This window comes from Streptomyces morookaense, assembly GCF_013030945.1.
Lineage (GTDB): Bacteria > Actinomycetota > Actinomycetes > Streptomycetales > Streptomycetaceae > Streptomyces > Streptomyces morookaensis.
Genome location: NZ_JABBXF010000079.1, coordinates 1 through 53,678 on the forward strand (window position 1 = coordinate 1; position 53,678 = coordinate 53,678).

At 71.1% G+C, this 53,678-nt stretch carries 59 protein-coding genes, 1 tRNA gene and 1 riboswitch (1 of these 61 running past the window's edge); of the genes, 16 read left to right on the forward strand and 44 right to left on the reverse strand.

What is annotated here, in order from left to right:
* The first annotated feature begins 353 nt into the window (after positions 1–353).
* The gene (locus HG542_RS27460; RefSeq protein ID WP_171086039.1) at positions 354–2,219 is read left to right on the forward strand and encodes a glycosyltransferase family 2 protein; all 1,866 of its coding nucleotides are present in this window, start codon (positions 354–356) and stop codon (positions 2,217–2,219) included.
* Positions 2,216–4,165: a radical copper oxidase GlxA gene (glxA, locus tag HG542_RS27465; RefSeq protein WP_171086041.1), complete on the forward strand. Its 1,950-nt coding sequence runs from the start codon at positions 2,216–2,218 to the stop codon at positions 4,163–4,165. The genes HG542_RS27460 and glxA overlap by 4 nt, the downstream gene beginning before the upstream one ends.
* Before the next feature lie 3 nt (positions 4,166–4,168).
* Here glxA and HG542_RS27470 read toward each other — a convergent pair whose 3' ends face one another.
* From HG542_RS27470 to HG542_RS27530, 13 genes are all read right to left on the reverse strand, one after another.
* Complete coding sequence (locus tag HG542_RS27470) at positions 4,169–5,206, reverse strand: glycoside hydrolase family 6 protein (protein WP_171086043.1); 1,038 nt, start codon at positions 5,204–5,206, stop codon at positions 4,169–4,171.
* Positions 5,207–5,379: 173 nt separating this feature from the next.
* Complete coding sequence (locus HG542_RS27475) at positions 5,380–6,063, reverse strand: class F sortase (RefSeq protein WP_171086044.1); 684 nt, start codon at positions 6,061–6,063, stop codon at positions 5,380–5,382.
* A gap of 19 nt (positions 6,064–6,082) precedes the next feature.
* The gene (locus tag HG542_RS27480; RefSeq protein ID WP_171086046.1) at positions 6,083–6,733 is read right to left on the reverse strand and encodes a hypothetical protein; all 651 of its coding nucleotides are present in this window, start codon (positions 6,731–6,733) and stop codon (positions 6,083–6,085) included.
* Positions 6,734–6,875: 142 nt separating this feature from the next.
* A complete protein-coding gene (locus HG542_RS27485) occupies positions 6,876–7,655 on the reverse strand; it encodes an HAD-IIA family hydrolase (RefSeq protein ID WP_171086048.1) in 780 nt (259 codons plus the stop codon).
* A 107-nt stretch (positions 7,656–7,762) separates the two neighbouring features.
* Positions 7,763–8,818: a 2-aminoethylphosphonate ABC transporter substrate-binding protein gene (locus HG542_RS27490; protein ID WP_171086050.1), complete on the reverse strand. Its 1,056-nt coding sequence runs from the start codon at positions 8,816–8,818 to the stop codon at positions 7,763–7,765.
* 33 nt (positions 8,819–8,851) lie between these two features.
* Positions 8,852–9,652 (reverse strand): ABC transporter permease, encoded by an 801-nt coding sequence (locus HG542_RS27495; RefSeq protein WP_171086052.1) that lies wholly within the window; start codon positions 9,650–9,652, stop codon positions 8,852–8,854.
* Positions 9,639–10,697 (reverse strand): 2-aminoethylphosphonate ABC transporter permease subunit, encoded by a 1,059-nt coding sequence (locus HG542_RS27500; RefSeq protein ID WP_171086053.1) that lies wholly within the window; start codon positions 10,695–10,697, stop codon positions 9,639–9,641. Before HG542_RS27500 ends, HG542_RS27495 begins: the two co-directional genes overlap by 14 nt.
* The gene (locus tag HG542_RS27505) at positions 10,690–11,742 is read right to left on the reverse strand and encodes an ABC transporter ATP-binding protein (protein WP_171086054.1); all 1,053 of its coding nucleotides are present in this window, start codon (positions 11,740–11,742) and stop codon (positions 10,690–10,692) included. The genes HG542_RS27500 and HG542_RS27505 overlap by 8 nt, the downstream gene beginning before the upstream one ends.
* Positions 11,739–12,464, reverse strand: coding sequence for a phosphonatase-like hydrolase (locus tag HG542_RS27510; RefSeq protein WP_268256431.1), 726 nt, complete (start codon positions 12,462–12,464; stop codon positions 11,739–11,741). Before HG542_RS27510 ends, HG542_RS27505 begins: the two co-directional genes overlap by 4 nt.
* Positions 12,465–12,469: 5 nt before the next feature.
* Entirely contained in the window at positions 12,470–13,591 is a 1,122-nt protein-coding gene (locus HG542_RS27515) for a TIGR03364 family FAD-dependent oxidoreductase (RefSeq protein ID WP_171086055.1), read from the reverse strand.
* 88 nt (positions 13,592–13,679) lie between these two features.
* The gene (locus HG542_RS27520; RefSeq protein ID WP_171086056.1) at positions 13,680–14,492 is read right to left on the reverse strand and encodes a GntR family transcriptional regulator; all 813 of its coding nucleotides are present in this window, start codon (positions 14,490–14,492) and stop codon (positions 13,680–13,682) included.
* 133 nt (positions 14,493–14,625) lie between these two features.
* A complete protein-coding gene (locus tag HG542_RS27525) occupies positions 14,626–15,363 on the reverse strand; it encodes a hypothetical protein (protein ID WP_171086057.1) in 738 nt (245 codons plus the stop codon).
* A gap of 111 nt (positions 15,364–15,474) precedes the next feature.
* Positions 15,475–16,569, reverse strand: a complete 1,095-nt coding sequence (locus HG542_RS27530) for an ROK family transcriptional regulator (protein WP_171086060.1) — start codon at positions 16,567–16,569, stop codon at positions 15,475–15,477.
* Between the two features lie 57 nt (positions 16,570–16,626).
* Here HG542_RS27530 and HG542_RS27535 point away from each other — a divergent pair, with 57 nt between their 5' ends.
* The 3 genes from HG542_RS27535 (at position 16,627) to HG542_RS27545 (ending at position 19,142) form a co-directional block, all read left to right on the forward strand.
* Positions 16,627–17,712, forward strand: coding sequence for a Gfo/Idh/MocA family protein (locus HG542_RS27535; RefSeq protein WP_171086062.1), 1,086 nt, complete (start codon positions 16,627–16,629; stop codon positions 17,710–17,712).
* Positions 17,709–18,185, forward strand: a complete 477-nt coding sequence (locus tag HG542_RS27540) for a heme-degrading domain-containing protein (protein WP_171086063.1) — start codon at positions 17,709–17,711, stop codon at positions 18,183–18,185. The genes HG542_RS27535 and HG542_RS27540 overlap by 4 nt, the downstream gene beginning before the upstream one ends.
* 192 nt (positions 18,186–18,377) lie before the next feature.
* Positions 18,378–19,142 carry a putative protein N(5)-glutamine methyltransferase gene (locus tag HG542_RS27545; protein WP_171086065.1) on the forward strand — a complete coding sequence of 255 codons (765 nt, stop codon included), beginning with the start codon at positions 18,378–18,380 and terminating at the stop codon, positions 19,140–19,142.
* Between the two features lie 50 nt (positions 19,143–19,192).
* Here the strand turns inward: HG542_RS27545 and HG542_RS27550 are convergent, their stop codons facing one another.
* Positions 19,193–19,594 (reverse strand): nitroreductase family deazaflavin-dependent oxidoreductase, encoded by a 402-nt coding sequence (locus HG542_RS27550; RefSeq protein WP_171086068.1) that lies wholly within the window; start codon positions 19,592–19,594, stop codon positions 19,193–19,195.
* A 105-nt stretch (positions 19,595–19,699) separates the two neighbouring features.
* On the reverse strand, positions 19,700–19,960 hold the full coding sequence (locus HG542_RS27555; RefSeq protein WP_171086070.1) for a DUF6255 family natural product biosynthesis protein: 261 nt from the start codon (positions 19,958–19,960) through the stop codon (positions 19,700–19,702).
* Between the two features lie 445 nt (positions 19,961–20,405).
* Here HG542_RS27555 and HG542_RS27560 point away from each other — a divergent pair, with 445 nt between their 5' ends.
* Positions 20,406–21,269: a DUF5753 domain-containing protein gene (locus tag HG542_RS27560; protein WP_171086072.1), complete on the forward strand. Its 864-nt coding sequence runs from the start codon at positions 20,406–20,408 to the stop codon at positions 21,267–21,269.
* 9 nt (positions 21,270–21,278) lie between these two features.
* On the forward strand, positions 21,279–21,509 hold the full coding sequence (locus HG542_RS27565) for a DUF397 domain-containing protein (protein WP_171086074.1): 231 nt from the start codon (positions 21,279–21,281) through the stop codon (positions 21,507–21,509).
* On the opposite strand, the gene HG542_RS27570 is transcribed toward HG542_RS27565, so the two are convergent.
* The 9 genes from HG542_RS27570 to HG542_RS27610 form a co-directional block, all read right to left on the reverse strand.
* A complete protein-coding gene (locus HG542_RS27570) occupies positions 21,473–21,805 on the reverse strand; it encodes a cupredoxin domain-containing protein (protein ID WP_171086076.1) in 333 nt (110 codons plus the stop codon). The genes HG542_RS27565 and HG542_RS27570 overlap by 37 nt on opposite strands.
* A gap of 33 nt (positions 21,806–21,838) precedes the next feature.
* Entirely contained in the window at positions 21,839–22,627 is a 789-nt protein-coding gene (locus HG542_RS27575) for a phosphotransferase (protein ID WP_229922839.1), read from the reverse strand.
* 12 nt (positions 22,628–22,639) lie between these two features.
* Complete coding sequence (locus HG542_RS27580) at positions 22,640–23,944, reverse strand: choice-of-anchor A family protein (RefSeq protein WP_171086078.1); 1,305 nt, start codon at positions 23,942–23,944, stop codon at positions 22,640–22,642.
* Positions 23,945–24,053: 109 nt separating this feature from the next.
* The gene (locus HG542_RS27585; RefSeq protein ID WP_171086080.1) at positions 24,054–24,917 is read right to left on the reverse strand and encodes a fumarylacetoacetate hydrolase family protein; all 864 of its coding nucleotides are present in this window, start codon (positions 24,915–24,917) and stop codon (positions 24,054–24,056) included.
* Between the two features lie 89 nt (positions 24,918–25,006).
* Positions 25,007–25,756, reverse strand: a complete 750-nt coding sequence (locus HG542_RS27590; protein ID WP_171086082.1) for a YidC/Oxa1 family membrane protein insertase — start codon at positions 25,754–25,756, stop codon at positions 25,007–25,009.
* Positions 25,757–25,842: 86 nt separating this feature from the next.
* Positions 25,843–26,145, reverse strand: coding sequence for a DUF6412 domain-containing protein (locus HG542_RS27595; RefSeq protein WP_171086084.1), 303 nt, complete (start codon positions 26,143–26,145; stop codon positions 25,843–25,845).
* A gap of 23 nt (positions 26,146–26,168) precedes the next feature.
* Positions 26,169–27,668, reverse strand: a complete 1,500-nt coding sequence (locus HG542_RS27600) for a sodium:solute symporter family protein (protein ID WP_171086086.1) — start codon at positions 27,666–27,668, stop codon at positions 26,169–26,171.
* Complete coding sequence (locus tag HG542_RS27605; protein ID WP_227723801.1) at positions 27,665–27,862, reverse strand: DUF3311 domain-containing protein; 198 nt, start codon at positions 27,860–27,862, stop codon at positions 27,665–27,667. The genes HG542_RS27600 and HG542_RS27605 overlap by 4 nt, the downstream gene beginning before the upstream one ends.
* 197 nt (positions 27,863–28,059) lie before the next feature.
* A complete protein-coding gene (locus tag HG542_RS27610; RefSeq protein WP_171086089.1) occupies positions 28,060–29,385 on the reverse strand; it encodes a DUF445 domain-containing protein in 1,326 nt (441 codons plus the stop codon).
* A gap of 139 nt (positions 29,386–29,524) precedes the next feature.
* On the opposite strand from HG542_RS27610, the gene HG542_RS27615 reads away from it, so the two are divergent.
* Entirely contained in the window at positions 29,525–30,853 is a 1,329-nt protein-coding gene (locus tag HG542_RS27615; protein WP_171086091.1) for a GDSL-type esterase/lipase family protein, read from the forward strand.
* 165 nt (positions 30,854–31,018) lie between these two features.
* On the opposite strand, the gene HG542_RS27620 is transcribed toward HG542_RS27615, so the two are convergent.
* From HG542_RS27620 to HG542_RS27635, 4 genes are read right to left on the reverse strand one after another with little or no spacing between them, the layout of a single operon-like run.
* Complete coding sequence (locus tag HG542_RS27620) at positions 31,019–31,591, reverse strand: DUF1707 SHOCT-like domain-containing protein (RefSeq protein ID WP_171086094.1); 573 nt, start codon at positions 31,589–31,591, stop codon at positions 31,019–31,021.
* Positions 31,572–32,564 carry an ABC transporter ATP-binding protein gene (locus HG542_RS27625; protein WP_229922840.1) on the reverse strand — a complete coding sequence of 331 codons (993 nt, stop codon included), beginning with the start codon at positions 32,562–32,564 and terminating at the stop codon, positions 31,572–31,574. Before HG542_RS27625 ends, HG542_RS27620 begins: the two co-directional genes overlap by 20 nt.
* Positions 32,565–32,584: 20 nt before the next feature.
* Positions 32,585–33,349, reverse strand: a complete 765-nt coding sequence (locus HG542_RS27630; RefSeq protein WP_171086151.1) for an ABC transporter permease — start codon at positions 33,347–33,349, stop codon at positions 32,585–32,587.
* A 52-nt stretch (positions 33,350–33,401) separates the two neighbouring features.
* Positions 33,402–34,202 carry an ABC transporter permease gene (locus HG542_RS27635; RefSeq protein ID WP_171086098.1) on the reverse strand — a complete coding sequence of 267 codons (801 nt, stop codon included), beginning with the start codon at positions 34,200–34,202 and terminating at the stop codon, positions 33,402–33,404.
* Positions 34,203–34,429: 227 nt separating this feature from the next.
* Between HG542_RS27635 and HG542_RS27640 the strand changes: the two genes are divergently transcribed.
* Complete coding sequence (locus tag HG542_RS27640; RefSeq protein WP_171086100.1) at positions 34,430–36,730, forward strand: transglycosylase domain-containing protein; 2,301 nt, start codon at positions 34,430–34,432, stop codon at positions 36,728–36,730.
* 42 nt (positions 36,731–36,772) lie between these two features.
* On the opposite strand, the gene HG542_RS27645 is transcribed toward HG542_RS27640, so the two are convergent.
* The 3 genes from HG542_RS27645 to HG542_RS27655 all read right to left on the reverse strand — a co-directional run bounded on the left by HG542_RS27645 (position 36,773) and on the right by HG542_RS27655 (position 37,926).
* Positions 36,773–37,093, reverse strand: a complete 321-nt coding sequence (locus HG542_RS27645) for a DMT family transporter (protein ID WP_171086102.1) — start codon at positions 37,091–37,093, stop codon at positions 36,773–36,775.
* A 34-nt stretch (positions 37,094–37,127) separates the two neighbouring features.
* Positions 37,128–37,189: riboswitch (guanidine-III (ykkC-III) riboswitch) on the reverse strand.
* A 5-nt stretch (positions 37,190–37,194) separates the two neighbouring features.
* Positions 37,195–37,497, reverse strand: a complete 303-nt coding sequence (locus HG542_RS27650; protein WP_171086153.1) for a GroES family chaperonin — start codon at positions 37,495–37,497, stop codon at positions 37,195–37,197.
* A 108-nt stretch (positions 37,498–37,605) separates the two neighbouring features.
* Complete coding sequence (locus tag HG542_RS27655) at positions 37,606–37,926, reverse strand: DUF3618 domain-containing protein (RefSeq protein WP_171086104.1); 321 nt, start codon at positions 37,924–37,926, stop codon at positions 37,606–37,608.
* A gap of 165 nt (positions 37,927–38,091) precedes the next feature.
* Here HG542_RS27655 and bcp point away from each other — a divergent pair, with 165 nt between their 5' ends.
* Positions 38,092–38,559: a thioredoxin-dependent thiol peroxidase gene (gene bcp / locus HG542_RS27660; RefSeq protein WP_171086106.1), complete on the forward strand. Its 468-nt coding sequence runs from the start codon at positions 38,092–38,094 to the stop codon at positions 38,557–38,559.
* Here bcp and HG542_RS27665 read toward each other — a convergent pair.
* Both HG542_RS27665 and HG542_RS27670 read right to left on the reverse strand, forming a co-directional pair.
* Complete coding sequence (locus HG542_RS27665; protein WP_171086108.1) at positions 38,540–39,844, reverse strand: sensor histidine kinase; 1,305 nt, start codon at positions 39,842–39,844, stop codon at positions 38,540–38,542. The two genes, bcp and HG542_RS27665, sit on opposite strands and share 20 nt — an antisense overlap.
* Positions 39,844–40,371 (reverse strand): hypothetical protein, encoded by a 528-nt coding sequence (locus tag HG542_RS27670; protein ID WP_171086110.1) that lies wholly within the window; start codon positions 40,369–40,371, stop codon positions 39,844–39,846. Before HG542_RS27670 ends, HG542_RS27665 begins: the two co-directional genes overlap by 1 nt.
* Before the next feature lie 220 nt (positions 40,372–40,591).
* On the opposite strand from HG542_RS27670, the gene HG542_RS27675 reads away from it, so the two are divergent.
* The 3 genes from HG542_RS27675 (at position 40,592) to HG542_RS27685 (ending at position 42,038) form a co-directional block, all read left to right on the forward strand.
* A complete protein-coding gene (locus HG542_RS27675; protein WP_171086112.1) occupies positions 40,592–41,269 on the forward strand; it encodes an HNH endonuclease signature motif containing protein in 678 nt (225 codons plus the stop codon).
* On the forward strand, positions 41,266–41,973 hold the full coding sequence (locus HG542_RS27680; protein ID WP_171086113.1) for an HNH endonuclease: 708 nt from the start codon (positions 41,266–41,268) through the stop codon (positions 41,971–41,973). Before HG542_RS27675 ends, HG542_RS27680 begins: the two co-directional genes overlap by 4 nt.
* Positions 41,964–42,038: transfer RNA gene (locus HG542_RS27685), tRNA-Leu, on the forward strand. The genes HG542_RS27680 and HG542_RS27685 overlap by 10 nt, the downstream gene beginning before the upstream one ends.
* A gap of 45 nt (positions 42,039–42,083) precedes the next feature.
* On the opposite strand, the gene rdgB is transcribed toward HG542_RS27685, so the two are convergent.
* From rdgB to HG542_RS27700, 3 genes are all read right to left on the reverse strand, one after another.
* Positions 42,084–42,686 carry an RdgB/HAM1 family non-canonical purine NTP pyrophosphatase gene (rdgB, locus tag HG542_RS27690; RefSeq protein ID WP_171086115.1) on the reverse strand — a complete coding sequence of 201 codons (603 nt, stop codon included), beginning with the start codon at positions 42,684–42,686 and terminating at the stop codon, positions 42,084–42,086.
* 20 nt (positions 42,687–42,706) lie between these two features.
* On the reverse strand, positions 42,707–43,438 hold the full coding sequence (gene rph, locus HG542_RS27695) for a ribonuclease PH (protein ID WP_171086117.1): 732 nt from the start codon (positions 43,436–43,438) through the stop codon (positions 42,707–42,709).
* Between the two features lie 81 nt (positions 43,439–43,519).
* Positions 43,520–43,753, reverse strand: a complete 234-nt coding sequence (locus HG542_RS27700) for a PTS sugar transporter subunit IIB (protein WP_109498534.1) — start codon at positions 43,751–43,753, stop codon at positions 43,520–43,522.
* A 203-nt stretch (positions 43,754–43,956) separates the two neighbouring features.
* On the opposite strand from HG542_RS27700, the gene HG542_RS27705 reads away from it, so the two are divergent.
* Positions 43,957–45,279 carry a PTS transporter subunit EIIC gene (locus HG542_RS27705; RefSeq protein WP_171086119.1) on the forward strand — a complete coding sequence of 441 codons (1,323 nt, stop codon included), beginning with the start codon at positions 43,957–43,959 and terminating at the stop codon, positions 45,277–45,279.
* Positions 45,280–45,722: 443 nt separating this feature from the next.
* Positions 45,723–46,904 (forward strand): PTS transporter subunit EIIC, encoded by a 1,182-nt coding sequence (locus HG542_RS27710; RefSeq protein WP_171086155.1) that lies wholly within the window; start codon positions 45,723–45,725, stop codon positions 46,902–46,904.
* A 56-nt stretch (positions 46,905–46,960) separates the two neighbouring features.
* On the opposite strand, the gene HG542_RS27715 is transcribed toward HG542_RS27710, so the two are convergent.
* The 8 genes from HG542_RS27715 to clpS form a co-directional block, all read right to left on the reverse strand.
* Complete coding sequence (locus HG542_RS27715; protein ID WP_171086121.1) at positions 46,961–47,725, reverse strand: MBL fold metallo-hydrolase; 765 nt, start codon at positions 47,723–47,725, stop codon at positions 46,961–46,963.
* Between the two features lie 337 nt (positions 47,726–48,062).
* Positions 48,063–48,182 (reverse strand): eL43 family ribosomal protein, encoded by a 120-nt coding sequence (locus tag HG542_RS36085; RefSeq protein ID WP_171086123.1) that lies wholly within the window; start codon positions 48,180–48,182, stop codon positions 48,063–48,065.
* Positions 48,183–48,275: 93 nt separating this feature from the next.
* Positions 48,276–49,226: a PLP-dependent cysteine synthase family protein gene (locus tag HG542_RS27725; protein WP_171086125.1), complete on the reverse strand. Its 951-nt coding sequence runs from the start codon at positions 49,224–49,226 to the stop codon at positions 48,276–48,278.
* An 11-nt stretch (positions 49,227–49,237) separates the two neighbouring features.
* Positions 49,238–49,519 (reverse strand): MoaD/ThiS family protein, encoded by a 282-nt coding sequence (locus tag HG542_RS27730; RefSeq protein ID WP_171086126.1) that lies wholly within the window; start codon positions 49,517–49,519, stop codon positions 49,238–49,240.
* A gap of 111 nt (positions 49,520–49,630) precedes the next feature.
* Positions 49,631–50,071 carry a M67 family metallopeptidase gene (locus HG542_RS27735; RefSeq protein WP_171086128.1) on the reverse strand — a complete coding sequence of 147 codons (441 nt, stop codon included), beginning with the start codon at positions 50,069–50,071 and terminating at the stop codon, positions 49,631–49,633.
* A 79-nt stretch (positions 50,072–50,150) separates the two neighbouring features.
* On the reverse strand, positions 50,151–51,620 hold the full coding sequence (locus tag HG542_RS27740) for an amino acid permease (protein WP_171086131.1): 1,470 nt from the start codon (positions 51,618–51,620) through the stop codon (positions 50,151–50,153).
* A 312-nt stretch (positions 51,621–51,932) separates the two neighbouring features.
* Positions 51,933–52,526, reverse strand: coding sequence for a DUF2017 domain-containing protein (locus HG542_RS27745; protein ID WP_171086133.1), 594 nt, complete (start codon positions 52,524–52,526; stop codon positions 51,933–51,935).
* On the reverse strand, positions 52,526–52,837 hold the full coding sequence (gene clpS / locus HG542_RS27750; RefSeq protein WP_171086135.1) for an ATP-dependent Clp protease adapter ClpS: 312 nt from the start codon (positions 52,835–52,837) through the stop codon (positions 52,526–52,528). The genes HG542_RS27745 and clpS overlap by 1 nt, the downstream gene beginning before the upstream one ends.
* Before the next feature lie 107 nt (positions 52,838–52,944).
* Between clpS and HG542_RS27755 the strand changes: the two genes are divergently transcribed.
* A protein-coding gene (locus tag HG542_RS27755; protein WP_171086137.1) for a nicotinate phosphoribosyltransferase crosses the window boundary here: on the forward strand, positions 52,945–53,678 show its 5' portion. Its footprint extends 598 nt past the window's final position; only the first 734 of its 1,332 coding nucleotides appear in the window; the start codon lies at positions 52,945–52,947; its stop codon lies beyond the right edge, outside the window.

The window sequence follows — 53,678 nt, forward strand, 5'->3', positions numbered from 1 at the left end:
CCGGGGTTCGAGTCCCTGGCGGCGCACGCGAGTCTCAGGGCTCCTCACTCTCGGTGAGGAGCCCTGAGTCGTTTCCGGCCATATGTGCGCGCCACGCTTCTACCTGTTCGCACGTTTCTCTGTTCGAGCGTACCGCTTTGCCCGGTAACCACCTTGTTTCACCCTTGCGATCATGACTGAGGGTCCGAGATCCTGACTGACGGCAACATCCCCAATATCACTGTCTGACCAGTGAGTTGGGTGGTGCCGGAGGGAGCCGGCACCGATACACGCCCGCGCTCGGTCAAGGGGGGCCGGCCGGGCCCGTGAACTGCAGCGCACACGCAGTCAGCATGCGTGCGGGGGGACGATTCATGACATCTACGCCTGCCGACTCCAGGCACCAGGAGACGCCGCCGAAAGCGATCCCGCGCGTGCGGGTCCCCGTCCCGGCCACCCGGGCCACCGCGCCCGACACCAGGCGGCCGGTCACCGGAGCGGTCGTCCGTGCGCCGGCCCGCCGCCACCCGGGGCGGACGCGCCCGCGCTACGACTACGAGCACTACAGCCGCCTCGCCGGCCCGCTGACCCAGCCGCCCGAGGGCGTCCCGTACCGGGTCCGCTACCGCAGCCTGCTGGCCGACGAGCCGCACCGGATCAAGGCGGCGCTGCTGCTGGGCGCCGCGCCGATCGTCTCGCTGGCCCTGCTGGTGTGGCTGATGCAGCCCGCGCACTGGACCCAGCGCGACCACGCCACCCCGCTCATGCGGGCGCTGGACACGGTGATGCTGGTGTCGATCGGCCTGATCGAGCTGTTCCGCACCCTGAACGTCACGTCCAACGCCCACGCCACCCTGGTGGCCCGCGACCCGATACCCGTAGTGCCGCAGACCGGCACCAAGGTCGCCTTCCTCACCTCCTTCGTGCCCGGCAAGGAGCCGATCGCGATGGTGACGCGCACCTTGGAGGCGGCCGTCCGGGTGCGCCACCGCGGCCCGCTCGACGTCTGGCTGCTGGACGAGGGCGACGACCCCGAGGTGAAGGACGTCTGCAAGCGCCTCGGCGTGCACCACTTCACGCGCAAGGGCGTGGAGAAGTGGAACAGGCCGAAAGGCCCGCACCGCGCGAGAACCAAACACGGGAACTACAACGCCTGGCTGGACGCCCACGGCGAGCATTACGACTTCTTCGCCTCCGTGGACACCGACCACGTTCCGCTGCCCAACTTCCTGGAGCGCATGCTCGGTTATTTCCGTGACCCGGATGTCGCCTTTGTCGTTGGACCTCAGGTGTACGGGAACTACGACGCGGCCGTCACCAAGGCCGCGGAAAGCCAGCAGTTCCTCTTCCACGCCCTCATCCAGCGCGCGGGCAACCGCTACGGCACCCCCATGTTCGTCGGCACCAACAACGTCGTGCGCATCAGCGCGCTCAAGGGAATCGGCGGGCTCTACGACTCGATCACCGAGGACATGGCCACAGGGTTCGAGCTGCACCGGCACCGCAATCCTGCGACGGGCAGAAAGTGGCGCTCAGTCTACACCCCCGACGTCCTCGCCGTGGGAGAAGGACCGAACGCCTGGACGGATTTCTTCACCCAGCAGCTGCGCTGGTCCCGGGGCACCTACGAGACCATCCTCAAGCAGTACTGGAAGGGGCCCTTCACACTGCCCCCGGGCCCGTTCCTCAACTACACGCTGATGGTCATCTACTATCCGATGACCGCGATCAACTGGATGCTCGGCGCCCTGAGTTGCACCCTCTTCCTCGGGCTCGGCGCCTCCGGGATCCAGATCGACTCCGAGGTCTGGATGATGCTCTACAGCGATGCGGCCGCCCTGCAGATCGGCCTCTACATCTGGAACCGCCGGCACAACGTCTCCCCGCACGAGCCCGAGGGCTCCGGCGGGCTGGCCGGCATGGCGATGTCCGCGCTCTCCGCACCGATCTACGCACGCTCGCTGACCGATGCGGTGCTGCGCCGCAAGAGCCGGTTCGTGGTCACCCCGAAGGGCGATTCGGCCAGTCCCGACACCCTCTTCGGCACCTTCCGCATCCACCTCTTCTTCCTGGCGGTCTTCGGCGGTTCGCTGGTGGCCTCCTTCTTTCTCGGCCACACCCATGTGGCCATGCGCACCTGGGCCGCCCTCGCCGTACTGATCACCGTGGCACCGATCGTGGCCTGGGCCTGGACCCTGCGCCGCACGCCCGAGCAGCCCGAGGGGGCGCAGCAGTCATGAGATACCGGTTCACCCGCCGCACCCGCCGCACGGCGATCGGCGCAGTGGTCGTCTGTGCCCTCGCGGGCATGAACGGCCCGGCGATCTGGGGGTACGCGTCCGACCAGTACTACGCATACAAAATCAACAAGCCCGAGTACAAGGCGAAGAACGGCCACTGGGACGAGGTGTCCGTCCCCAAGGAGTACCGGATCAATACGATCCACGCCGCCCTGCTGCACACGGGCAAGGTGCTGCTGGTCGCCGGCTCCGGCAACAACGCCGCCAATTTCAAGGCGAAGTCCTTCCGCTCGGTCCTGTGGGACCCGAAGGCGAACACCTTCAAGAACATCCCCACCCCGAAGGACCTCTTCTGTGCCGGACACACCCAGCTCCCGGACGGAAATCTCCTGGTGGCGGGCGGCACCCAGCGCTACGAGAAACTGGAGGGCGACGTCACCAAGGCCGGCGGCCTGATGATCGTCCACAACGAGAACCCCGACAAGCCGATGACGTTCCCCGCCGGGACCCGGTTCACCGGCAAGACGACCCGCAAGACCTTCGAGTCCAAGGACCCCGTCCTCGTCCCGCGCGCCAAGAAGGAGCAGGACAAGGACGGCAAGGTGACTGTCACCGGCACCACCGCACGCGTCTACGTGGAGGCCCTGGAAAAGGGCCAGGAATACGCGACGGGGACCACCGAGAACTACCGCATCGAGGGCCTCGGCGGCACCGACGCGCAGAACTTCTACGGGATCGCCAACAAGCTGTCCTTCGACAAGAAGGATTTCCAGGGCATCAAGGACGCCTACGAGTTCGATCCGGTGGCCGAGCGCTACATCACGGTCGACCCGATGGAAGAGGCCCGCTGGTATCCCACGCTCACCACGCTCCAGGACGGCAAGGTCCTCTCCGTCTCCGGCCTGGACGAGATCGGCCAGGTCGTCCCGGGGAAGAACGAGATCTACGACCCGAAGACCAGGAAGTGGAGCTATCTGCCCACGCAGCGGTTCTTCCCCACCTATCCCGCCCTGTTCCTCACCGAGAAGGGCCGGATCTTCTACACCGGTTCCAACGCCGGGTACGGACCGGCCGACGAGGGCCGCACGCCGGGCCTCTGGGACGTGCAGACCAACCAGTTCACCGAGGTGCCCGGCATCAGCGACCCCGACATCCTGGAGACCTCGATGTCGGTGCTGCTGCCGCCCGCGCAGGACCAGCGCTACATGGTGCTGGGCGGCGGAGGCGTCGGCGAGGACCGCAAGTCCACGGCGAAGACCCGGATCGTGGACCTGCACGACGCCAGGCCGCGCTTCCACGACGGCCCCGACCTCTACGCCAAGGTCCGCTATCCCAGCAGCGTCATCCTGCCCGACGACACGGTGCTGACCACGAACGGCTCCGGCGGCTACCGGGGCCGCAGCGACTCCAACGTCCTCAAGGCCGAGATCTACAACCCGAAGAGCAACTCCACCCGTCCGGTGGCCGATCCGCTCGTGGGGCGCAACTACCACTCGGGCGCGCTGCTGCTGCCCGACGGACGGGTGATGACCTTCGGCTCCGACTCGCTCTTCGGCGACGCGGACAACACCCGGCCCGGCACCTTCCAGCAGGAGATCGACCTCTACACACCGCCGTACCTGTTCCGCAGCGGGCGCCCCGAGATCAAGGACAAGGACAACCGGACGGTCGGCCTCGGCGAGGACACGAGCTACCGGACCTCCGGCGACCGCCCGGTCACCAAGGTGCGGCTGATCCGGCCCGGGTCGTTCACGCACGTCACCAACGTGGAACAGCGGTCGGTCGCCCTGGACTTCACGAAGACCAAGGACGGCGTGAAGGTCACCCTCCCCAAGGACCCGTCCCTGGTGCCGCCCGGCTGGTACATGCTGGATGTGGTCGACGACCAGGGCACCCCGTCCGAGGCGGTGTGGCTGAAGGTCCCCGCCAAGGACGAGGGCCGGTAAGAACTACTTCGCGTTGCGGGCCAGTTCGAGGGCGTAAGCCTCCCACCACTGGCCCGCTTCCGGGCCTCCCTTGCACGAACCGTCCGACTCGCCCGGCCTCTTGACCCACAGGTAGGCGTCCACCACCGGGTCGCCGGTCTTCGTCGTCGGGGGCTCGCCGAGGGCCCGGCCCTCCGGGTTGCACCAGGCCTTCTCGTGATCGGCCCCAGAGAGCGGGCCGTTGCCGTTGCGGCTGGTGTCGATGACGAAGTGCTTGCCGCCGACGAGGGCGGAGAGCTGCCGGCCGTACTCCTTGCTGTCCTGCGTGGTCTGGAAGTTGGAGACGTTCAGCGCGAAGCCGTCGGCCTGGTCGACGCCGGCGCGCTTGAGCGGCTCGGCCATCCGGTCCGCCGGGGTGACCCAGCTGGGATTGCCCGCGTCCAGGTAGACCTTGGTCCGGGGCAGCTGCTTGAGCTTGCCGACGGCCTCCTTGAGCAGCGCGTACCGCTCCTCGTGGAACTGCCGCGGGGTGCAGCCGTCCTCCATGTGCGGCAGGGCGTCGGGTTCGAGGATGACGGTGGCCCGGCGGTCCCCGATGCCGGCGACGGCCTTGTCGAGCCAGGCCCGGTAGGAATTGCCGTCGGAGGCGCCGCCCTGGGAGTACTGGCCGCAGTCGCGGTGCGGGATGTTGTAGAGCACGAGCACCGCGTCGCGGTCGGCCTTGGCAGCGGCCTCCGTGAAGCCGCGGGTCTGGCCCTCCGGGTCGTCCACGCCGATCCACTCGGCCTCCGGCTGCGCGGCGATCCGGGCGATCAGCCGGGCGTCCTGCGTCTTGCCGGCCTGCTGCAGCTGGATCATCTGCTTGGCCGCGGTGGCGTCCGGGTTGACCCAGAACGGCGAGCGGGACTTGGGGAGTTGGGACGGCGGCTGCATGGCCGCCGAGGCGTGCTGCCCGGCCGGCTTCTTCTCCTCCGAGGAACAGCCCGTCGCCAGAAGCATCATCGCGATCGCCGCACCGGTCAGCGCGAGGGCCCTCCGTGGGCCGGTGTTGCCGCCGTACATCCACTCCCCCTTGGGTGTACCGCCGGAGCCGATGGAGGTGCCTCGTCCATGGTCGCACAGTCGGGCCCGCGACCGGGGGCGCTCCCGCCCCGACACGGTGCGGAGTCGCTCTGTCGGGCGAGTGTTCACCGGTGGTTCCACTGGGGTCTCTCCGCTCGTTGCAGGCTGCGGGACTACGGCCGGATGCTGCCGCCGGTCAGGTACGCCGACACCACGACGTTGGCGCTGTACGTCTGCCGCACCCGGTCGAAGGTGCCGCCGCAGGTGATCAAGTGCAGTTCGGCGCGGCCCTTTTCGTGCGGGCCGTAGACCCTGGCGGCGTCGAACCGGTCCTTCGTGTAGACCGCCACGTCGTCGACCGTGAACTCGGCGGTGCTGCCGTCCGCGCGCTCGACCGTGATCGTCTCGCCGCGCGGGATGCCGCCGAGCCCCGCGAAGACCGCGCGGCCGTGCTCGGTGTCGACGTGCCCGACGAGGACGGCCGCGCCGAGGGTGCCGGGCTGGGGTCCGCCCCGGTACCAGGCCACGCTGCCGGGCCTGTTGTACGGCGGCGGTTCGACCGCGCCCTGCGCGGTGAGCCCGCGCGCCTCGACGGGGGCACGGACGCCCATGGCCTTGATGGCGAGGACCCGCGGCCGGGACTCCGGCAGCGGGTCCCGCGCCGGGGGCAGGGGGTGTGCGGGCGGACGGCCCGCGGCCGCCGCGTCGCCCGTGGTGGGGGTGGCCGGCGCCGGCACCTCGGTGGCCTCGCGGCCCCACAGCCACAGGGCGACCAGCAGGGCCGCCCAGGCCAGGCCGGTCAGCAGCCGCCCGCGGCCGGCCGTCTGCGGTTCGCCCCCGGTACGCAGCTCTTCCATGGCACCCGGGCCGCCTCTCTCACCGCTGCTGCCGGCCGTCGGTGCGCCGGCGGTACCAGATCAGGCCGCCCGCGATGGCGGCCGTGGTGCCGGCGAGGACCAGCCCGGGGGTGTCGGGCGCCTCGGGGACGACCACGCGCGCGGTGCCGCCGCCGCCCGCCGGGACGGGTGCGACGGGCGAGGCGAAGTGCCCGCCGGGCAGGGTGTGGGCCTCGTGCGGCCCGAGCCCGTCGTGCACGACGGGGGCGCTGCGCTGCTCGGGGGGCTGCGGGGCGGCCTGGGGTTCGGGCAGGTCACGACCGTAGGGGACGACGGTCAGCCGGCCCTGGGCGGTCGAGTTGTAGCCGTCGCACATCACCTTGACCGGGTACGTGCCGGCGCGGGCGGTCTGGCGGATGGTGGCCTCGGCGAACAGCCCGGCGGAGTCCTTGGCCAGCCGGGCGTCGGAGACGAAGGCCTCGGAGGTGGCCGTGGCCCGCTCGCTGCGGCAGCCGGAGATGCGCAGCTGCACCTCGGAGCCGGGGCGGGCGGAGACGGGGGTGAGCTCTATCGTTCCCGACATCGTCGCCGGACCGTCGGCGGCGCGGGCCGGTCCGGCGGAGAGGGTTCCGGTGCAGACGGCCACCGCAGCGGTGACGGCGCCGCAGAGGGCGATGCGGAATGAGTCCATGGTGAACCTCCTGCTCCAGAGGTTCACCCGGCGGGCGAGCGCGGCGCATCCGCTCCGTAGACGTATTGCTCCATTTGGCGATCATCGGGCCCGATCGGCTCAGAATCGCGACCGGAACGGGCCCCGTTCCGCCCGTTTCCGCTCAGATCAGATCGACGAGATCGGCGATCGAGTCGACCACCCGGGACGGGCGGAAGGGATGGTGCTCGACCTCCTCGGGCCGGGTGAGCCCGGTCAGAACGAGGAAGGTCTCCATGCCGGCCTCCAGCCCGGCCAGCACATCGGTGTCCATCCGGTCACCGATCATGGCGCTGGTCTCGGAGTGGGCGCCGATGGCGTTGAGCCCGGCGCGCATCATCAGCGGGTTGGGCTTGCCGACGAAGTAGGGCTCGCGGCCGGTCGCCTTGGTGATCAGCGCGGCGACCGAGCCGGTGGCGGGCAGGGCGCCCTCGGCGGACGGCCCGGTCTCGTCGGGGTTGGTGGCGATGAACCGGGCGCCCGCGTTGATCAGCCGGATCGCCTTGGTGAGCGCCTCGAAGCTGTACGTGCGCGTCTCGCCGAGGACGACGTAGTCGGGCTCGGCGTCGGTGAGCACGTAGCCGATGTCGTGCAGGGCCGTCGTCAGACCGGCCTCGCCGATGACGTAGGCGGTGCCGCCGGGCCGCTGGTCGTCCAGGAACTTCGCCGTGGCCAGGGCCGACGTCCAGATGTTGGGGACGGGGACGTCGAGCCCGATCCGGGCGAGCCGGGCATGCAGGTCGCGCGGCGTGTAGATCGAGTTGTTGGTCAGGACGAGAAAGGGCCTGCCGGACTCGCGGAGCCGCTTGATGAAGGCGTCGGCCCCGGGGACCGGGATGCCCTCGTGCATGAGGACACCGTCCATGTCGGTGAGCCAGGACTCGATCGGCTTGCGCTCTGCCATGTCGCTCCCGCTGTGGGTACGTGGGGTAACACCTTCACCCTATGTCCTTCGCCGCGGGTGCGTTGTGGCTGGTCGCGCAGTTCCCCGCGCCCCCTACGGGGCGCCCCTCAGTTGCCGGTGGCCGACTTCCACGCGTCCACGTACGACGTCAGGTGGGCGTTGATGTCCTGCCAGTCCGGGCGGAAGATCTCGACGCCCTTCATGATCTCGCCGAGGGCGATCGCGTTGCGGTCGCCCGGCTTGATGTCCGTGCGGGACGTGAAGCCGCCGGCCACGGAGGACACCTCGTTCTGGACCTCGTCGGAGAGCAGGTAGTCGAGGAACTTCTTCGCATTGGCCGTGTGCGGTGCGCTCTTGACCAGTCCGGCGGCGTAGGGCAGCGCGAAGGTGGTGGGCTTTCCGTTGTCCCCGGCGGGGAAGAAGATGCCCTGGTTCGCCATGAACTTGGTGTTGGCGTAGTTCATCTGCACATCGCCGTTGGCGACGAGGAGTTCGCCCTTGGCGGTCCTGGGGGCGAGCTGGCCGGTGGAGGAGGACGGGCCGACGTTGTTGGCCTGGAGCTTCTTGAAGTAGGCCATGGCCGCGTCCTTGCCGCCGAAGTCGTGCATGGCCTTGATCAGCACGGCGGTTCCGTCGCCCGCGACGCCGGGGGTGGAGTACTGGAGCTTGCCCTTGAACTTGGGGTCGAGGAGGTCGTTCCAGGTCCTGGGCGGGGTGGTGAGTTCCTTGCTGTTGTAGATGAAGCAGAAGTAGTTGTCGACGACGGAGGTCCACTTGCCGGAGGGGTCCTTGTCGGCGTCGGCGACCCGGTCGGAGCCTGCGGGCTTGTACGTCTCCAACAGCCCCTTGCTCGACGCCTGCTGGATGAACGGCGGAAGGGTGACGACCACGTCCGCCTGGGTGTTGGTCCGTTCGCGGTTGAGGCGCTGGACCATCTCGCCCGAGCCGCCCTCGACGTACTTGACCTCGATGCCGGTCCTGTCCTCGAAGTCCTTGAAGACCTTGTCGTAGAAGCCGGTGCCGTTCTCGGACTTGAGGCCGTCGGCGCTGTAGACGGTGATCTCCTTGGCGGAGGCGTCGGCGGAACCGCCGCAGGCGGTGAGGGAGGTGCCGAGGACCAGGGCGCCGAGGGCGGCGGTGAGCGGGCGGGAGGTGCGGGGCATGGCGAGGCGAACTCCGTTGTCGGTGGCGGGTGGTTATCTGTAGGAGGCGCGGGTGCGGATGCGGGAGACGCCCAGGAGGGCGAGGAGGGTGGTGACCATGAGCACGACGGCGAGCGCGGCTCCGGAGAAGAGGGCGCCACGGTCGGTGGCACCGAAAATCTTGACGGGGAGGGGGAGCCAGTCGGGCGGGTAGAGCATCATCGTGGCGCTCAACTCGCCCATGGACAGGGCGAAGCAGAGGCCGGCGGCGGCCGTGAGGGAGGGCAGCAGGAGGGGGAGCTTCACGCGCCACAGCACATGGGCGGGGCGCGCGCCGAGACTTGCGGCGAGCTGCTCGTAGGCAGGGTCGAGGCGTGCGAGGGCGGCCGTCACCGACTGGTGGGCGAAGGCGGTGACGAGCACGGTGTGCGCGACGATCACGATCTCGCGGGTGCCGTTGAGGAGCAGCGGGGGCCGGGAGAAGGCGACGAGCAGCGACAGTCCCACGACGACGGAGGGCACCGCCACCGGGAGCATGAACAGCGCGTCCACGGCCTTGCGCGAGCGCCGGCCGCGCAGGGACTGCGCCGCGAGGGCGGCCCAGGTGCCGAGGGCGAGGGCGAGCAGGCCGGCGGCCACGGCCGTCACCAGGCTGGTGACGAGGGCGTCCGTCGCGTCGCCGTGGACGAGGTCCCGGTAGTGCGCCGTGGTGGCGCCGGAGGGAAGTACACCGCTCCAGTTCGTGGCGAAGGAGGCGGCCACGATCACCAGGAAGGGGAGGGCGAAGACAGGCAGGAAGAGCGCGAAGAAGACGGCTTGAACCGCCCACCGGGCGCGGCGGCTATGCACGAGCACGAGGACCTCCTGCGGGGCGCGTTCGGGAGAGCAGCAGCCGGTACAGGCCGTAGAGGCCCACGGAGAGCACGATGTTGACGACGGCGACCACGCAGGCGGAGGTGTAGTCGCCGTCGAGGACGGCCTTGCCGTAGACGAGCGTGGGCAGGGTGGTGACGCCCTTGGCGCCGGTGAAGAGGACGATGCCGAACTCGTTGAGGCACATGACGAGGACGAGCGAGCCGCCTGCGGCGAGCGAGGGCAGCGCCTCGGGGAGGATCACCTGCCGCACGATCCGCGGCGCCTTGGCGCCGAGGGAGGCGGCGGCTTCGAGCTGCGCCGTCTCGATCTGGGAGAAGGCGGCGAGGAGGGGGCGCATGACGAAGGGGGTGAAGTAGGTGATCTCGGCGAGGAGCACACCCCAGGGGGTGTGCAGGAAGTCGAACGGCCCGGTGCCGCCGAGGGCATCGGTCCAGAGGCCGTTGGCCATGCCGACGGTGCCGTAGATGAAGAGGAGGGCGAGGGTGATGAGGAAGGAGGGGAAGGAGAGGAAGACGTCGATGAACCGGGCGAGGGCCTTGCCGCCGGGAAAGGGGACGAAGGCGATCACGATCGCCAGGACGAAACCGAGGATCACGGCGCCGGCCGTGGACCCGGTGGCGATCAGCACCGTGGTGCGGAGGGCCTGCCGGAAGGCGGCCTGCCCGAGGACGTCGCCGTACGCGGCGAGGGAGGGGCTGCCGCCCCCGGAGCCGTCCGGCGAGAGGGACTGCCGGGCGACCAGGGCGAGGGGGTAGAGGAAGACGAGGCCGAGAACGGCGAGGGGCGGGAGGGCGAGTACCCATGCGGGCAGGGTTCGCGGCTTCCGGGTTTCCGGCAACTCGGGTTGCCCGCCGTTGCGGCGGGAGGATTGCGCGGGCCCGCACCCCGGCCCGTGAGCACCGTCGCGGTGCGCAGGGCCGTAGGGGCGCCCGCCCCTGCCCTCCGCCGCAACGGCGAGACGCCCCACGGCGGTGACCGGCGGTGCCGAACCGGCCTCGGCCCGCAGCCCGTTGGGCTCAGCCATTCGTCCCCCCTGCGGGAAGCAGCACCGCGTCCTCGCTCGCGAAGTGGACGGTGACCTCGTCGCCTAGCGCCGGAGTCTCCCGGAGTTCGCGGACTTCCGCGGTCACATGATGGCCGTCCACCTCGACGGCCACCCGGTGCGTGGCGCCCCGCCACTGCACCTCCGTCACCCGGCCCCGCAGGGTGTTCGGGCCGGGGCCCAGGCCGACCAGGTGCGGGCGGACGCACAGGGTGGCCGTCGCGCCGTGCGCCGCGCCGCCGGTCGGGACGGACACGTCCGTGCCCGCGAGGCCGACGCGGCCGTCCCCGGTGACGGTCACCGGCAGCAGGTTCGCGTTGCCGACGAACGACGCCGTGAATTCGGTGCGCGGGCGCCGGTACAGCTCCTGCGGCGTGCCGCAGTCCCGCAGCCGGGCGCGGTCCATGACCGCGATGCGGTCGGCGAGGGTGAGCGCCTCGACCTGGTCGTGGGTGACGTACAGCATCGTGACATCCGGCAACTCGCGGTGCAGCCGTGCCAGTTCGGCCAGCATGCCGGAGCGCAGCTGCGCGTCCAGCGCGGACAGCGGCTCGTCCAGGAGCAGCACCCCCGGCCGGATGGCCAGCGCCCGCGCGATGGCCACACGCTGCTGCTGCCCGCCGGACAGCTCGCGCGGGTACCGCTTGGCGTACGCGGCCATCCCCGTCATCTCCAGCGCTTCCGCGACCCGCCCCGCGATCATGGCCCGCGGCGCCTTCTGCGCCCGGAGCCCGAAGGCGACGTTGGCGTCGACCCGCATGTGCGGGAAGAGCGCGTACTGCTGGACGACCATGCCGACGCCGCGGCGGTGGGGGGCGAGGCCGGTGACGTCCCGGCCGCCGATGAACACCCTCCCGGCGGCGGGCCGTACGAACCCGGCGACGGACCGCAGCGCCGTCGTCTTGCCGGATCCGGACGGCCCGAGCAGGGCCATGACCTCGCCGGGTTCGACGGTGAGGGAGAGGGAGTCGAGGACGGTGTTGTCGCCGTAGGCGACGGTGACACCCTCGAACCGTATGCCGGTCACGACTCCGTCTCCGTGGCACGGAGTTCGTACTCCGCAACGGCGTCCGGCAGTTCGGCCACCGAGCCCAGGACGTGCGTGGCCCCGGCCGCCCGCAGGGCGCCCTCCTCGTGGGCGCCGGTCAGTACGCCGGCGACCATGCCCGCGCCCGCCCGGCTCCCGGTGAGCATGTCGTACGAGGTGTCCCCCGCCACCGCGACCTGCGCCACCGCGTCCGCGGCCCGCGTGCGCAGCAGGGCGGCCAGCACCATGTCCGGGTACGGGCGGCCGCGGCCGCCCACGTCGCCCGGGCAGAGGGTGAGGTCGACGAGACCCTCGCCCCAGCCGAGCGCGGCGAGGATCGCCTCCTGGGTGACCCGGGCGAAGCCGGTGGTCAGCACGACGCCGCGGCCCTCGCCGCGCAGCCGCTCGATCGCCTCCCGGGCACCCGGGACCGGCGCGCACTGCCCTGCCGCGACCAGCTGCCCGTAGGCCTCCTCGAAGGCGGCGTTCGCCTCCTGCGCCCGCGCCTCCTCGCCGAAGAGGTGGCGGAAGACCGAGATCTTGGATTCGCCCATCGTGGCGCGGACGTAGGCGAGTTTCTCCGCATGGTCCGGGGTGCCCGGCTCCACGCCGAGCCGCCGGGCCGCGGCGTCGAAGGCCTGCTCGACGAGGCCGTCGTCGGCGACGGTCGTGCCGGCCATGTCGAGCACGACCAGGGAAATACGGTTCTGCTTCTGCTTCAACAACCTCACCAGCCCAGTTCGTTCGCGGTCGTCTCGGCGATCGCCGGGGAGCAGGTCATGCCGCGCCCGCCGGGCCCGGTCACCAGCCACACGCCCTCGCGCACCTGCTCGCGGTGCACGACGCGCCCGCTCTCCAGGCACTGCGCGTACACCCCGGCCCAGCGGCGCCGGACCGCCGGCAGCGGGCGGCCGAGGAAGGACTCGGCGACGGCGGCGAGATGCCGGTAGGGCGCCTCGTCGACGTCGAAGGCGAACGGGGTCTCGTACTCGTGCGTGTCGCCGATCGTCAGCCCGCCGTCCGCGCGCTGGACCATGAGCAGCTGCATCCTGTGCTCGGCTGCCACCGGCGGCTGGGCCTGCGCGGCAGCCATCGCGTCCAGCGCGGCACCGCCGTAGGCCGGGTAGTAGCGGAAGCTGTCGGCGTCGGCGACGGAGGAGGCGAGCCGTTCGCCGAGGGGCCCGGTCTGCATCATCTGCAACCGGACGCGGCGGACGGGGAGTTCGGGGGCGAGTTCCTTGACGAGCCCGCCGAGCCATGCGCCCGTGCACAGCACGACGGCGTCGCCGTGGTGGACGTCGCCGCGGTCGTCGCGGACGGCGCGCTCGCCGACGACCTCGCGGACCTCGCGTCCGCCGAGGAAGGTGTAGCGGCCGGACGTCAGCAGTTCGGCCTTCAGGACGCGCTGGGCGGTGCGCGGTTCGACGGCGGCGTCACGTCCGCAGCGCAGCGCGCCGAGGAACGTGCCGCGCAGCGCGGGTTCGAGGGCGCGGACCTCTGCGGTGCCGAGGAGTTCGAAGCCGCGCCGGGCGGCCTCGGGGCCCTCGGCGGCGGCCCGGGCGACGGCCAGTTCGGCCTCGTTGGTGACGAGCGTCAGCGAACCGTTGCCCCGGAAGCCGAGGCCGGGGACGGCGGCCCCGATCTCCTCCCACAGTTCGCGGGCGCGCAGCGCGGTGTCCAGCTCCGCGCCGCCGGCCCGGCCGCCGACCCAGACCAGGCCGAAGTTGCGGACGGAGGCCCCGCGCGCCTCGGCCTCGCGCTCCAAGTGGACGACCTCGTGGCCGCGTTGAACTGCATGCCAGGCGTGCATGGTTCCCACCACGCCGGCTCCGACGACTATGACTCGCATGCCGTGCACGCTCCTCGGAGTGGGTTACTCCATCGGGGCTCCATGGCAACGGGACGGTGAACGGGCTGTCAATCTTGGCCTAGACCCGTTATTCATCCGTGACCTGAGCGCTCAGGTGCGTGGTGAACGAGAACCTGTCCCCCCGGTACAGCGAGCGCACCCGTTCCATCGGACGCCCCTCCGTGTCCCGCGACAAGCGGTGGATCAGCAGCATGGGCAGCGCGGGCGGCGTGCCGACGAGGAGTGCCTCGCGCGGGGTGGCCAGCACGGTTTCCAGCTTCTCGTCCGCGTCGCCGAAGCGGATGCCGAGCTGCTCGCGCAGGTAGTCGTAGAAGGACGAGTCGGGTGAGAAGTCCGTGTCGAGCCGGGGCACGCGCTCGACCGCGATGTAGGTGCTCTCCAGCCCCACCCGCTCGTCGTCGGCGAGGAGGACGCGCTCCATGTGCCAGACGGGATCGCCCTGTTGCACCCCGAGGTCCGCGGCGAGGGCGGCCGGGCACGGCAGGCGCTCCAGCCCCACCAGGGTGCGGCCCGGGCGGCGGCCCTGACGGCGGACGCCCTCGGTGTAGCTGGCGAGGGCCAGGGGCTGTTCGAGTTTGGGCCCCGCCACGACCGTGCCGCGGCCGGCGCGGCGCAGCCGGCCCTCCAGCAGGAGCTCGCGCAGGGCCTGGCGCAGGGTCTCGCGGGACACCTCGAAGCGGGCGGCGAGCTCGCGCTCGGTGGGCAGAAGCCCGCCTTCGCCCAATTCGTCGAGAAGGGCCGCCACTTGGGACTTGACCGCGTAGTACTTGGGGATCCGGCCGTGTTCGGGGATACCGGCCCGGATGGGGGCCCCGGGGGAGTGCGCGCTGTTCACGGCGCCGATCCTTGCACGGGGGCAGGCCGGTCGGGCTGCGCCCATGGCCCGCGCCGTCGTAGGCCCGCGCCCCTGTTGGGCTGCGCCCCGTAAGGGGCGCGGGGAACTGCGCGATCAGCCACCGCCGGCCTGCAGCCGAAGCACCACCTCAGGGGTCCGGGGCGCAGTCCCGGGGACGTCAACTGCGGACGCGTCGTGGTCGCTCGCGCAGTTCGCCGCGTCCCTTACGGGGCGCAAGCATCAGCGCCGCCCCCGCGGCGACCACCGCACCCGCACCGACCACCATCCCCCGCAGAGGATCGCCCCCGGTATCGGCCAGCCCATCCGCCCCCTCGTCCCCGCCCCCCACCGCAAACGCGTAATCACCCGACTGCCCCACCCACGCCCCGTCCGCCCCCCGCCGCTGCACAGCGGTGACATTGGCCGTGACCGTCCCCTCCGGGGCCTCCCCCGTGAACCCCAGCCGCATCCGCACGGTGACCGCCCGGCGGGCCGGTACGGAGAAGCCGGGGAAGTCCGGGCCCTGCCCGTCCAGCACGCCCACGTTCTCCGCCTCCTCCGTGCGCTCGAACTGCACCGGCCGCCACCGCGCGGCGCCGGGGTCGTAGAAGTCGAGCCGGATGTGACCGGGCTGCAGCGCCCGTCCCTTGTCGGACAGCACGGCCACGGGGTGGATGGCGCGGCACTCGCCGTCGGTGGTGTTGCGCAGTTCCAGTTCCCACGTCTGCTGGGCGCCCCCGCGCTCGTACGTGTCCGGACCGCCGCTCAGACGCGAGGTGATGGGGAAGTCCTTGCCCGCAGGGTCGCCGCAATGCGGCTGCGGGCTCGCGGCGGCCGGCTCCTGCGGCACCACGGCCGGCCCGAGGGCGGCGGCCAGGACGAACGCGGCGGCGCCGAGGGTGCGGAGCAGGGACATGGCTCGAGGGACCTTCGCGCTGGGGGACGGCGTGGACGTACGTCACGTACGCGTACGTACGTACATCCCACCGGGCGTCGCACCGTACGGGCCCATACCGCCGACCGGCCGTCAGACGCCACCCGTTGTGCGGAAGAGCGGGGCGAGCGCGAGCTCGGCCGCACCGTCGACCACGGTGCGCCCGCCCCCCGGTGCGACCGCCACCGGGACCGCACCCCCGGCCCCGCCCGCGAGGGCGTCCCGCACCCCGGCCGTGTACGCCTCCGGGTCGGCCAGCACGGTGCGGCCCCCGAGCAGGACCAGGTCGATGTCGAGCAGGCGCACGAGGTTGGCGGCGCCGACGCCGAGCAGGCGGGCGGCGCGGCCGGTGTCGCCCTCGGCGACGGCGGCCAGGCACAGGGCCTCGATGCAGCCTCGGTTGCCGCAGGGGCACGGCGGCCCGTCGAGCTGGAGCACCTGGTGCCCGAACTCCCCCGCGCCCGTGCGCGCGCCGCGGTGCACGCCGCGGCCGAGGACGAGCCCGGCGCCGAGGCCGGTGCCGAGGTGGAGGTAGGCGAAGGAGTCGGCGGCGCGGGTGCGGGCGAGACCGAGGGCGGCGGCGTTGGTGTCCTTGTCGAGGACGACGGGGACGCCGAGGCCGAGCCGCTCGGCCAGGGCGTCGCGCAGCGGGAAGCCGTCCCACTGCGGGTGCCCGGTGACGCGGTGCAGGACGCCGCCCGCGTGGTCGAGGGGCCCGGGGGCGGCGACGCCGACCCCGAGGAGCGTCGCCGGAGAAGCCTCCGCCAGCAGGGCCGCGACCTCCCTCTCGACGGTGGCGAGCACCGCCTCCGCGCCCGCGCCGAACGCGAGCGGGGCGGTACGGGCGGCGACGGGCGTGCCGGTGAGGTCGGCGAGGGTCGCGTGCATCTCGTCGCGGTCGAGGTGCAGCCCGACGGCGTGGGCCGCGCCGGGGACGAGGCGGATGGCGGTCGCGGGCTTGCCGCCCGTGGAGGCCCGGCGGCCCGCCTCCGCGGCCAGCCCGCCGTCCCGCAGCCGCCCGGTGATCTTGCTGACGGCCTGCGGCGTCAGCCCCGTGCGCCCGGCCAGCTCCGCGCGGCTCGCACCGCGCTCGCCCGCCTCGCGCAGGAGGCCGAGGACGAGGGCGGTGTTGTGGTCGCGGAGGGCGGCGAGGTTGGCGCCGACGGGGGCGGTGGGGGTCCTGTGCACACCGCCATTGTGATCGCCCCGCTTGCACTTCTGCAACAGCGTTGCCAAAGTGGTGGCATGGTCACCCCGAACCCGTACCGCGTCGGCCTCATCGGCTACGGCCTCGCAGGCTCCGTCTTCCACGCCCCGCTGATCGCCGGCACCGGGGGGCTCGTCCTCGACACGGTCGTCACCGCCAACGAGGAGCGCCAGGCGCAGGCCCGCGCCGAGCACCCTCAGGCGCGGACCGTCGCGACGGCCGACGAGCTGTTCGCCCGGGCCGGCGAGCTCGACCTGGTCGTCATCGCCTCCCCCAACCGCACGCACGTCCCGCTCGCGCACACCGCGCTGGAAGCGGGCCTGCCCGTCGTCGTCGACAAGCCGCTCGCCGCGACCGCCGCCGAGGCGGAGGCGCTCGCCGAACTCGCCGACCGGCAAGGGCTGCTGCTCAGCCCCTTCCAGAACCGCCGCTGGGACAACGACTTCCGCACCCTCGCCGCCCTCGTCGCCGACGGCACCCTCGGCAGCGTCCAGCGCTTCGAGTCCCGCTTCGAACGCTGGCGCCCCCGCCCCAAGGGCGGCTGGCGCGAGTCCGGCGACCCCGCCGAGATCGGCGGCATCCTCTACGACCTCGGCAGCCACCTCGTCGACCAGGCGCTCGCCCTCTTCGGCCCGGCCGCGGCCGTCTACGCCGAGGCGGACGTCCGGCGGCCCGGCGCGGAGGCGGACGACGACACCTTCATCGCCCTCACGCACCGCAACGGCGTCCGCTCCCACCTGTGGATGAGCGCCACCACGGCCCAACTCGGCCCGCGGTTCCGGGTGCTGGGCAGCGCGGCGGGGTACGTGAAGTACGGGCTCGACCCCCAGGAGGCGGCCCTGCGGGAGGGCCTGCGCCCGGGCCCCGGCTGGGGCCGCGAACCCGAGACGTCGTGGGGCCGCCTCGGCGCGGGCGAATCGCCCCTCACGGGCGGGGGCGAGCCGGTGCCCACACTGCCGGGCGACTACCCCGCGTACTACGCGGCGATCGAACACGCCCTGCGCACCGGCGCCGAACCGCCGGTCACGGCACGGGAAGCAGCAGCCGCGCTGCGCGTCCTGGAGGCCGCACGGAAGTCGGCGGCGGACGGCTGCACGGTGACGCTGGAGGACGGGGCGAAGTGACCACTGCAGTGACCGAGTTGATCCCGCGCCTGGAGGCGGACGAGGCCCGCCTCGTCCTCGACCGCTTCGGCAACGACGACGCCTGGCGGCTGGGCCTGACCCTGACGGAACTCGCGCAGGAGCGGGACGCAGCCGTCACGATCGGCATCCGCCGGGTCAACCAGCGCCTGTTCCACCGCGCCCTGCCCGGCACGACGCCCGACAACGACGCCTGGATCGACCGCAAGTGCCGCGTGGTGCTGCACTACGAGGAATCCTCACTGCTGGTCGGCGCCCGCTTCCGCGCCAAGGGCCGCACCTTCGAAACCGCCTCGCGCCTCGACCCCCGGCGCTACGCCGCACACGGCGGCGCATTCCCGCTGCGGCTGCGCGGTACGGGCGTGATCGGCGCGGTCGCGGTCTCCGGTCTGGCACAGGAAGCGGACCACGCGCTCGTGGTGGAGGGGCTGGAACGGTTCCTGGGCCGATCTTGACGATCGGCCCGGGCCCGGGCGATGATGCGGACTTCAGCGCGTGAACGCACGTGAATACACGTGCATGCACGGGAACGACCGAGGAGGTGAGACCCATTACCGCAGTAGCAGGCGGGATGCTCTCACCTCACTTTTCCCTGGCATAGGTGATCGGGAGAGCATCCTTCGGCTTCCCGAAAGGCTTTCCTCCCCATGCCGGTTTCTCTCGTCACCACGTCTCTCGTCACCACCCTCCGCGCCGCCGGCTGCGTCTTCGCCGAAGACGAGGCGCGGCTCCTTCTCGACACCGCCCGCACGTCTGACGAACTCGACGCGATGGTCGAGCAGCGCGTGACCGGACTCCCCCTCGAACATGTCCTCGGCTGGGCCGAGTTCCGCGGCCTGCGCATAGCCGTCGACCCCGGCGTCTTCGTCCCCCGCCGCCGCACGGAATTCCTTGCGGAGCAGGCCGCCGCCCTGGCGCAGCCGGGTTCCGTCGTACTCGACCTGTGCTGCGGTACGGGCGCGGTCGGGGCGACGCTGGACGGGGTCGACCTGCACGCCGCCGACATCGACCCGGCGGCGGTGCGCTGCGCGCGGCGGAACGTCGCAGCAGTGGGCGGCCGGGTCTACGAGGGCGACCTGTACGAGCCCCTGCCCGACACCCTGCGCGGGCGCGTCGACGTCCTGGTCGCCAACGCCCCGTACGTACCGACGGATGCGATCGGGCTGCTGCCGCCCGAGGCACGTGAGTACGAGGCGCGCGTCGCCCTGGACGGCGGTACGGACGGGCTCGCCGTGCAGCGGCGGGTTGCCGCCGAGGCGTCGGACTGGCTCGCACCGGGCGGTCACCTGCTCGTGGAGACGAGCGAGCGACAGTCTGAACGGACAGTCGACATCTTCGTGCAGGCTGGGCTGAACGCCCGGGTGGTCACCTGCGACGAGCTGGACGCGACAGTCGTCGTCGGGCGCCGCTGACCCGACGGACCGGGTGGGTGCTCCGGAAGACGACCGGAGCACCCGCCGGCTCACACCCGCTCCAGCACCACCACCGGGATCTCCCGGTCCGTCTTGCGCTGGTAGTCGTCGTACGCGGGCCATGTGGCAACCATCGTCCGCCACATGTCCGGCTTCTCGTCCGCGTTCGCCGTACGCGCGCGTGCCGTGAAACGGTCGCCCTTCACCTGGACCTGCACCTCGGGGTTCGCCGTCAGGTTGAGGTACCAGGCGGGCGGCGTGGCAGAGCCGCCGTTGGAGGCCACGAGGAGCAGCGCATCCCCGTACGGCTGGTAGATCAGCGGATTGTTGCGCTGCGCCCCGCTCTTGCGCCCGGTCGTGGTGAGGATCAGCACCGTGGAGCCCTGCCAGTCGTGGCCCTCGGCTCCGTCGGTCTCGACGTATCGCCTGACGTGCTCGTCACCGAACAGCATGTGCATGCTCCTTCGATCAGCGGGTCGTTCTCATGGAACATCCGGCACGTGGTGTTCGTTCCCGGCACATGGTGAGCCTCCTGACGGGACCGTTCCTCACGCTTCTCAGCTGAACGCCGGCTCCGCCTTCGGTGCGGAGTCGGCACGGGAGAAGCCCCAATGGCTCACCCGGTAGTGGCCCTTCGCGATGATGAGCGCCGCAGCCTTGTCCCGCTCCACGAGCAGCTGCCTGCGCGTACGGGCCGGCTGCGGCAGCCCGTCGGGGCGCAGGGCCCCGTAATCCGTGAAGCGGCGCGCCCCGCAACGGGTGCACTGCGACACGCCGTTGGCGTGCCGCCAGGCCGCGTTGTGCTGACAGTTGACCATCAGTTCCTCCCTTCCGCAGAGTGTGCCACGATCCAGTGCCCGTATGCGGCGGCACTCGCTTTTCCGGCTTCTTCGCCGCCGGTTGCCGCACGCCGTGCGTTTTCCAGTGCCACGCATTCCTCGCACCCGGCCCGGTACGGACGCAGTCCGGCTGCGGCGCGTTCTTCTCGCGTCGCCAATCGCAGCGCGGTCAGCGGCACTTCCCACTCCAGCCCGCCACCGGGGCGCCGGACCTGTACGCGGTCACCGTCACCTCCGATGACCTGCACGATTCGGCCTTCGCGGGTGTCTACCACGAACGCCCCGTTTCTGTATGCCATTCGCCCACGATGCACCCGCGATGGCATGCAATTCAAACTTCAAATTGCAGAACTACATTTTGCAGCTGGCTACTTGAGGCTCGCGTCCGGCAAGCTTTACGCCTGGGCCCAAGGGGGAGGACGGCGTGGGACAGCAGGCACACCGCACGGCTCGGCGCCGCCGGTTGGGCGCTGCGCTCCGGCACCTCAGGGAGACGGCGGGGGTCACCACCGCTGCGGCGGCGGAGGCCATTCATGGGGATGGCAGCAAGATCAGCCGGATCGAGACGGGGCGGCACCGCGTCACCAGGTTGGAGTTGGATGCACTGATGGGCCTCTACGAGGTCCACGAAAGCCGAACCCGCGAATGGCTGATCGCACTCGCGTCCGAAGAACGGAACAGGAGTTGGTGGCGCCAGCCGGGCGAGCCGCTTTCGGCGACGTTCAAGGAAATGCTGGCCCTGGAGTCCAGTGCAGCCAGCATCGGCACCTTTCAGGCGCAGGTAGTACCCGGACTGCTGCAGACCAGGGCGTATGCCACCGCGCTCATCAACGGATCCGACCCGCTGCCGAGGGACGCCGTCGAGTTCTACGTCGATCTGCGAATGGAGCGGCAAGCCATCTTCCGTCGTGAAGTGCCGCCGAGTTATCTGTGCATCCTGACGGAAGGCGTACTGCACCAACATGTCGGAGGGCCGGCGACAATGGCCGAGCAGCTGCGGCATATGGTCGACGCGAGCAGGCAGTCCACGGTGACGGTCCTGGTGATCCCCTACACCCAGACAGCGTTCGCCGCGCCCGGCTGCTCCTTCATCATCTTCTCCCACCCAGCTCCGCTGAACTTGGATGTCGTGGCAGTAGAAGCCCTCGACGGCACCCGATGCCTGGAGGACGATGAGGCTGTTGCGAAGTACCACAGGGCGCTGGGTCGGCTTCGGACATCGGCGCTCACGGCCGAGCAGTCCGTGGAGTTGATCGCATCGATCGCCCGCAACTTTGAACACGAGTGAGGTACATACGTGATACGCCACGGCCTGCCCCGCAACGCCTGGTGGAAGTCGTCCTACAGCTACGACACACAGGGCGAGTGCCTGGAGTTACAACCCACCCCCGACGCCCAAGTAGCCATAGGCGACAGCAAGTCCCGCCCCCGGGGCGCCCTCGTCTTCGGGCCTCCGGCCTGGGCCGCCTTCGTCCGTGCCGTCACACGCGATCAGCTCACGACAACCGTGCCCTTCATGGTCGGGTGAACCGTGCAGTAGTAGCTGAACGTACCGGCAGCGCCAAAGGTGAAGCTGAAGCTGTCGCCCTGGTTGAGCATCGGCGAGTTGAGCGGGCCGCCGGAACCCGCCGTGCTGGTGACCGTGTGCGGCGCCGTATCACTGTTGGTCCAGGTCACCGTGGTGCCGCGGCTGACGTTCAACGTTGCGGGCGCGTACGCATAGTTGACCACCGCCACCTGCCCGGTTGCCGCGTACGTCGTCTGCGCAGCCGCCAGTACCGCCGCGCTCGCCAGCGCCGCCACCACGGATCCGTACCTTCTCATCGCGCTCCTCCTCCGGTCCGCCAGCCCAATTCCTCACAACACGCCGATCCAGCCGAGGATTTGCGCCCCCTCCACATACTCCGCATCGTTCCGCCAGATCTCGCCGTCCCCCCGCTCCCATATGTCCGTCCACGGCTGCCGGCCCCGCCGGCTCTGCTCGCGCAGGAAGTCGTACATGGCACGGCACCGGCGCCCCAACATCCCTGCCAGCTCCCTGCGTTCCCCCTCGTCCTCCATGCCGTACGCGTCCACGAACGCCCGTAGCCGGCCCGCCACCTCCGTATCCGGCCGCCGCAGGGACGGGTCCGCCGAGAGCGGGACGAAGCCGTGCGCCGCGTACGCCAGATCCCACAGCCGTGAACCCGGCGCCGCGGTGTCCCAGTCGATGAACGCCCAGGAACCCTCGCCGCCTTCCGCCACCAGGTTCCACGGCGCGAGGTCGTGGTGCGCGATGATCTCGTCGCCCTCGGCGGGGATCACCACCTGCCAGTGCGCATCCGGCGGCGGTACGAAGTCCGCCACGGCGTCGTGGAATTCGCGGATCAGCCGGGCCACACGGATCAGCCGGGCCACGGGATCCAGCAGGGCGAATCCCTCGCGCCAGATCACCTCGCCCGGGACGTACGTCAGCACCTCGCGCCCCTGGTCGTCGATGCCGAGCGGGCGCGGGGCCGCCCGGAACCCCGCGCCGTGCAGGTGCGTGAGCAGGGCGTGCACGGCGGGGGTCCACGGACCGGCGGGCCTGCGCACCGTGTCGCCGACCCGCACGATGCCGGTGGGGTTCATGCCGCCCGGCAGCGGTTCTTCCTCGTAGGTCGTCACGCCTCAGCCTATTCACCGGCCCCTCCGCATCGGCCACCTCGACCGGTAGAGGACGTACAGCGCCAGCGCCGCCCCCGCCCCTACGCACGTGCCGCCGATGGCCATGCTCATCCCCATCGGCGGGCCGCCGTGGGCCAGTTCGCGGTCGCCGCCAGCGCTCGGGGACGCGGCCGGGCGGATCGACGAGTCGCCGCGCGGGCCCCCCGCCGCCAGCACGCCTGCGGTCTGACAGTCCGGGAGTTCGCCGTCGAAGGGGTAGGCGTGGATGCCCTGGCCGCCGCTGACGCCGGACTCGTGGCTCAGGGAACCGGCCGTGAACAGGCGGCCGTTGAGGGCGTTCAAGGTCACCACCGTGGTGCTGGCCGGGCGGCCGACCAGGACCGAGCCGTGGAGGTTGCCGCTGCCCGTGAGGCGGACCTCGCTCGCGTCCGGGAAGTTCCACAGGATCCGTTCGCGTCGTGCGCCCGTGACGCCCGTCTCCGACGGGCTCACCATGCGCGAGTCGCCCATGAAGTTGACCAGGACCGTCGCGTCCTGGGGGACGTTGCGGAACTCCACCGCCTGCGCGCCGCCGTCGGGGGCGGCGAGGTCGAAGTCCACGTCGAAGACCTGGAGCGGCGAGGTACCGTCGCCCGTGAAGACGGTGGCCTGGCCGTAGTTGACGGCCGTGCCGGTGGGCTTGCGCGGTACGCCCTTGTCGTAGGCGTAGCAGGAGCTGGCCGAGGTGAGGACGTCGCGCAGGTGCCGGTAGCGGTCTACGGCGGAGGCGTCGTGGACGGCGCGCGGGCTGACGGTGCCCGTCCGGGTGCCGGCATACGCGACCGTGCCGTTGACGGTCCCGTCCTCCGCGAGCAGTTTGCGGCCGCCGGCGACGCGGACGTCGCCGCCCACGCGGAGGAAGGCGGAGCCGTTGTCCGGGGGGACGTGGGAGCCGAGGGAGGCGGCGCCGACCTGGTAGGCCTGGGTGGCGCCCTCGCGCTCGGCGACGTCGAAGGAGCCGAGGACGACGACGCGGCCCTCGGCCTCGGCGGCGGCGCGGCGCACGTGGAAGTCGCCGCCGACGAAGACATTGACCGCGTTGTCCCGGCCGCGCGCGGGGCCGGCGGCGGGCTCGGGGAACACTCCTGGGCAGGAGCCGGACATACAGGGGCCGAGTCCGGCGGGCAACGGCTCCGCCACGCCGGGGGCGCCGACCGCGCTGAGCAGCACGGCACCGCCGGCCACGACGCCTGTGGCCAGGAGGGTTGCGGCGGGGTGCCGCGGCTTTCGCCGGTGGGGATGCGGGTGCTGGTGCCGTCTGTGCCGCCTCTCGCGCATATTCCGAAAATATGCGCATAAGGGTGTGGGGAGCTCTGGAGTACACGCGCCGGGTCCCCCGAACGCCGCCCCGGGGTACGCCCGGCGGGCCTGCGCCCCGTAAGGGGCGCTACGCGTCCTTCAGCTCCTGGCGCTGCCGCCCCAGGCCCTCGATCTCCAGTTCCACCACGTCCCCGGCCCGCAGGTACGGCTGCGGGGACGGGCGGCCCATGGCCACGCCGGGCGGGGTGCCCGTGTTGATCACGTCGCCGGGGTGGAGGGTCATGAACTGGCTGATGTAGCGCACCAGCTGGGCCACGGGGAAGATCTGGTCGGCGGTGCTGCCGTCCTGCATCGGCGTGCCGTTGACCCACAGGCGGAGGCGGAGCGCCTGGGGATCGGGGATCTCGTCGGCGGTGACCAGCCAGGGGCCGAGCGGGTTGAAGGTCTCGCAGCTCTTGCCCTTGTCCCACTGGCCGCCGCGCTCGTACTGGAACGCGCGCTCGGAGACGTCGTGGGAGACGGCGTACCCGGCGACGGCGGCCAGGGCCTCCTCGTCGGTGCGCAGGTAGCGGGCGGTGCGTCCGATGACGACGGCCAGCTCGGCCTCCCAGTCGGTCTTCTCCGCGCCGCGCGGCACGAGGACGGTGTCCTCGGGGCCGACGACGGTGTCCGGGGCCTTGAGGAAGAGCACGGGCTCGGTCGGGATGGGGACGCGGTTGCCCCTGTGGTCCGTGTGGCCGCGGTAGTTGATGCCCACGCAGACGATCTTGCCGATCCGGCCGACGGGCGGGCCCGTCCGGAGGCCGCGCGGGTCGAGGGCAGGGAGGATCCGGGCCCCCACGGCGGCCCGGATGTGCAGCTGCAACGCCTCGTCGGCGAGGAGCCGGCCGTCGATGTCCGGAACGAGCGCCGACAGATCGCGCAGCGTCCCGTCCTCCTCGAGCAGGGCCGGTCGCTCCGCTCCTGCCGGTCCGACGCGCAGCAGCTTCATCCGGTGGTCTCACTCCCTGTCAGGTCGACGGCCTGATCGTCCAGGAGCGGAGGTTGTCTCCGCAAGCCCCGTTTCGGTCTCGCTCGGCGTCACGTGGCGGGTATTGCGCCGCCCGCGCCCTCGGGGGTGCGCGGCCGGTGGAGGACGGCGCGTTCCACGGCCGTCCATGTCGTGCTGGTCACCACGTACAGCGCGGCGGCGAGCGGGACCACGGCGACGGTGACGAGGGTGCCGAAGGAGAGCAGCGGGGCCACCTTGGCCGCCTTGGCCATCATGGCCGCCGCCGGATCCGTGCCGTCCGCCGCGGGGAGCGGCGCCGCGGCCGCCGCCTTGCGGGCGCGGGTGTACGTCCAGGTGGCGACGGCGGCGACGAGGGCGAACAGGCCGAGGTAGACGAGGCCGTGGGGGCCGGTGACCCCGCCGTGGCCCAGGGCGTCCGCCCAGCGGCCGGTGAGCGGTGCGCCGAGCAGGGCGTGACCCTCGCCGCTCGAACCGGTGGAGAAGAGGTGGTACATCACGAAGAAGACGGGCAGCTGGGCGAGGAGGGGCAGGATGCCGCCCCAGGGGGAGACGCCCGCCTCGGCGTAGAGCTCGCTGGTCGCGCGCATCAGCCGTTCGGGGTCGTTCTTGTGCCGCTTGCGCAGCTTCTGCACCTCGGGGGCGAGCGCGGTCCGGGCCCGTTCGCCGCGTGCCGCGGAGCGGGCGAGCGGGTGCAGGGCGAGCCGTACGCCGAGGGTCAGCAGGATGATCGCGACGCCGGTCGCGGAGGCGCCGAAGAGCGGAACGAGGGCGTCCGCAAGGTGGGAGAGGAAGGCGCCGAGGGTGGCGAAGACATGCATGGGAGAGCCCTCCAACGGGTCTCGTCGTGCCGGGATTTCGGAGAAATCGGCGTGACGAGCCGCTCGGGCCCTGCCGGTTGCAGGGCCTAGGCGGCCGTCGGGAGGGGACGGCCGGGCGCCCTGGGCCGTCGGCGGCCCCGGGCATCGGGATCGCGCTGGGCCAGGAAGGCGGTGCGGAGTTCACGATCGCGCATGGCGGTGCGGATGCGCGTCGGGGTGAGCGGGCCGGTGCTGTGCACGGCCATGGCGCACAGGGCGAAGGCGGCGGCGACCGTGGCCGTCGCCGCCATGGCGACGGCGCTCATGAGGCCGCCGCTGTGGGCGAGCAGGAGCTCGCCGAACAGGAGGAGGAGCAGGCTCACGTGCGTCCGCAGCGTGCTGTTCAGCATGCGGGCCCCCTCCTCTCCTCGGCTCAGACTGCCTCCGATGGTACTGGGTCCCCGGCCAGGACCTCCTCGTCGGGCCGGTCGTCGGCCGGCTTCGGCCCGAGCCACGAAACCGCCAGCGCCACCACGACGTTCACACCCAGCGCGAGCGCCCCCGCGTTCACGCCGTGCACGGGGTCGTTCTCCGTGAACACGAGCGCGCACACGAGTGCGCCGCCCACGGCCAGTCCGCTCAGGGCGCCCCACAGCGTCAGCTTCCGCCACACCAGGCCCAGCAGGATCATGGGGACGAGCTGGGCCATGCCCTCGTACGAGATGAGCGACAGCCGGACGAGCGTGTTCGGCGCGGTGTACGTCATCAGCAGCGCCAGCGTGCCCGACACCACGACCACCACCTGCCCCGCGAGGCGCTGCCGTTGCGGGCGTTCCGCGAGGGCCGGGACGGCGCCCAGCACACTCCTGCCCCACATCGTGCCGATCACGAGCATGAACACCGCCATCGGCACGATCGACGACAGCGCCGCCGCGACGCCGGTCAGCCCGACCGCCCAGGCGGGCAGCGAGTCCACGACGAGCTTGAAGAGCGCCAGGTTCGAACCCGCGCCGGTGAGGCCGGGGATGACGAAGACCGCGGCCATGCCGAGCAGCATCGGCACGAAGAGCAGCACGTTGTAGCAGGGCAGCAGGATCGCGTTGCGCCGCAGGGCGTCCGCGCTGCGGGCGCCCAGGTAACCGGCCACGGTGGTCGGGAAGATGACGACGGTGAGGGAGTTGAGGAAGCTGGTCGTCACGAACCAGGTGCCGTTCAGGCCGCTGCCGCCGTGCCCGGTGAAGGTCAGCCACTGCGGCTTCTCCGCCACCAGGCGGTGCAGGAAGGGGCCGTAGCCGTCGAAGTAGTGCACGGGGACGTAGATCGCCAGGAAGCCGAGGGTGCCGATGACGAGGACGTCCTTGAGCACCGACACCCATGCGCTGCCGCGCAGCCCGCTGACCACGACGAAGGCGGTGGTGACCGCGAAGGCGATGAAATAGGCCCAGTTGAGGCTGATCGCACCGTAGGAGATCGTCGAGACGACGACACCCATGCCGGTGATCTGCAGCTGGATGTAGGGCAGCAGGCACACCGTCGCCAGGATCGCCACCAAGGCGCCGAGCCAGGGGCGGCCGTAGCGGTGGGCGACCATGTCGGTGATGCTGACGAGTCCGTGGCGGCGCGCGTACGACCAGAGGGTCGGGCCGACGAGGTAACCGATCGCGTAGCCGCAGGACATGTACGCGATGACGTAGAGGACGGGGGCGCCGTAGTTGTAGCCCCAGCCCGCGGCGCCGAGGTAGCTGAAGCTGGTGTAGCTCTCGCCGGCCATCAGGACCCAGATGAAGACGGTGCCGAGGCTGCGTCCGCCGACGGACCACTCGGCGATCCCGCCGGCACCGCCGCGCCCGCGCACGGCGAGGAGGCCGAGGGCCACCGTCAGCACCATGAAGACGCCGAAGATCGTCGAGGCCGTGGCCGCGTTCGCGCTCATGCGCGGCCTCGCTTGCGGTCGCCTCGCCAGGCGAGGAAGACGCCGACGGGGGTGAGGAGGGTGGCGACGAGCATCCAGAAGAAGAGGAAGGGGAGGCCGAGGACGGTCGGCCGGACCCGGTCCACCAGTGGCAGTGCGCCGAGGAAGAGGGCATAGGGGGCCAGGAGCCACAGCAGGGCGGGACGTTTCAGCACGGGTCGACCCTAAGGGGGTGCGCCCCGTAAGGGGCGCGGGGAACTGCGCGAGCGACCACGACGCACCCGCGGACGAGGTCCCCGGGGCTGCGCCCCGGACCCCAGGGGTGGTGCGTCGGCCGCGGGCCGGTGGAGGCCCGGTCGCGCCCACGCGGCGGAGCCGCATATCGACACAGCCCCGCGCCCCTTACGGGGCGCTACGCCCCCACCAGTCGCGACGCCGAATAGATCAGCAGGCCCGCCAGGGCCCCCACCACCGTGCCGTTGATCCTGATGAACTGCAGGTCCCGTCCGATGTGGGCCTCGATCTTGCGGGAGGTGTGCTCCGCGTCCCAGCCCGCGATCGTGTCCGTGATCAGCAGCGTGATCTCGTCCCGGTACGTCGTCACGACGTACACGGCCGCGTCCTCCAGCCAGCCGTCCACCTTTGCGCGCAGTCGTGCGTCCTCCGTCATCCGGGCGCCCAGCGAGAGGATCGCGGCCCGTGCGCGGAGGCGCAGTTCGCTGCGTTCGTCCTCGGCCGCGGCGACGATCATGGCGCGTACCGACGACCACGCGGAGGCGATGGTGTCCTGGACCTCGCCCCGGGCCAGCACCTCGGAATTCAGCCGTTCGACGCGGGCCCTGGTGTCCGGATCCGTCCGGAGGTCCCGGGCGAAGTCCGCGAGGAAGCGGTCCACGGCGCCGCGCGCCGGGTGGTCCGGCATGTCGCGCATCTCCGTGACGAAGCGCAGCAGTTCCTTGTAGACGCGCTCGCCGACCTTGCGGTCGACGAAGCGCGGCGTCCAGCCGGGGGCGCCGCCCGTGACCGCTCCCATGACGGAGTCGCTGTGCGCGACGAGCCAGTCGTGGGCGCGTACGCACACCAGGTCGACCACTCTGCGGTGGCCGCCGTCGGTGACGATCTTCTCCAGCATGGTGCCGATGCCCGGTGCGATCTCGGCCGCGTCGGCGCGCCGGGTGATGGCCTCGCCGACGACGGCCTGTACGTCGGAGTCGCGCAGGACGGTGAGGGCGCCGCGCAGTGCCGTGGCCAGTTCGGCGGTCACCCGGTCGGCGTGGGCGGGTTCGGCGAGCCAGGCGCCGAGCCGGGAGCCGATGCCGACGGCGCGCAGCCGGAGGCGGACGACGTCGCCGGAGAGGAAGTTCTCCCCGACGAATTCGCCCAGGCTCAGGCCGAGCTGGTCCTTCTTGGTCGGGATGATCGCCGTGTGCGGGATGGGCAGGCCCATCGGGCGGCGGAACAGGGCGGTGACGGCGAACCAGTCGGCGAGGGCGCCGACCATGCCCGCCTCGGCGGCGGCCGCGACGAAGGCCGGCCAGCCGGTCCAGCCCGCACTCCGGGCCCACGTCGCGAGGGCGTAGACGAGGGCGACGGCCAGCAGCAGGCCGGTGGCGATGGTCTTCATCCGGCGCACACCGCGCCTTTTCTCCTCGTCCACCGCGCTGGGGGTGAAACCGCCGGGCCGGGCGGGCATCACCCCTTCGGCGGCATCCGACTCCTCACCCTGCGTCCGAATCATCCGCACCACCCGTTCCGGCTGTCCTCACGTGCATTGTCCCTACCCCGGGGACTCCGGGAGCGGACGAGGAGTTCCCGGGTGCCGTGGGATCATGGAGCGGCGACCCTCCCCAGGAGACACCGTCCATGAACCACCGCTCATGAACAGACCGTCCCCGGCCGCCCGGCAGCCGCTGGTCCGCGGCGCCCTCCCCGCCGTGCTCACCGCCCTGACGGCCGCCGCGGCCGTCGTGGCGGCGGTCCTCCTCACCGGCACCGGCAGCCCGCGCGCGCAGGCGGGCCCGTCCGCCGTCGCCCGCTCCGCCGCGCCGGCGCTCGTCGGGCACTGGGTCGGCAGCTGGGCGGCCTCGCCCGCGGGTGCGGAGCCGGGCACGGCGGTACGCGGCCTCGCGGGCCGGTCCGTCCGCAACGTGGTGCACACCAGCATCGGCGGCACCAGTGCCCGCATCCAGCTCTCCAACCTCTTCGGCACACGGCCGCTGACCATCGGCCACGCCTCGCTCGCCCTGGCCGCCGCCCCCGGCTCCCCCGCGGCGGCGCCCGGCACACTGCGGCGGCTGGCCTTCGGCGGGCGGCAGCAGGTGACGATCCCGCCCGGGCAGGCGGTGGTCAGCGACCCGGTGCGCCTGGACGTGCCGCGCGCGGCAGACGTGCTGGTCAGCACCTACTCCCCCACGCCGGGCGGGCCCGTGACGTTCCATCCGCACGCCCGGCAGACCAACTACCTCGCGTCCGGCGACCACACGCAGGACGCGGGCGGGGCGGCGTTCGCGGTGCGGACGCCGTACTGGCGTTACGTGACCGCCCTGGACGTGTGGAGCACCAGCGCGCGGGGCGCGGTGGTCGCCCTCGGCGACTCCATCACCGACGGCGTCACCGCCACATTCGGCGCCGACCGCCGCTGGACGGACGACCTCGCCGCACAGCTGCCCGGCTACGGCGTCCTGAACGAGGGGATCAGCGGCAACCGCGTCCTGCTCGGCGGCATGGGCGGCTCGGCCGCGGACAACCCGAGTGCGCTCGACCGGCTGGACCGTGACGTCCTCTCGCGGACGGGCGTGCGCGCGGTCGTCGTCGAGCTCGGCATCAACGACATCCTGCGCTCGCCGCAGCAGCTCGATCCCGCGCGGATCGTCGACGGGCTGCGGGAGTTGGTGCACCGGGCGCATGTGCGCGGGCTGCGGGTGATCGGCTCGACGCTGAGCCCGTTCGGGGGGCACGGGAACGTGGGGGCCGAGCAGGAGCGGGTGCGGCAGGAGGTCAATGCCGCGGTGCGGGCGGGCGGCGTGTTCGACGACGTCGTCGACTTCGACGTCGTGCTGCGGGATCCGGGGAACCCGCAGCGGCTGCTGGCGGCGTACGACTGCGGTGACCATCTGCACCCGAACGATGCGGGGTACCGCGCCATGGCGGGGGCGGTGGACGCGGGGGCCCTCACGGGGTGGCTGTCGCCCCTGACCCGGCCTTAGGCCGAGCCCCCGGGGCGCCCCGTAAGGGGCGCGGGGAACTGCGCGAGCAACCACGACGCGCCCGCAGCCGAGGCACCCGGGGCTGCGCCCCGGACCCCGAGGGCAGCGCGTCGGCTGCAGGCCGGTGGGGGCTTGTCGCGCAGTTCCCCGCGCCCCTTCGGGGCGCTACGACCTCCGCTTGACCCCCACCCCGCCCCACAGGGCGAGGCCCGTCACCCGGACCTTCGGGGCGCCCGGGGCGCCCGGCCCCGTTGCCTTGTCGCCGAAGCCGCCGAAGAGGGCGAAGCCCCGCACCTCCACGTCCAGGTCCGGCGGTACCAGGACGCCCATGCCGCCGAAGAGGGCGAAGCAGCGGATCACCGTCTCGCGGTCCTCGAACTGCGCCTCGCGCAGGTCGATCCTGCCGCCTCCCCACAGGGTGAACGCCGTGAACGTCCGCCCCACCGTCCACGGGCCGCGTCGGGCGAAGCCGCCGAAGACGGCCACGGCACCCCGGGACGTGGCCCGGGCGCCGGCCTCGGCCTTCCTCGGCGACGGCGACGCGGAAGCCGGCGCCTCCGGCAGGTCCCTGACGAGCGGCACCAACTCCGCGTGCGTACGCGCCTTGTAGGCCGCCTCCAGGCGCTCGCCGAACTCCTCCATGTCCAGCCGCCCTTCGGCCACGGCCGTCCGCAGGGCCTCCGCGGCCCGTTCCCGTTCGGCGTCGGAGGCTCGTATCTCAGGAAGTTCGCTCGTCATGGGGCACAGCGTAAGGCTTCGGTTCGGCGTACATCCGGGCGATGACGTCCTCGATGTCCGGCTCCCGGACCGACAGGTCGACCAGCGGGTACCGTTCCGCCACCGCGGCCACCAGCGGCGCCGCGCTCCGCGTGGCCGCGAACGCCAGCCACTGGCGCGGGCCTTCGGTCCGCACGACCCGTACACCGGGGATGCCGGTGACGGGCGGAAGCTCCCGTTCCAGGTCGATCACCAGCGTCCGCTCGCTCTCCCCCACCGCGTGCAGCCCCTCCAGGTCGCCGTCGTGGACCAGGCGGCCATGGTCGATGACCATCACCCGGCGGCACAGCTGCTCGATGTCGGTCAGGTCATGTGTCGTGAGCAGAACGGTCGTTCCCTGCGTGGCATTCACCTCGCGCAGGAACTCGCGCACCTTGGCCTTGCTGATCACGTCCAGGCCGATGGTGGGCTCGTCGAGGTAGAGCACGTCGGGGTCGTGCAGCAGGGCCGCGGCGATGTCGCCGCGCATCCGCTGGCCGAGGGAGAGCTGCCGTACGGGCACCTCCAGCAGCTTCCCGAGGTCCAGCAGCTCGACACAGCGTTCGAGGTTGGCGCGGTAACGGGCGTCGGGAATGCGGTACATGCGGCGTACGAGCCCGTAGGAGTCGCGCAGCGGAAGGTCCCACCACAGCGTGGTGCGCTGCCCGAAGACCACGCCGATGCGGCGCGCCAGCCGTGTCCGGTCGCGGGAGGGGTCGACGCCCGCGACGCGCAGCCGGCCCCCGCTCGGGGTGAGGATGCCGGTCAGCATCTTGATGGTGGTGGACTTGCCGGCACCGTTCGGGCCGATGTAGCCGACCATCTCGCCGCGCGGCACGGAGAAGCTGATGCCGTCCACCGCGCGCACCTGGTGGCGCTCCCGGCGCAGCAGTCCCGCACGTCTCCGGACGTCGAAGACCTTCTCGACCCGGTCGAGTTCGATGAATCCGTCCATCGTCCGCTCCCCTTCTCCCCTCAACTCCCCGTGCTCCGATAGCTCCGCAGTCCCGCCCGCCATGCCAGTCCCGCCAGGGCGCAGCACACCACCGCCACCAGTGGCGAGGCGAAGTCCGCCCACGGAGGCAGGCCCAGCGGGTTCTCCCGGCCCAGCACCCGCAGTGCGGGAACCCAGTTGACGAAGGCGATCGGCACGACGAACGTGACGCCCCGCACCAGGTCGGTGGCGAACAGCGTGGGCGGGTACTGCAGCAGCGTCGTCCCGCCGTAGGTGAAGGCGTTCTGCACCTCGGCCGCGTCGTCGGCCTTGAACTGGAAGGCCGCACCGGCCACGAAGACCGCACCGAAGATCGCCGCCCCGCTCACCAGCATCAGCGGAACGAGCAGCAGCCGCACGGGCGTCCAGTGGATGTCCAGCCGCATCAGCGACCAGCCGAGCAGCAGCACCCCCTGGCTGATCCGCCCCAGCCTGCGCAGCGCGAACCGGTCCGCCGCGACCTGCGCGAGGACCGGCACGGGCCGGACGAGCAGGGTGTCGAGCGTGCCGTCGCGCACCCGGCGGCCGACCTTGTCCATGTTGCCGAGCAGCAGGTCCGCCAGCCCGAACGAGGTGCTCGTCGTGCCGTAGAGGAAGGCCACTTCGGGCAGCGAGAAGCCGCCCAGCGTGCGCACGTGCGAGAACATGATGAGGATCGCGACGAAGTCGAGCGCGGTCGCCGCGAAGTTCCCGGCGGCCATCATCAGGAACGAGGCCCGGTACGCCATCGTCGAGCGCACCCACATGGCGACGATCAGACCGTAGGCCCGCAGCCCCTCCGCGGCACGGGAGAGTGCGTCAGCCACCCTGCACCACCACCTTCCGCGTGGCCACCGCCTGCACCATCCGTCCCAGACCCAGCACCACCACCGCCCACCCCGCCTGGAACACCAACGCCCGTATCAGCCCGGCCCCGTGGTACCGGCCGAGCAGCACATCCGCGGGCACCTGGAGCAGCGCCGACCACGGCAGCAGCCGCGCCACGTCGCCGAACGCGCCCGGGAAGACGGTGAGCGGCAGCAGCATCCCGGACAGGAAGGTGCCCAACAGGCTGCTCAGCAGGGTGAGCCCGGCCCCGTCCAGCAGCCAGAAGGCGGCCAGCCCCACCACGTAGCGCATCCCGAAGCCCACCAGCACGCCGAGCAGCACCGACAGCAGGAACGCCAGCCACGTCAGCGGGTCGGCGGGAAGGGCGAGTTCGAACGCCAGCGCCCCCACCGCCAGCGGCACCACCCCGCGCCCCAGCAACTGGAAGCACGCCCGCCCCAGATCGTTGGCCAGCCACCACAACTGCAGGTCGGCCGGGCGGTACAGGTCGACCGCCACATCGCCCGAGCGGATCCGCTCCTGCAGCTCGTCCTCGAAGCCCCCGCCCATCAACGCCGAGGCGGCCAGCAGCGCCTGGCTGATCCACACGAACGTCAGCGCCTGCGCGCGGTCGTAACCTCCCAGGTGGGGACGGGCGTTCCAGAGGGCGATATAGGTGTACGCGACGATGAATCCGAACACCGTGTTGGTGAACACCCCGGCGGCGGTGGCGACCCGGTAGGTCGCGTACCGGCGGAACCCGCTGAGCGCGACCGCCGCATAAAGCCGCATCCCCGGACCCCCCGCGTCGTTGAACTCATACCGGACGAAACGCAGGAGCCTAGTCGCACGCCCGGCCCCGGGGCCACGCATTTTCACCCCTGGGAGTGGTCGGCCTGAACCGAACGGCCCTTACCGCGCCGCCATCGGTGCGCTATGCCGCTGCGCCGGAATGCAGGATGCGACAGTGTTCGCCGTGGCCGCACAACCCCGGCGGCGGCCGAGGAGTCCCAGGAGACATGAGCGACGAGCACGCACACCGACGTCCCGGCGGTGGGAACGGCGCGCCGCCGCACGGCTGGGCGCCCCGCGGCGCCGCGCCCGGCGCCCCCACCGGCCGCACCCGGCGCACCGGATGGCGCCGCCTGCTGCCCACCTGGCGCCTGATCCTCGGCGGCTTCCTGCTGATCATCCTGCTCATCGCGGGCGCGCTGATCGCGGGTTACATGCTCGTCGACATCCCGCCGGCCAACAAGGCCGCGGTCGCCGAGAGCAACGTCTTCCTCTACTCCGACGGCACCCAGCTCGCCCGCGACGGCGAGGTCAACCGCGAGAGCGTGCCGCTGAGCAAGGTCCCCAAGAACGTGCAGCACGCCGTACTGGCCGCCGAGGACCGGGACTTCTACTCCGAATCGGCCGTCAACCCCGTGGCCATGGTGCGCGCCGCCTGGAACACCGTCACCGGCAAGGGCAAGCAGTCCGGTTCCACGATCACCCAGCAATACGTCAAGAACTATTACCTGGGCCAGGAACAGACCATCAGCCGGAAGGTGAAGGAGTTCTTCATCGCCATCAAGCTGGACCGCGAGGAGTCCAAGAACGACATCCTGGAGGGCTACCTCAACACCAGCTACTTCGGCCGCAACGCCTATGGAATCCAGGCCGCTTCGCAGGCCTACTACAACAAGGATTCGGACAAGCTGAACACGGCGGAGGGCGCCTATCTGGCCACCCTCCTCAACGCGCCCAGCGCCTACGACGTGGGCGCGCACCCGGAGAACAAACCGCGCGCCGCGGCCCGCTGGAACTACGTCCTCGACGGCATGGTGAAGAAGAAGTGGCTCACCCCGGCCGAGCGGACCGGCATGAAGTTCCCGGTGCCCGGCAAGTCCCGCCCGCGGCTGGGGATGTCGGGCCAGCGCGGCTATCTGGTGGAGGCGGTCAAGGACTACCTCACCACCAACAAGATCGTCGACGAGCAGACACTGGCCGCCGGGGGCTACCGCATCACCACCACCATCGACCGCAAGAAACAGGACGCGTTCGTCGGTGCCGTGCGCGAGGAGCTGATGAACCAGCTCGACGAGAACCGCAAGGTCGACACGTACGTACGCGCCGGGGGCGCCTCCATCGACCCCAAGACGGGCCGGGTCGTGGCCCTTTACGGCGGCATCGACTACACGAAGCAGTACGTCAACAACGCCACGCGCCGCGACTACCAGGTGGGCTCCACCTTCAAGCCCTTCGTCTTCACCTCGGCCGTCGACAACGGCTCCACCACGCAGCAGGGCCGTACGATCACCCCGAACACGGTCTACGACGGCACCAACAGACGCCCGGTGCAGGGCCCCAACGGGCCGGTGGGCTACGCCCCTTCCAACGAGGACGACAAGTCGTACGGGCCCATCAGCGTCACCCAGGCCACCGACTGGTCGGTCAACGCGGTGTACGCGCAGATGGCGGAGGACGTCGGGCCGGGCAAGGTGCGCGACACCGCCATTGCGCTCGGCCTCCCGGCCAAGACCCCCGACCTGAACGCCAACCCGTCCATCGCCCTCGGGCCCGCCACCGCCAGCGTCCTGGACATGGCACAGGCGTACGCGACCCTCGCCAACCACGGCAAGCACGGCCCGTACACGCTCGTCGACAAGGTCTCCAAGTCCGCCGAGGACGTGCCGCTGCCGGACCGCGGCGACACCCGGCGGGCCGTCTCGCGCGAGGCCGCCGACACCACGACGGCCATCCTGCAGAGCGTCGTCGAGAGCCCGACCGGCACCGGCAGGGCCGCCCAGGCCGCCGGGCGGCCCGCGGCCGGCAAGACGGGTACGGCGGAGGACGACAAGGCGGCCTGGTTCGCGGGCTACACGCCGGATCTGGCGACCGTGGTCGCCGTCATGGGCCAGGACCCCGACACCGCCGACCAGAAGTCGCTGTACGGGGCGACCGGGCTGCCGCGCATCAACGGCGGCGGCTACCCCGCGCAGATCTGGGCGTCGTACACCGGCACCGCGCTGGAGGGGACGCCGGCGACGGACTTCAGCCTGGCACTGGAGAGCGGGGCGGGGAAGCCGACGCTGGAGCCGAGTCCGTCGTCGGCGGCGCCGTCGACGTCCAGTGCACCGCCGTCCCCCTCGGCGCCGCCCGGCCCGCCGACAGGCCGCCCGTCGATCCCCGGCCCGCCGACGGGCCCGCCCACCGGCCCGCCGCCGTTCACCCCGCCGGGCCCGCCGACCCCGCCGGGCTTCCCGCCCTTCGGCGGCCCGAACGAGGGCAAGGAGAGCCACGGCCGGGACCGTGACCTTCTGGGGTACGAGTACTGAGGTGTGCCCCCGCGCCCCGACCCCGGGGCGCCCCGCAGGGGGTCAGTGCCCGGAGGTCGCCTTGAGCCCGATCACGGCGACCAGCAACAGCACAATGAACCCGCACCGCGCAAGCGAAACCGGCTCGCCCAAAACGGCCATGCCGAGCGCAGCGGCCCCGGCGGCGCCGATGCCGACCCAGACGCCGTAGGCCGTGCCGATGGGGAGGGAGCGGGCCGCCTGGGCCAGCAGCAGCATGCTGGCCGCGATGCCGGCCACCGTGAAGACGCTCGGCCACAGCCGGGTGAAGCCTTCGGTGTACTTCATGCCGATCGACCAGCCGACCTCGAGCAGACCGGCGACGACGAGCAGGACCCATGCCATGACGGCACCTCCGATGGAAAACGGTTTCCGGTGGGGTGCGTCGTCTTGTCCTGACCCGGTACGGCGCGTCTCGTCGGGCTTGCCGCCCAGGATACAGACGGTTACAGGTACAGGCCCGTGGAGTCCTCCGAGCCCTCCAGCCGCTCCGCGGCCACCGCGTGCAGGTCGCGCTCGCGCATCAGGACGTAGGCGATGCCGCGCACCTCGACCTCGGCGCGGTCCTCCGGGTCGTAGAGCACCCGGTCGCCCGGCTCCACCGTGCGCACGCTCTGTCCGACCGCGACGACCTCGGCCCAGGCCAGGCGGCGGCCCACCGCCGCCGTCGCCGGAATGACGATGCCGCCGGTGGACCGGCGCTCGCCCTCGGGGATGTCCGTCCTGACCAGAACGCGGTCGTGGAGCATCCGGATGGGCAGCTTGTCGTGGGTGGTATTCGTACTCACGCGAAGACCGTACCTGTCCTTGCGGGCCGCGAAGGCCTCAGGCCCGGGATCCGTCCCGGAACCCGGGCTTCAGTCCTTGCGCCGCCGCGACGACATCGCGAGCAGGCCCACGACGCCCACGGCCAGCATCGCCGCCGGAACGATCCGCTCCAGCCGGGGCACGCCCTCCTCCGTCACGAACCGCGAACGCACCTCGGAGACCAGGCGGTTCGCCGCCACGTACGCGCGGCCCGCGGTCTGGTCCACCTTCGAGGCGACCTTGGCCCTGGCGTCCCCGATGATCGTGCCCGGGTGCATCCGCACCCCGATCTCGTCGAGCGTCACGGCGAGCTCTTCCCGCCTGCGGACGATGTCCGCCTCGATCTGCGCAGGGGTCCTGGCGTCCGGCACCGGGCTGCCTCCGTCTCCGTCAAGTCGATTCGATGTCGATAAGAGTGATGAATGCTGATGACCAGTCTGTCAGCTTCCCCGGGCCCGTGCCCCGCGGCACCCCCGATCGGGGAGCTGGCTAGTCTCGGGACCGTCAGCCCCCGCACACTCCCAGGAGAGCCAGCCATGAGCGAGCGACTTCAGCCCGGCGACACCGCCCCGGCCTTCACCCTGCCCGACGCGGACGGCCGGGAGGTCTCGCTCGCCGACCACAAGGGCCGCAAGGTCATCGTCTACTTCTACCCCGCCGCCCTCACCCCGGGCTGCACCAAGCAGGCCTGCGACTTCACCGACAACCTGGAGTTCCTGGCCGGTCACGGCTACGACGTCATCGGCGTCTCGCCCGACAAGCCGGAGAAGCTCGCGAAGTTCCGCGAGAAGGAGGACCTGAAGGTCACGCTGGTCGGCGACCCCGAGAAGAAGGTCCTGGAGGCGTACGGCGCGTTCGGCGAGAAGAAGCTGTACGGCAAGACGGTCACCGGGGTCATCCGCTCGACCGTGATCGTCGACGAGGAGGGCAAGGTCGAGCGCGCCCTCTACAACGTCAAGGCCACCGGTCACGTCGCCAAGATCATCAAGGACCTGGGGCTGTAGGGGCCGCAGCCCCCGCACCGCTGTCGGCGCCCCGGAGGACCGGACGGTCCTCCTCCGGCACGTCCTCGGCCTCCGGCAGGTCGAGGACGGCCAGCGCGCCCCCGCCCTCGGCCGCGCCGAACGTCAGCCGGGCGCCCAGCACCGCCGCCTGGCCCACCGCGATCGTCAGCCCCAGGCCATGGCCCGTGCCGCGCTCGGGCGCCGCCGTGCGGAACCGGCGCGGCCCCCGGTCGACCAGGCCCGGCGGGAAGCCGTCGCCGTGGTCGCGCACCGCGATCCGGGTGCCCTGCACCGTCACCTCGATCGGCGGGCGGCCGTGCTTCGCCGCGTTGGCCAGGATGTTGACCAGGATCCGCTCCACCCGCCGGGCGTCGGTCGCCACGATCCGGCCCTCGCCGATCACCTCGACGGCCACATCGGCCACCCCGCGCTGCCCCTGCGCCCGCTTGACGATGCCGCGCACCAGCGACGGCAGCTCCACCGCGTCCAGCTGGGCGCTCTCCGCCCCGGCGTCCAGCCGGGAGACCTCCAGCAGGTCCTCCACCAGCGCCCGCATCGTCTGCGCGCGCTCACGCACCATCTCCACCGCCCGCGGGTGCGGCAGCAGTTCGGCCGAGGCCACCAGGCCGGCCACCGGGGTGCGCAGCTCGTGCGCCACGTCCGCCGTGAACCCGCGCTCGGCCTCCACCCGCGCCGCCAGGGACGTCGCCATGTGGTGCACCGAGCGGCCGAGTTCCGCGACCTCGTCCCGGCCGCCGGTCAGCAGTGCGTCCGCGTCCTGCGACTCGCCCGCGGCGATCCGCCGCGCGGCGGCGGCGCTCAGCCGCAGCCGGCGCGAGAGGCTCTGCGCCACGAACAGCGCGACCACGGCCATCAGCGCCACCGTCACCGCGCCGGCCACGATCAGGGTCTGGTCCAGCGACCGCTGCAGCGGGTCCCGGGCCGGGTACGAGGCCGAGACCGACAGCACCTTGCCGTCGCCGACACCCGTCGCCGCCCACACCCGCGGGTCGCCGCCGCCGCTGATGTACGTCTTCGGCTTGCCGCGGGCCACCGCCTGCGCGAGCCGTGCCGGCACCCGCGAGTCGTCCAACTGCGCGCCGAGCACCAGCGTTCCGTCCCGCTGGTAGACCTGCAGCGCCGAACTCAGCAGCCCGTCCTGGTACTCCCGGGCCTGCTTGTCGCGCTCCAGGCCGGAGATGTGGTGCACGGTGACACCCAGCACCACGACGGCGAGTGCGGTGACGAAGGAGATCGCCAGCGCGATCCGTCCACGGATACCCATCACGCGATCGTGAACACCTTGTGCGCCTCACCGGTCGGGGTGGCGCCCTTGTACGTGACCTCCAGCGCGGTGAACGCCATCATGCCGTCCACCCGCTTGGGCCCGGTCAGCCGCAGCCACGCCGGGAACGACGTCCGCGCGGCCCCGCCCGCCCCGCTCGACACCTGCACCTCGCCGCTGCCGGTCGCCTCGCCCGGGCCGTACTCGTCCCAGGTGATGCCGCTGGCGACCTGGCCGGAGCTCGCACAGTCCAGGGTGATGACCTTCGGCTCCAGCACCGGTGTCCCGCCGCCGCAGTCCCGCACCCCCGGCAGCTCGCCGGCGGCCGACTCGTCGACCTCCACCTGCACCTCCTGCGTGCTGAACGCCCGCTGCGCCGCGGCGGTGCGGGGCGCCTCCCCCATCACACTCCCGCGGTCGGTGGCACCCGCCAGCCACACCCCGCCGGCCCCGAGCACGACCACGCCCAGAACGAGCGCCAGCACGCTGCGCGTACTGGCCCAACGGCGCGCGGCACGGTCGGTCATCGGCTCTCTTCCTCGCGTACGGGCGGGCGTTCGTCCCACGGGCTGTCCCCGTTCCCGCTCTGAGGGACGGAGAAATGGGGTCGTGCGTTCCCTTCGCGCATATCAGGTTCCTGTGAATCGGCGGGGGTGCGGGGGGCTTCGGGGGCGTAACCGATCGGGAGTTCGGTCGTTGGTGTGTGCGAGGCCCTGCGCGCTCGCTGCGGAGGAAGGGAGGGGGAGCATGCCTGTCAGTCCGTACACCAGGGAGCGGCTGGCAGCCGCAGCAGCGTCCTCGCGGACGCTGTCGGAGGCGCTGAGGAGACTCGGGGTCGACCCGAAGAGCTCGTCGCGGAGCTACCTCCGGGAACGTATGAACAAAATGGGGGTCGACACATCGCGCTTCGAACCGGAAGGCACGCGCTGGTCCAGAGAGACCCTCGAAGCCGCCGTGGCTGCCTCGTCCAACATGTGCGACGTCCTGCGGCGCCTCGGCGTCGACGTGGTAGGCGGCCAGCACACCCACATCAGCCGTCGCATCCGCGCGCTCGGCATCGACACATCGCACTTCGACACTGCTGGACCGGCAACGCGTCGGAAGAAGCGCACGTCCACGGAACTCCTTGCCGAACAGGTCTCTCCCGGGAGCCGTCGTGAACAGAACTCTCGACTCAGGCAGGCGATGCTGAAGTCCGGCATCGCCGACCGTTGTTCACTGTGCGGGATGGAGCCCGTCTGGAAGGGGTACCCGTTGCCACTCGAGGTGGATCACATCGACGGCGACTGGCGCAACAACCACATTGCCAATCTCCGGCTCCTCTGCCCCAACTGTCATGCGACCACCGATACATACCGTGGCCGCGCCAAGGCTCGTCGAACCGCGGCCCCCCGGCCGCCGCAGCCTGGGGACAGCTGCCGATGACCAGCAGCAATCGGTACACCAGGGAACGCCTGGCAGAAGCGGCCCAGCGATGTTCCGACATGGACGAGGTCATCGCCTTCCTGGCGGTCCGGCCCTACGACAGGCTCTCCCGATACTTGTACGGGCGTTTCGCCCACTTCGGGATCGACATCTCGCACTTCCGCCACAAGTACCGGAAAAACGGCGCCCGGCCGTCCCCGGACATCCTCCGTGAGGTCGTGAGCGAGTCCCGCTCCATCGCGCAGGCTCTCCGACGGCTCGGCCAGCCGGACAACCAGTGCCGGCGTGCCCTGCTGCGCCAGTGGATCGCACACGACGGCCTTACGACGGCCCACTTCCTGGGACAGGCTCATCGGCGAGGCAAGCCTGGCACGACACCACGGAAGCCTCCCGGAGAAGTGCTGGTGAAGCACTCCGGAAAGCACCGCACGCGCGCCCCCATGCTCCGTCGCGCACTGCGCGAGGTCGGCGTTCCGGACGAGTGCGCAGGCTGCGGGACGGGGCCTTTCTGGCGCGGCAAGCCCATGACGCTGGAAGTCGACCACCTCAACGGAGACTGGAGCGACGACCGGCGCGAGAATCTCCGGCTCCTCTGCCCCAACTGCCACGCCATCACAGTCACCTGGTGCCGAGGCGGTAGGCGGCGGGAGAAGGCGCCTGGCACTCCTACAAGCAGGCCCAGTAGTCTGTGCGCGGGGCCGTAGCCCAATTGGCAGGAGGCACCACTTTTAGGTAGTGGCCAGTGCGAGTTCGAGTCTCGTCGGCCCCACGGCAAGGGCGTGGCACCGGTAGGTGCCGCGCCCTTTTCACGCCGTCAGCCCAGCAGCTCCCGCACCACCGGCACCAGCCCCCGGAACGCCTCGCCGCGGTGGCTGATCGCGTTCTTCTCGGCCGGGGTCAGTTCGGCGCAGGTGCGCGTCTCCCCGAGCGGCTGGAGGATCGGGTCGTAGCCGAAGCCGTTCGAGCCGGACGGGGTGTGGCGGAGGGTGCCGCGGAGGCGGCCCTCGACGACGCGTTCGGTGCCGTCGGGGAGGGCGAGGGCGGCCGCGCAGGCGAAGTGGGCGCCGCGGTGTTCGTCGGCGATGTCGGCGAGCTGGGCCAGCAGGAGGTCGAGGTTGGCCTTGTCGTCGCCGTGGCGGCCGGCCCAGCGGGCGGAGAAGATGCCGGGGGCGCCGTTGAGGACGTCGACACAAAGGCCGGAGTCGTCGGCGACGGCCGGGTGGCCGGTGGCCCGGGCCAGGGCGTGGGCCTTGAGGAGGGCGTTCTCGGCGAAGGTGACGCCGGTCTCCTTGACGTCGGGCACCTCGGGATAGGCGTCGGCGCCGACGAGTTCGACGTCGAGGCCGGCCCCGGCGAGGATCGCGCGGAGCTCGGTGACCTTGTTGGCGTTGCGGGTGGCCAGGATCAGGCGCTGCACGGTTCGGGGTCTCCCGGGTGTCAGAGGGTGCGGGCGAGGGCCTCGCGCTGGGCCTTGTCGAGTTCGGCGCAGCCGGTGACGGCCAGGTCGAGGAGGGCGTTCAGCTCCTCGCGGGCGAAGGGCTCGGCCTCGGCGGTGCCCTGGACCTCGACGAAGCGGCCGTCGCCGGTGCAGACGACGTTCATGTCGGTCTCGGCGCGCACGTCCTCCTCGTAGCAGAGGTCGAGGAGCGGGACGCCGTCGACGATGCCGACGCTGACGGCGGAGACGGTGCCGGTCAGGGGCTGCCGGCCGTGCTTGACGAGCTTCTTCTGCTGGGCCCAGGCGATGGCGTCGGCCAGGGCCACGTAGGCGCCGGTGATGGCGGCGGTGCGGGTGCCGCCGTCGGCCTGGAGGACGTCGCAGTCGAGGACGATGGTGTTCTCGCCGAGGGCCTTGTAGTCGATGACGGCGCGCAGCGAGCGGCCGATGAGGCGGGAGATCTCGTGGGTGCGGCCGCCGATCTTGCCGCGGACGGATTCGCGGTCGCCGCGGGTGTTGGTGGAGCGGGGCAGCATCGCGTACTCGGCGGTGACCCAGCCTTCGCCGCTGCCCTTGCGCCAGCGGGGGACGCCCTCGGTGACGGAGGCGGTGCAGAACACCTTGGTGTCGCCGAAGGAGACGAGGACGGAGCCCTCGGCGTGCTTGCTCCAGCCGCGCTGGATGGTCACGGGGCGGAGCTGGTCGGGGGTGCGGCCGTCGATGCGAGACATGGTGACGAGCCTAACGGCAACACGAAGGGCCCCGTTCCGGCCGGTGCCGGTGCGGGGCCCTGCGTGGAGGAGCTCAGTGGCTCACATCATGTCCTCGATCTCGGCGGCGATGGGGTCCGCGTCGGTGCCGATGACGACCTGGATGGCGGTGCCCATCTTGACGACGCCGTGGGCGCCGGCGGCCTTGAGGGCGGCCTCGTCGACGAGGGAGGCGTCGTTGACCTCGGTGCGGAGGCGGGTGATGCAGCCCTCGACCTCTTCGATGTTGTCGATCCCGCCGAGGCCGGCGACGATCTTCTCAGCCTTGCTGGCCATGTGCACTCCTGGTTGTCTCGGCCGGGCCCGGACGCTCCCGCCGGCCGGCTTTCACACGGTAACCCACGTTCAGCCCAGCTACGCGGGCGTTCGTCCGCCATCTGACGAAAGATGGCCACCACCCAGGGCAGTGCGTTCCGGGAGGCCGTTGCGCACACGCCCGCCGAGTGGTCTACACCAGTATGCCAGCCGGGAGGACGCAGATGACCTCGGAAGCCGCGGCGGCCCCCGGGCCGGCCCGACAGCATCTGCAATCCCTCTTCCAGGGCCTGCAGAAGATGGGCCGCAGCCTGCAACTGCCCATCGCCGTGCTGCCGGCCGCCGGCATCCTCAACCGGCTCGGCCAGCCGGATGTGTTCGGCAAGGACGGTCTGGGCTGGACGGACGTCGCCAAGGTGATGGCGGGCGCGGGCGGCGCGCTGCTGGACTCCTCGCTGGGGCTGCCGCTGCTGTTCGCGGTGGGTGTGGCGATCGGCATGGCGAAGAAGTCGGACGGCTCGACGGCCCTGGCGGCGGTGGCGGGCTTCCTCGTCTACTACGCGGTGCTGCACCAGTTCCCGGAGGGCTGCCCCGGCGGCGGCCGGTTCACGGGGGCGGGCCTGCTGAACGGTGTGTGTGCCGGGACCACGGGGCCGCCCTCCCCGGCCACGTACCAGAATCCGGGCGTCTTCGGCGGCATCGTCATGGGCTATATGACGGCCAAGCTCTGGGAGCGCTACCACCGGGTGCGGCTGGTGGACTGGCTGGGCTTCTTCAACGGGCGCCGGCTGGTGCCGATCATCATGGCGTTCGTGGCGATCGCCTTCGCGGCGCTGTGCCTGTGGATCTGGCCGCCGGTGGGGCGCGGCCTGACGAGCTTCAGCAAGTGGCTGGTGGACCTGAGTTCGCTCGGTTCCGGCATCTTCGGCGTGGCCAACCGGGGCCTGCTGGTGATCGGCCTGCACCAGTTCCTGAACGTCTTCGTGTGGTTCCAGTTCGGCGACTACACCAGGCCGGACGGCACGGTGGTGCACGGCGACATCAACCGCTTCCTGGCGGGCGACCCGACGGCCGGGCAGTTCACCTCGGGCTTCTTCCCGATCATGATGTTCGCGCTGCCGGCGGCGGCCCTGGCGATCACGCACTGCGCCCGGCCGGCGCACCGCAAGGCGGTGGGCGGCATGATGCTCTCGGTGGGCCTGACCTCGCTCGTCACGGGCATCACCGAGCCCATCGAGTACTCCTTCCTCTTCATCGCCCCGCTGCTGTACGTGGCGCACGCGCTGCTCACCGGTGTCTCGATGGCGGTCACCTGGGACCTGGGCGTCCACGACGGTTTCAGTTTCTCGGCGGGCCTGATCGACTACGTGATCAACTGGAGCCTGGCGACCCGGCCTTGGCTGATCATTCCGATCGGTCTGTGCTTCGCGGTCGTCTACTACGTGCTCTTCCGGTTCGCGATCACGAAGTTCGACATCCCGACGCCGGGGCGGGAGCCGGAGGAGGAGGGCGCGGAGGGTTTCGAGGACGCGGCGGTGAAGCCGTAAGTTCAACGGCCCGTAAGGATCTTGTAACCCTGCGCCGCCCGGGGGCAACTAGGTTCGGGGGGCGCTGTGCATGTGGTCCAGGCCACCTGGAACCATGGATTCCTTTATGCCCGCTTCACGTGCTACAACAGGTCTAAACCACTGAGTGGTGTAGACCATAAGCGGGCCGTCCCCTTCCCCCGAGCGCCCGCCTCACTTGGAGGAATCCGATGAGCAGGCCCAGGTCGAAGGCGACCAGGAAGCCCTCCGGGCAGCAGAAGAAGCGGCCGGTGCCGGCCCAGAAGAAGAACGGCGGCGCCGCGGCGCCGGCGCAGAAGGCCGAGACTGCGAAGGCGTCGGCGAGCACCGCGACCGCGGTCGTCGAGAAGCCTGCCGAGAAGCCCGCCAAGGCGGAGAAGAAGGCGACTCCCGCGAAGAAGCTGGGCAGTGGACTTCTGCAGGGCATGCAGAAGATCGGCCGCAGCCTGCAGCTGCCGGTCGCCGTGCTGCCCGCTGCGGCGATCCTGCTGCGTCTCGGCCAGGACGACGTCTTCGGCAAGGACGGTCTGCAGTGGGGCAAGGTCGCCACGGTCTTCGCGACCGCAGGTGACGCGGTCTTCGCCAACCTGCCATTGCTGTTCTGTATCGGCGTTGCCATCGGTTACGCGAAGAAGGCGGACGGCTCGACGGCCCTTGCCGCCCTGGTCGGCTTTCTCGTCTACAAGAACGTGCTGACGGCGTTCCCGGCCGACGGCACGATCACTGCGGCCCTTCCCAAGGGCAAGCCACAGGACCCGGGTGTCCTCGGTGGCATCCTGGTCGGTCTGGTGAGCGCCATCGTCTGGCAGCGCTTCCACCGAACCAAGCTCGTCGACTGGCTCGGCTTCTTCAACGGCCGCCGTCTGGTGCCCATCCTGATGGCCTTCATCGGCGTGCTCTTCGGTGTCTTCTTCGGCCTCGCCTGGCAGCCCATCGGTGACGCCCTCACTTCCTTCAGCGACTGGCTCGTGGGGCTGGGTTCCGCAGGCGCCGGCATCTACGGCGTGTTCAACCGCGGTCTGATCCCGGTGGGCATGCACCAGTTCCTGAACACCTTCTTCCAGCAGCAGGTCGGCAGCTTCACGGACTCCGCGGGCCAGGTCTGGCACGGCGAGATTCCGCGCTTCTTCCACGGTGACCCGTCGGCGGGCCAGTTCATGTCGGGCTTCTTCCCCGTCATGATGTTCGGCCTCCCTGCCGCCGCCATCGCCATCGCGCACTCCGCCCGCCCCGAGCGCCGTAAGGCCGTCCTGGGCATGATGATCTCGCTCGCGCTGACCTCGTTCGTCACCGGTGTGACCGAGCCGATCGAGTTCACCTTCCTCTTCATCGCCCCGCTGCTGTATGCGGTGCACGCGGTCCTCACCGGTATCTCCATGGCGGTCACCTGGAGCCTGGGTGTCCACGACGGCTTCGGCTTCTCCGCCGGACTCATCGACTACCTGCTCAACTGGAGCAAGGCCACCAACCCGGTGCTGATCATTCCGATCGGCCTCGCGTTCGCCGCGGTCTACTACGTCGTCTTCCGCTTCGCGATCACGAAGTTCAACCTCCCTACCCCGGGCCGTGAGCCCGAGGAGGAGATCGAGGACGTCACGAAGGCCTGAGCCTGTCGGCGACTCGGAAAGGCCCCGGAACCGCTGTCGGTTCCGGGGCCTTTCCCTTACGGGGCGCCCTGCACCTCGTACACCGCCCCCGCCTGCGCCAGTTCCGCCGGACCGTCGTAGACGGATCTCGCGTCGCGCAGGTTCGTCAACGGGTCGGTCCACGGCGGGATGTGGGTGAGGACGAGGCGGCCGACGCCCGCGCGGGCCGCGCATTCGCCGGCCTCCAGGCCGGTGAGGTGGAGGTCGGGGATGTCCTCCTTGCCGTGCGTGAACGAGGCCTCGCACAGCAGCAGTCCGGCGCCGGCGGAGAGTTCGTCCAGGGCCGCGCAGGGGCCGGTGTCGCCGGAGTAGACCAGGGACGCCCCGTTGTGCTCGACGCGGAAGGCGTAGGCCTCGACGGGGTGGCGGACCCGGGCCGTACGGACCGTCAGGGGGCCGAGGGTGAAGGTGCCGGGGCGCAGGGTGCGGAAGTCGAAGACCTCGCTCATACAGGCCTCGTCGGGCACGTCGCCGTAGGCCGTGACCAGCCGTTGTTCGGTGCCCTGCGGGCCGTGGACGGGGATCGGGCGGGCGCGGCCGCCGTCGTGGCGGTAGTAGCGGGCGACGAAGTAGCCGCACATGTCGATGCAGTGGTCGGGGTGGAGGTGCGAGAGAAGCACGGCGTCGAGGTCGTAGAGACCGATGTGGCGCTGGAGCTCGCCGAGGGCGCCGTTGCCCATGTCGAGCAGCAGCCGGTAGCCGTCGGCCTCGACGAGGTAGCTCGAACAGGCCGATTCCGTGGACGGGAACGACCCCGAGCATCCGACGACGGTGAGCTTCATACGGGCCTGAACCTCCGTGGGCCGGTGACGGGGGGCCATGCGGTGCGTCGAGCGTAAGGCGGGAGCGGTGCGGTGGCTCCACGGCGGCGGGGTGGTGTGGCTGGAATCACCAGGACGGCCGTCCGGCACGGCGCCCGGTGCACCGAAGGCCCCGCCGCGCTGCAGAAGGGCGCGGGCGGGGCCACGGGGCGGAGAAGGCTGCGGCTACAGGGGCTTGTGCTGTTCGGCGCGGTCCAGCGTGTCCATGAAGCGCTGGAAGCGCTCGGCCGACTCCTTGCTGCCGGCCGTCACCGTGAACACCTCGGGCGACATGAAGGCCGCGAGCCGTTCACGCGTTTCAGGGGCGAGCGCATCCCACGCTGCCCGGTCCAGCCGTGACTGCGCCGCAGTTTCCGCACTGCCAGTTTCCATTGTTGAGTTGCCTCGTGTCCGAAGATCCACATGCGGGACAGGTCATGTGCGTCTCCTACGTGATGATGTCAGCCGCCTGCCAACATCGGTAGTAGCAGCTCACCCGTGCACAGTTCTGTTTTTTACCGACCGGATCGGACTAGGCCCACAGCTGGCCGTGCAGGGCGGCCACCGCCTCCTCGGTCGTCGCAGCCGTGTAGACGCCGGTGGAGAGGTACTTCCAGCCGCCGTCGGCCACGACGAAGACGATGTCCGCCCGTTCCCCTGCGCGGACGGCCTTGCGGGCGACGCCGAGGGCCGCGTGCAGCACGGCGCCGGTCGAAACGCCCGCGAAGATGCCTTCCTCGGCGAGGAGTTCGCGGGTGCGGCGCACCGCGTCCTCGGAGCCGACGGAGAAGCGCGTGGTGAGAACGGAGGCGTCGTAGAGCTCGGGGACGAAGCCCTCGTCGAGGTTGCGGAGCCCGTAGACCAGGTCGTCGTAGCGCGGTTCGGCGGCGACGATCTGCACGCCGGGGACGTGCTCGCGCAGATAGCGGCCGACGCCCATGAGGGTGCCGGTGGTGCCGAGCCCGGCCACGAAGTGGGTGATCTCCGGGAGGTCGGCGAGGATTTCGGGACCCGTCGTGGCGTAGTGGGCGCCGGCGTTGTCGGGGTTGCCGTACTGGTAGAGCATCACCCAGTCCGGGTGCTGCGCGGCGAGCTCCTTGGCCACGCGCACGGCCGTGTTGGAGCCCCCGGCGGCGGGCGAGGGGATGATCTCGGCGCCCCACATGGCGAGCAGCTGGCGCCGCTCCTCGCTGGTGTTCTCCGGCATCACGCACACCATGCGGTAGCCCTTGAGCCTGGCGGCCATGGCGAGGGAGATGCCGGTGTTGCCGGAGGTGGGTTCGAGGATGGTGCAGCCGGGGGTGAGCCGGCCGGCCTTCTCGGCCTGCTCGATCATGTGCAGCGCGGGGCGGTCCTTGACGGAGCCGGTGGGGTTGCGGTCCTCCAGCTTCGCCCAGATCCGCACGGACGCCGAGGGGGACAGCCGGGGCAGCCCGACGAGCGGGGTGTTGCCGACGGCCGCCAGGGGGCTCTCGTAGCGCATGGGGGCGCCGCTCAGACCATTCCGCCGGCGACCGCCGGGAGGATGGTGACGCTGTCGCCGTCGCCGAGCGCGGTGGCGAGGCCGTCCAGGAAGCGGACGTCCTCGTCGTTGAGGTAGACGTTCACGAAGCGGCGCAGTGCACCCGACTCGTCGACCAGGCGCTCGCGGATGCCCGCATGCCGGCTGTCGAGGTCCTTGAACAGCTCGTCGAGCGTGGCACCGCCGCCCTCGACGGCCTTGGCGCCGTCGGTGTACGTGCGGAGGATGGTCGGAATACGGACCTCGATGGCCATGGCGGTGCTCCTGTCGGAGTGCTGGAGTGCTGGGGTGGGGCACGTGGGGCGATCGTATCGACACCGTGTGCGTCCGCCGGAAGCATGTACCGGCATCCGGACACAACGGTCTTACTGCGTGGTCACATTCCCGTATGCGGCGACGATCTCGACCTCTTCCTCGGTGACTTCGCCGTCCACGATGCGGAACGAGCGGAACTGGAAGGGGCCGGAGCCGTCGGTGTCCGCGGTGGAGACCAGGACGTAGTGCGCGCCCGGCTCGTTGGCGTAGGAGATGTCGGTGCGGGACGGGTAGGCCTCGGTGGCCGTGTGGGAGTGGTAGATGATCACCGGCTCCTCGTCGCGGTCGTCCATCTCCCGGTAGAGCTTGAGGAGATCGCCCGAGTCGAACTCGTAGAAGGTGGGCGAGCGGGCCGCGTTGAGCATCGGGACGAACCGCTCGGGCCGGCCGCTGCCGGCGGGGCCGGCGACCACGCCGCATGCCTCGTCCGGGTGATCGGCACGGGCGTGGGCGACGATCCGGTCGTGGAGGTCCTGGGTGAGGGTCAGCATGGCGCCAAGAATAGGCACGGGCCCGGCCGTTCCTCCGGGGAGGTTCGGACGGGCCCGTTCCGGCGGGAAGCGGAAACGATCAGGCGGCTGCCTCGACCTCCGGGGCCGGGGCCGGGTGCGGCTTGCGGGCGAAGGCCTCGGGGTTGCGCTTCTTGAGCACCAGGTACGAGACCCACATGACCGCGGCCCACACCGGGGCGCAGTACAGCGAGATCCGGGCGTCCTTGTCGACACCCATCAGCACGAACACCATGCCGATGAAGAGCAGTCCGAAGATGCTGGTCCACGGGGCGCCCGGGGCCTTGAACTCCGACTGCGGCAGCACGCCGGCGTCGGCCAGCTTCCGGTAGCGCAGGTGGGACGCGAGGATCATGACCCAGGCCCACAGACCGGAGATGGTGGCGAAGGAGACGACGTAGTCGAACGCCTGGCCGGGCCACTGGTAGTTGATCCACACGCCGACCAGCATCAGCGCTGCGGAGACGGTGGTGCCGCGCAGCGGCAGGCCCTTCTTGCTCAACTGGGCGAAGAACTTGGGGCCCTGGCCGTTGAGCGAGAGGTCGCGCAGCATGCGGCCCGTGGAGTACATGCCGGAGTTGCAGGACGACAGCGCCGCGGTGAGCACCACGAAGTTGACGATGCCGGCACCGGCCGGGAGGCCGATCCTCTGGAACGCCTCGACGAACGGGCTGACGCCCGGCTCGAAGGCGGTCCAGCTGACCACGGACAGGATGATGATGAGCGCGCCCAGGTAGAAGAGGGCGATGCGCCAGGGCACGGTGTTGATGGCCTGGGGCAGGGTCTTCTTCGGGTCCTTGGCCTCGCCGGCGGTGACGCCGACCAGTTCGACGGCCATGAACGCGAACATCACCAGGTGCAGGGTCATCAGCGTGCCGCCGATGCCGTGCGGGAAGAATCCGCCGTCGGCCCACAGGTGGCTGACGGAGGCCGTCTTGCCGGCGTTGGAGAAGCCGAGGGTGAGGACGCCGATGCCGATCAGGATCATGCCCATGATGGCGGTGACCTTGACCATGGAGAACCAGAACTCCAGCTCGCCGAAGAGCTTCACGGAGATCAGGTTGGCGAAGTAGAGGATGACGGTGAAGCCGAGGGCCGAGACCCACTGCGGAATGGACTTGTCCCAGTACTGGACGTAGGTGGCCGCGGCGGTGACCTCGGTCATGCCGGTGACGACCCAGAACAGCCAGTACGTCCAGCCCGTCACATAGCCCCAGAAGGGACCGAGGAACTCGCGGGCGTACTCCGAGAAGGAGCCCGACACGGGGCGGTACATGAGCAGCTCGCCGAGCGCTCGCATGATGAAGAAGATGACCAGGCCGGCGATCGCATAGCCCAGGATCAGGCTCGGACCGGCCTTGGATATGGCCTTGCCCGCGCCGAGAAACAATCCCGTACCGATGGCGCCACCAATGGCGATCATCTGGATCTGCCGGTTGCCCAGTCCCCGCTGGTAACCCTCGGAAGCTTCTGTTCCGCTTCCGTTCTCGTCCCGCACTGCGGTTCGGGACGCGACCTGCTCAGAGGTCATGGTGGTGCGCCTTTCGCTCCATACCGATCCGGTTGCTCCGGATCGGGTTCCGATCCCCCCGGATGGAGTCCTGCGAGTGCCGACGGTCGGTCGGCCAGCGCTCCCGCCGCGACATGGGTGGCGTCACGGAGGCAGGTCGGCAAGATGTATCACGATGTAACAAGGAGATCAGTGGGGCCGGTATGGCGCACGCCACACAAAAAGCAGGACAAAGGTCACAGGCGGCGGCAAGAGCCGCCGCCACGGTAATTCGATCGTTATTCGAATTTGAGCGTCCGCTGAGCGAACACCGGCCTGACGGCACCGAAACGATCAGGCCATGAGCGACTCGACGAGTGTTTCCTGCAGACCCCCGAGCCACAGGTACGCCATCACCATCGGCTTGCGCGGATCCTCGTCCGGCAGCCCGAGCAGGGCCTCGCCGTCGTTCTCGTCGCCGATCTCCAGACGGGTCCCGATCGTCAGGCGGAGATCGTTGAGCGAGCCCAGCCACCGCGCGCAGTCCTCCGGCGACAGACGCAGCACCGCGCCGCGGTCTCCGGCCACGGTCAGCCCGTCGAGGGAGCGCACCATCGCGAGGGCGTCGTCGCGCTTGCGGGCGCGCAGGTCGGTCTCGGTGTAGCGGCGGAATTCGGCTGCGTACGCACGCTCCTGCCGGTCCTGGTCGGTGCCGGGCGTGCCGTAGGCGTCGGGGAAGAGCCGGGCCAGCGCGGGGTCGGACGGCGGCTCGCTCGGGCCCTCGGCAAAGAGCCGGGCCAGCGGGTCGGCGGCGTCCGGTCCTTCGGCCTCCCCCGGCCCGATCAGCTCCAGCAGCTGAACGGCCAGGCTGCGGAGGATGGAGATCTCGACCTCGTCCAGGGCCACGGCGGCCCCGCCGCCGGGCAGCGGCTCGAAGTGCCCCGCCATCAACGGTCCTGCGACAGCGTCGCCCAGAGCCCGTAGCCGTGCATCGCCTGCACGTCGCGCTCCATCTCCTCACGGCTCCCGCTGGACACCGTGGCACGGCCCTTGTGGTGGACGTCGAGCATCAGTTTGCGTGCCTTGTCCTTGGAGTAGCCGAAATAGGCCTGGAAGACATACGTCACATAACTCATGAGGTTCACGGGGTCGTTGTGGACCAGGGTCACCCAGGGCACATCGGGCTCGGTCACCGCGAAGGGGGACTCGCCCGTCTCGGGCCGTTCGATCTCGACCGGTGCAACACTCACGGTTCCCATGCTGCCACTCGCGGGCAGCCGATGCACAAAGGGGTCCCCGTGCGGGGGGCGTGCTTTCGATCACTGAAATCGTCACTCTGACGAGTATTGGAGGTAGCATCTGAGCCATGAATGCTGCGGACTTGAGGCTGCCGGTGGACGTGCCGTCGACGGCCCTCTTCACCGACCGCTACGAGCTCACGATGGTGCAGGCCGCGCTGCGGGCCGGCACCGCGGACCGGCGCTCGGTCTTCGAGGTCTTCACCCGCCGCCTGCCGCACGGGCGCCGCTACGGCGTCGTGGGGGGCATCGGCCGCGTCCTGGACGCCGTCGAGAACTTCCGCTTCGACCGCGGTGTGCTGGACTTTCTCGCCGCGCAGCAGATCGTCGACGAGCCCACGCTCGCCTGGCTGGCCGACTACCGCTTCCGCGGCGACATCTGGGGCTACCCGGAGGGCGAGGTCTACTTCCCGGGCTCGCCCGTCATGCGGGTCGAGGGGACCTTCGCCGAGGCCGTGCTGCTGGAGACGGTGATCCTGTCGATCCTCAACCACGACTCCGCGGTCGCCGCGGCCGCCTCCCGGATGGCCGTGGCCGCCGGTGACCGCCCGCTGATCGAGATGGGTGCCCGGCGCACCCATGAGCTGGCCGCCGTCGCCGCCGCACGCGCCGCCTTCGTGGGCGGCTTCAGTTCCACCTCGGATCTGGCCGCCGGCTTCCGCTACAACATCCCCACCGTCGGCACCAGCGCCCACGCCTTCACCCTGCTGCACGACAACGAGCGGGACGCCTTCACCGCCCAGGTCGCCTCGCTCGGCGGCACGACGACGCTGCTGGTCGACACCTACGACGTCACCGAGGC

What these genes read in the sequence shown, in the direction of transcription:
- HG542_RS27460 (WP_171086039.1), top strand. Translation starts at nt 354, where the DNA reads ATGACATCTACGCCTGCCGACTCCAGGCACCAGGAGACGCCGCCGAAA.
- glxA (WP_171086041.1), top strand. Translation starts at nt 2,216, where the DNA reads ATGAGATACCGGTTCACCCGCCGCACCCGCCGCACGGCGATCGGCGCA.
- HG542_RS27470 (WP_171086043.1), bottom strand. Translation starts at nt 5,206, where the DNA reads ATGTACGGCGGCAACACCGGCCCACGGAGGGCCCTCGCGCTGACCGGT.
- HG542_RS27475 (WP_171086044.1), bottom strand. Translation starts at nt 6,063, where the DNA reads ATGGAAGAGCTGCGTACCGGGGGCGAACCGCAGACGGCCGGCCGCGGG.
- HG542_RS27480 (WP_171086046.1), bottom strand. Translation starts at nt 6,733, where the DNA reads ATGGACTCATTCCGCATCGCCCTCTGCGGCGCCGTCACCGCTGCGGTG.
- HG542_RS27485 (WP_171086048.1), bottom strand. Translation starts at nt 7,655, where the DNA reads ATGGCAGAGCGCAAGCCGATCGAGTCCTGGCTCACCGACATGGACGGT.
- HG542_RS27490 (WP_171086050.1), bottom strand. Translation starts at nt 8,818, where the DNA reads ATGCCCCGCACCTCCCGCCCGCTCACCGCCGCCCTCGGCGCCCTGGTC.
- HG542_RS27500 (WP_171086053.1), bottom strand. Translation starts at nt 10,697, where the DNA reads ATGGCTGAGCCCAACGGGCTGCGGGCCGAGGCCGGTTCGGCACCGCCG.
- HG542_RS27515 (WP_171086055.1), bottom strand. Translation starts at nt 13,591, where the DNA reads ATGCGAGTCATAGTCGTCGGAGCCGGCGTGGTGGGAACCATGCACGCC.
- HG542_RS27520 (WP_171086056.1), bottom strand. Translation starts at nt 14,492, where the DNA reads ATGGGCGCAGCCCGACCGGCCTGCCCCCGTGCAAGGATCGGCGCCGTG.
- HG542_RS27525 (WP_171086057.1), bottom strand. Translation starts at nt 15,363, where the DNA reads ATGTCCCTGCTCCGCACCCTCGGCGCCGCCGCGTTCGTCCTGGCCGCC.
- HG542_RS27535 (WP_171086062.1), top strand. Translation starts at nt 16,627, where the DNA reads ATGGTCACCCCGAACCCGTACCGCGTCGGCCTCATCGGCTACGGCCTC.
- HG542_RS27545 (WP_171086065.1), top strand. Translation starts at nt 18,378, where the DNA reads ATGCCGGTTTCTCTCGTCACCACGTCTCTCGTCACCACCCTCCGCGCC.
- HG542_RS27550 (WP_171086068.1), bottom strand. Translation starts at nt 19,594, where the DNA reads ATGCTGTTCGGTGACGAGCACGTCAGGCGATACGTCGAGACCGACGGA.
- HG542_RS27555 (WP_171086070.1), bottom strand. Translation starts at nt 19,960, where the DNA reads ATGGTCAACTGTCAGCACAACGCGGCCTGGCGGCACGCCAACGGCGTG.
- HG542_RS27570 (WP_171086076.1), bottom strand. Translation starts at nt 21,805, where the DNA reads ATGAGAAGGTACGGATCCGTGGTGGCGGCGCTGGCGAGCGCGGCGGTA.
- HG542_RS27580 (WP_171086078.1), bottom strand. Translation starts at nt 23,944, where the DNA reads ATGCGCGAGAGGCGGCACAGACGGCACCAGCACCCGCATCCCCACCGG.
- HG542_RS27585 (WP_171086080.1), bottom strand. Translation starts at nt 24,917, where the DNA reads ATGAAGCTGCTGCGCGTCGGACCGGCAGGAGCGGAGCGACCGGCCCTG.
- HG542_RS27590 (WP_171086082.1), bottom strand. Translation starts at nt 25,756, where the DNA reads ATGCATGTCTTCGCCACCCTCGGCGCCTTCCTCTCCCACCTTGCGGAC.
- HG542_RS27595 (WP_171086084.1), bottom strand. Translation starts at nt 26,145, where the DNA reads ATGCTGAACAGCACGCTGCGGACGCACGTGAGCCTGCTCCTCCTCCTG.
- HG542_RS27600 (WP_171086086.1), bottom strand. Translation starts at nt 27,668, where the DNA reads ATGAGCGCGAACGCGGCCACGGCCTCGACGATCTTCGGCGTCTTCATG.
- HG542_RS27610 (WP_171086089.1), bottom strand. Translation starts at nt 29,385, where the DNA reads ATGATTCGGACGCAGGGTGAGGAGTCGGATGCCGCCGAAGGGGTGATG.
- HG542_RS27615 (WP_171086091.1), top strand. Translation starts at nt 29,525, where the DNA reads ATGAACAGACCGTCCCCGGCCGCCCGGCAGCCGCTGGTCCGCGGCGCC.
- HG542_RS27620 (WP_171086094.1), bottom strand. Translation starts at nt 31,591, where the DNA reads ATGACGAGCGAACTTCCTGAGATACGAGCCTCCGACGCCGAACGGGAA.
- HG542_RS27625 (WP_229922840.1), bottom strand. Translation starts at nt 32,564, where the DNA reads ATGGACGGATTCATCGAACTCGACCGGGTCGAGAAGGTCTTCGACGTC.
- HG542_RS27630 (WP_171086151.1), bottom strand. Translation starts at nt 33,349, where the DNA reads ATGTGGGTGCGCTCGACGATGGCGTACCGGGCCTCGTTCCTGATGATG.
- HG542_RS27635 (WP_171086098.1), bottom strand. Translation starts at nt 34,202, where the DNA reads ATGCGGCTTTATGCGGCGGTCGCGCTCAGCGGGTTCCGCCGGTACGCG.
- HG542_RS27640 (WP_171086100.1), top strand. Translation starts at nt 34,430, where the DNA reads ATGAGCGACGAGCACGCACACCGACGTCCCGGCGGTGGGAACGGCGCG.
- HG542_RS27645 (WP_171086102.1), bottom strand. Translation starts at nt 37,093, where the DNA reads ATGGCATGGGTCCTGCTCGTCGTCGCCGGTCTGCTCGAGGTCGGCTGG.
- HG542_RS27650 (WP_171086153.1), bottom strand. Translation starts at nt 37,497, where the DNA reads ATGCTCCACGACCGCGTTCTGGTCAGGACGGACATCCCCGAGGGCGAG.
- bcp (WP_171086106.1), top strand. Translation starts at nt 38,092, where the DNA reads ATGAGCGAGCGACTTCAGCCCGGCGACACCGCCCCGGCCTTCACCCTG.
- HG542_RS27665 (WP_171086108.1), bottom strand. Translation starts at nt 39,844, where the DNA reads ATGGGTATCCGTGGACGGATCGCGCTGGCGATCTCCTTCGTCACCGCA.
- HG542_RS27670 (WP_171086110.1), bottom strand. Translation starts at nt 40,371, where the DNA reads ATGACCGACCGTGCCGCGCGCCGTTGGGCCAGTACGCGCAGCGTGCTG.
- HG542_RS27675 (WP_171086112.1), top strand. Translation starts at nt 40,592, where the DNA reads ATGCCTGTCAGTCCGTACACCAGGGAGCGGCTGGCAGCCGCAGCAGCG.
- HG542_RS27680 (WP_171086113.1), top strand. Translation starts at nt 41,266, where the DNA reads ATGACCAGCAGCAATCGGTACACCAGGGAACGCCTGGCAGAAGCGGCC.
- rph (WP_171086117.1), bottom strand. Translation starts at nt 43,438, where the DNA reads ATGTCTCGCATCGACGGCCGCACCCCCGACCAGCTCCGCCCCGTGACC.
- HG542_RS27700 (WP_109498534.1), bottom strand. Translation starts at nt 43,753, where the DNA reads ATGGCCAGCAAGGCTGAGAAGATCGTCGCCGGCCTCGGCGGGATCGAC.
- HG542_RS27705 (WP_171086119.1), top strand. Translation starts at nt 43,957, where the DNA reads ATGACCTCGGAAGCCGCGGCGGCCCCCGGGCCGGCCCGACAGCATCTG.
- HG542_RS27710 (WP_171086155.1), top strand. Translation starts at nt 45,723, where the DNA reads ATGCAGAAGATCGGCCGCAGCCTGCAGCTGCCGGTCGCCGTGCTGCCC.
- HG542_RS27715 (WP_171086121.1), bottom strand. Translation starts at nt 47,725, where the DNA reads ATGAAGCTCACCGTCGTCGGATGCTCGGGGTCGTTCCCGTCCACGGAA.
- HG542_RS36085 (WP_171086123.1), bottom strand. Translation starts at nt 48,182, where the DNA reads ATGACCTGTCCCGCATGTGGATCTTCGGACACGAGGCAACTCAACAAT.
- HG542_RS27725 (WP_171086125.1), bottom strand. Translation starts at nt 49,226, where the DNA reads ATGCGCTACGAGAGCCCCCTGGCGGCCGTCGGCAACACCCCGCTCGTC.
- HG542_RS27730 (WP_171086126.1), bottom strand. Translation starts at nt 49,519, where the DNA reads ATGGCCATCGAGGTCCGTATTCCGACCATCCTCCGCACGTACACCGAC.
- HG542_RS27735 (WP_171086128.1), bottom strand. Translation starts at nt 50,071, where the DNA reads ATGCTGACCCTCACCCAGGACCTCCACGACCGGATCGTCGCCCACGCC.
- HG542_RS27740 (WP_171086131.1), bottom strand. Translation starts at nt 51,620, where the DNA reads ATGACCTCTGAGCAGGTCGCGTCCCGAACCGCAGTGCGGGACGAGAAC.
- HG542_RS27745 (WP_171086133.1), bottom strand. Translation starts at nt 52,526, where the DNA reads ATGGCGGGGCACTTCGAGCCGCTGCCCGGCGGCGGGGCCGCCGTGGCC.
- clpS (WP_171086135.1), bottom strand. Translation starts at nt 52,837, where the DNA reads ATGGGAACCGTGAGTGTTGCACCGGTCGAGATCGAACGGCCCGAGACG.